The following is a 57671-nucleotide window of genomic DNA, read 5'->3' as shown; positions in this document are numbered from 1 at the left end:
TAAATTTCCCTCACTTTCCTTATAGTTTACATGAGAATACACAAAAAAACGATGGTAATTCATTTGCAATAGTAGGAAGGAATGCACTATTTATGCTATAATAATGTCATTAGTCAATGGGTAGGTGTAAATGATTGTGAATATAAAAAAGAAAATTCCAAACGCAACAATGAAGCGGCTACCTCTTTATTACAGATATTTTAAACAAGCAGAAGAAGCAGCTACTGACAGAGTATCATCAAAAGAGATAAGTGAAGCTCTGGATATTGATTCAGCCACTATCCGAAGAGATTTTTCTTATTTTGGAGAACTTGGCCGCAAGGGGTATGGCTATAACGTAAAAAGTCTATTGAATTTCTTTATGGAGCATATCCAGGGTAATGACAAGAAAAACATTGTGCTGGTGGGAGTAGGGAATTTAGGCAGTGCGTTACTGAACTATAAATTTAATAATTTAAGTGATAAAATGAATGTAGTCGCAGGTCTGGACAACAATGATGATCTGGTCGGCACAAAGATCAATGATGTAACAATCCATCATTCAGATGATCTTGAATCCATCATTGAAAACGGGAACGTTGAAGTTGCCATCTTAACTCTGCCGGTTTCTGCGAGTCAGGAAATGGCTGAAAGACTTGTTGATGCAGGCATAAAGGGCATTTTGAATTTCACGCCGACAAGATTGGATCTGGATAAAAAGATCTACGTACATAACATTGATTTAGGTGTTGAATTACAAGCATTATTCTTTTATATGAAGAACTTATAGAAAGGGGAAATAACCATGTTTACATTCTTATTACCATCAACTTTGATGATGGCTGTCGGTCCTGTCAGCCTGATTGTAATCGCTGTAGTCGCACTGATCATTTTCGGACCTAAGAAATTGCCTCAGTTCGGGAGAGCTGTCGGTTCAACGTTGAAGGAATTTAAAGATGCAACTAAAGGTTTGGCAGATGACGATGATGACGAAGAAGAAGAGAAAAAGAAAGAAACTAAGAAAATTGAATCAGAGTCATAATAATAGTGGTGGCGAAAGCCACCTTTTTTTAAGAGGTGAATAACTTATGCAAGATGAAGAAAAAAAGGATATAATGGAGCATTTGGATGAGCTGAGAAAACGGCTGCTCACCACAATGTACTTTTTTCTTGCTGCATTAATTGTGGGCTTTTTTTTATCCCAACCTTTAATCTATCAGATGCAGAATGCACCTTGGACAGCAAACATTCAGATGCATGCGTTTCAGGTGGCAGATCCGATTAAAATATACATAATGGTGATCATAATCATCGCATTTGTCATTATTTTGCCGGTAATCCTGTATCAGTTATGGGCTTTTATTTCCCCGGGACTTTACAGTAATGAGCAGAAACTGACTTTGAGCTATATTCCGATAGTGATGATTCTGATGCTGATCGGAATGGCATTCAGCTACTTCATCGTTGTGCCATACATCGTGCAGTTTACATTTGACCTGTCAGCAGAAATGGGAATCGAAACGACGATCGGCATCAATCAGTATTTCGGTTTTCTGTTCCGTACGGTGCTGCCATTCGGTGCCATATTCCAAATGCCGATAATGGTCCTCTTTTTGACTCAGCTGGGTATGATTACACCCATGTTTCTTAAGAAGAACCGGAAATATGCCTATTTTATATTATTCATCATAGCGGCGGTCATTGCGCCGCCGGACTTCATGACACACATACTGCTAACGATTCCGATGATATTGCTGTATGAAGTCAGCATCGTCATTTCTAAATACGGTTATAAGAGATATTTGAAAGCGGAACAGAAAGCACTTGAAGAATCTTTGGATGAAGACTAGGGGGTAAAGTGTTGGAGAGACATGAAAATATCCAATTAAAGGCGTTAGAAACGATGAGTCATAACGATTTAATTTCGTATATTGAGCATGTTAACAGCTGCCCGTGGCGTCAGAAATATCATGTACAGAGTGTCATTGGCTCAATCAATGCGCCGGCCGCGGTGTTTTATGACGGCATCAATGAAAAATATCACCTGTTTTATACCTGGCTGCCGGTACTGGGTGAGGAAGAACAGCACTGGTACCATGTAACATCAAAAGATCTGGCGACATTTACCAATGAAGGCGTGAAATTAAAACCCGACACCCTGTTTGATGACAAAGGTCTTTCTGCAGGTTCATCAGTAAGCATCGATGGCCGGGAACACATTTTTTATATCGGCCGTTCTTTATCACAGCAGTCATTTAAATATAAACAACTGATTGCACATATGGATGAACGGTTTAAATTGATCAAGCATACTGTGCCTCTGATTGAAGGTTATGAAGACCGGTTCAGACAGTTCAAAGATTCTGAAGTAATATTTAAAAACGGCAGATATATTATATTGATCGGTGCAGAGTCCCGCAGTGAAAACGGATGCCTTGCAGTGTTTGAAGCGGATAATGAGTCCGATTTTGAATATAAGGGTATTATGGAAACCGGTCTGGAAGAATTCGGCTGGCTGTGGGAGTATCCCGACTACTTTTCTGTGGACGGAAGGGACATTCTGGTGTTCTGTCCTCAGGGCGTCGACAGATACGGCAATTATTTCAGAAATAACTTCCAGGCAGGCTACCTCGTCGGGGACATCGACTTCGATGATTATTCCATGAAGCATGGTGAATTCAAAGAATTTGATGCGGGTTTTGATTTTTATGCACCGAAAGTGTTTACAGATCAGCATGACAGGCAGGTCGTCATCGGAAATCTGAGCATGCCGACGACAACATATCCGACAGAAAAATTTCATTATGACAACTGTCTGAGCATCCCGAGAGTTTTAAATGCCGAAGGACAAAAGCTTATACAGACACCCCATCCAAATCTGGTCAATTTAAGGGAGAATGAAGTGACCGCCCTCGGTTATTTTAAACAGTACAATAAACGCATGAGAGATTTTTATGGCGACGCGTATGAGCTCATTGTGGAATTCAATGATTACGATGCGAGCGAAATCTATTTGAATCTGCGCGTGGGCAAAAGAAATGAAACACGGCTGATCTATAATGCCGAAGAGCGCATGTTCAAACTTGATACTTCTTTCAGCGGTGAGCACCCTGAAGGTGCAGAGGAATGCGAACGGCACGTTTACCTTGATACGCCGCTGTATAAACTTCAAATATTCATGGACGTTTCAAGCCTGGAGATCTTTATTAACGACGGTGAGGCAGTCATGTCTGCAAGGATTTTTCCAGAACAGGATGCCAGGGGAGTCGAATTGTCAACCGAGACCGGGCAGTGTTATGTAAACCTTGTTCGCTATGACTTGAAACCTTTTGAAAATGAAGAAATTATATATCAGAACTAATATGATAAATTTGTAAATTTTAGTAATTTTTTGCTGAATTTATCTTCAAAATCATGAAACCATGTTATAATTGACTAAATATTTCTAGTATTTGAGCGGAATCAATAAGTTTGGGGGAAATTATATGTTCTCGGTACTGAGCCAGATAAGTAAAAGGCAGGAATACATGACACCAGTTGAACAACGTATAGCAACATTCATTCTTGAAAACCCTAGGAAAGTCATCAATATGCCTGTCAAAGACATTGCCATCAACAGCAACACCAGCGATGCCGCCATCGTCAGATTCGCAAAAAGAGTCGGGCTCGCAGGTATTAAAGAATTGAAAGTGGAATTGGCAAAAGAACTTCACACACTTGAGAAGGAAAACATATCAAGAGTGATCGATCTGGAAACGGATAATCATAAGGATATTTTTGATAAAGTGTTCAAAAATACGATACAGGCACTTTATAACACTGAAAAAATTGTCAGCCGTGACGTGATGAAAGAGGCCGCCCATCTGATATTGGAGGCAAATAACACGTTCATCTACGGTGTCGGCGATTCTGCGAATGTAGGACAGGATATGGAGCAGAAACTGCATCGTGTAAATGTGAACGCATTTTTCACTGCAGATAAATACCTATGCCTGACCAGATTGTCCAATGCAGCAGAAAATGATGTTTTATTCGTCATTACACTTTCAGGCAAGACCGCAGAAGTGATAGAGGTGGTCAAGAAAGCGAAGGCGCTTGGCGTCAAAACCGTCATTCTGACACAGAACCATGCTTCAATTGCCAAAAGACATTCCGACCTTGCAATTGAAATTACAGAGGAAGAGACCAACATCCAGTATATGAATATGACCAGCCGTATCGCCCAGCTGGTGATATGCGATGTTTTATTCTTCTATGTATGCAGAGAACTCGGAACCTCGGCTTACGATAATATTATAAAAACATATGATGCCACCCATTAAATGTCCAGCAATAACCTGAAGAACCTGTCAAAAAGACAGGTTTTTTTTACGTATGAATATTACATAATCATATTGCTTGAAACAATATTGAAATAATTGATGACTAGTATTAAGGCTGTGTTACATATTTCAAAAATTGTAGATACAGATTGGAAATTTTTATATACTTATCATATCAGTTTAGATTGTCGTTTAGATATTTCAGTATGGAGGAATAGATATGAATAGAAAATCAATGAAAATCACACTAATATCCATACTCATTTCATCAACTCTTTTTAATATGACAAACAATACCCTTGCTAATACAGAAGATGATATAGAAGAAAGCAACTCCGAAGAATATATAGAAGAACAATCTGAGGAAGATGAGTTTGAGGAGAGCACTTACGAATCCGAAAATGATACTTATGAATCAGAATCCGCAGAAGAAACATATGAGACATACAATGAGCGAGCAACTATAGAAGAAGATGGTGGAGAAGCGTCAGAAACCGAACAGGGCAGTGAAAATGAAGAGGACTCGTCAGTGCCTGAGCAGGAAACATACCAGATCGGTAATCAGGAAGATGAGACCGAAGAAGGCATAGAAGAAGAAGGTACTGAACAGAACAGTGGAAATGAAGAAGACTCATCAGTGCCTGAACAGGAAACCCACGAGACAGGCAATCAGGAAGATGAGACAGAAGAAGTCATCGAAGAAGAAGAGGCTGCCGAACAGGAGCAGTCAGATGACACAGATGCAGAATCCGGTACTGATGAAGAGCTGTTAGTGCCTGAAGAATACTACGACGGAAACAGTTCCGAAGGTACCGGTCAGAATGGTAATGCTGATACTGGCGGTAATGGAGACTCAGAAGTGAATCCGGACGCCGGAGATCAACCGGAAAATGATAATGATGGCAATGAACAAATAGAGCCTGAAGATCAGGAAGACAATGTTGGCAATTATATTCCTCCGGAAACTGCAGACCCAGAAAATCAGGAGCCTGAGATGGACGGTTCAGAAGACGAAGAGCCGACACCTGAAACCGGTGAAGATACAGAAGGCGGAAATCATGAAGATGATTATAATGTAGAAGAACCAGATACCGATGAAAGGGATAATGGTGAATCTGACTCAAATACAGGCGATGGTACTTCAGGAAACAATGATTATTCAGACGAACGTCAAAACTATGACTTTCCTCATGGCAGTGAAAGTACTGAAGAATCAGAGGCAGGAGAGATTTCTGATGAAACTCCAGAAGCAGCGGACGAACATCAGACGGAAAATGTAATAGAGGGCGGACAGGAAGACTCTGAATCCAGAGAAGCATCATCAGAATCCGGAGAAAGACAAAAGTCCGGTGTGGCCGGTAAGAAACTGTATAGATATGACTATGGCGATATTTTAAATGGTATTGACCTGAAACCTGGAACGTCAGAAGAAAATTACTCGACGCTGGATAAGAGAGTCAACCGCATCATGACTTCTAAAATAGTTGAAGAAGATGATATGACCGAAGAGCAAATCATGGAACTGGAAGAAGAAATAAAGAATGAATCCGGTGTGGTGTCTTCAGACAGAGATGCTTTACCTGATACTGGCGAAACAAATCAATATAATTTACTCTACAGTTTTATGTTGATTTCATCTGGAATAATATTATTTTTCCTGACAAAAAGACCAGGAAAAGAATAACGAATAACTTGAATACGAAAGCGAGTGTTGATCCGTCAGGACAGCGCTCGCTTTTTTAATGTAGTGACATGCCATGGCGGCCAAACGACGGCACGAGGTGGTGCTTCCCGTGCCATGGCGGTAAAACGACGGCACGAGGTTTAGGTTCTCGTGCCATGGCAGATAAACGACGGCACGAGGTGGTGCTTCCCGTGCCATGGCAGATAAAACGATGACACGGGCCAAAATAAAAAACAGGATAAAACCCTGTTAAAAGGTTTTATCCTGTCCTTCAAATCAATATTACAGTTTGGTATCGTCGATTGAGTCCAGGTAATCGCTGACTTCTTCGACGACTTCTTTCAGGCTGCCTTCTTCAAAAGGTGACCTTAATTTTGCTGCTTCAACAAGTGAATTGAAAGGCAGTGATCCGCCGAGTTTACATAATGCAAGGTAGTCTTCCCATGCTGCATCAAAGTCTTCTTTGGCACGTTTCCAGAACTGGATTGCACAGATTTGTGCGAGTGTGTAGTCGATGTAGTAGAACGGGGCACCGAACACATGGCCCTGGTAATGCCAGAACGAACCGCTTTCGAGTGGTTCAATACCATCATAGTCTCTGTGTGGTAAATATTTTTGCTCAAGTTTCTTCCATTCATCACGGCGTTCTTTCGGTGTGAGTTCTGGGTTCTCATAAACGATGTGCTGGAATTCATCAATTGCAACACCATATGGCAGGAATGAAATATCACTTGCCAGATGTGAGAACTTGAATTTATCTGTATCTTCTTCAAAGAACAGGTCCATCCATGGATAAGTGAAATACTCCATGCTCATTGAATGGATTTCAGCAGATTCGAGTGTCGGGAACTGATACTCCGGTACCTCGAAACCGCGTGACATATATGATTGGAAAGCATGGCCGGCTTCATGAGTCAGCACAGTGACGTCTCCGAGTGTCCCATTAAAGTTTGAGAATATGAATGGTGAATCATACTCCGGGATGAAAGTGCAGTAGCCACCGCCTTCTTTACCTTTCTTGGCTTCGACATCAAACAGTTCACGTTCTGTCATAAATGTATAGAACTCATCTGTTTCAGGTGAAAGTTCCTTGTACATTTTCGCACCGTTCTTCATGATATCTTTCGTTTTGCCTTTTGGCGCCGCGTTGCCTGTCAGGAAATCAAATGATTCATCGTATGATTTCAGATCGGACAACCCGATACGTCTGCCCTGGCGTTGTTTCAGTCTGGTTACCACCGGTACAACATACTCTGCAACCTGGTTTCTGAATGTTTCGACCATATCACGGTCATAGTCGATTCTGTTCATTCTTACGTAGCCGAGTTCCACAAAATCCTGATAGCCAAGTTCTTTGGCAATTTTATCTCTTGTTTTTACAAGTCTGTCATAAATGTCATCTATCGTTTCAAGGTTGTCTCCCATAAAGCCCTGCACAGCTTCGGTGGCTTCTTTACGGACATTGCGGTCAGGGTCTTCCATATATGGGCTGAACTCTGAGAGGTTTAAAGTTTTGCCGTCAAATTCAATTTCTGCACCTGCCAGCAGTTTGGAATATTGGGTGGACAGTCTGTTTTCTTCCTGGATCAATTCCTTTACTGCTGGGTCATAACTTTTCAGCTGGTTTTCGGCAAGAGCGAAAAGCTGTCTGCCATATAGATCCTCGAGGTCAAATCGAAAATCACTGTTTACGATTGCATCATAATATTTATTGTTGATTTCTGTGATGACTGGATCATACTCATCGAAAAAGTTTCTTTCCGCATCATAAAATTCATCTTTCGTATCAATGGAGGCACGGATGTGTGCGAGTGTCGCCATTGTATCCACGTGATTGAAAATCTTGTTCAATTCGTCTATGACTGTGCTTTGTTCATTCGCATCTTTTGCTTTCTCAAATTTTTCAATCAGTTCAGATACTTCTTTTGAAATCTTTTGCAAATCGGGTCTTTCGTATTTATAGTCCTGAAACTTCGTGACCATTTAGTTTCCCCCTTATTGTTATTCATAAATATTCTATCATAACCACGGGGTGACAATCTAAAATTTGATAGTCGCAAATTTTTGGAAGAGGCTATTTTTATTATAATAAAGGGTATATATACTTAACGTTAAGGAGGAATAAAATGATTGAAATAGATGATGAACTGGAATTCAGACTTGGAGAGATGACACGGAAGACGCACGATATGAACATTCCTGTGATGATTATAATAGAAGGGCCGCCGGCATCGGGGAAGTCACGGCTGTCCAATGCGCTCTATATGGCACTTGATGCCAAATATACGGATTTTGTGGCAACGAGGCCGCCGAGGGACATCGATCTGCGCTATCCGTTCATGCAGCGGTTTTGGAATCATCTGCCGAAAGCAGGGGATGTGAACATCCATTTCAGAAGCTGGTATGCACAATATATCGAATATAAAGAAGCTGGTATCACCGATAACATTGATGTGGATATTAAAGAGATATCTGCTGATATGGAAAACTTTGAAAGGACACTCGACCAGAACGGTTATGAGATTATCAAGTTTTATGTGAATACATCTGAAGAGGTGAGACAGAAACACCTGGATAAATTAAAAGAAAATCCGACATTGAAATGGAAAGCTGAGGAATTTGAAGAACACCTTGAATTATTTGATTATGAAAAAGAAATGCAGGGTTTCATCAATCAGAAGCAACAGATTCCATGGACGGAAATTGATTTTGAAAATAAAAACGAAGCGATCAATACGATGTTCAAAACCATAATCGACACCCTTGAAGCAAGGGTTGAAAAAGAGCGGACGACTGCTGTGGAAAGGATCGTCAGTGATTTCACCAAATATTTCGAGTCGGAACTTTTCACGTTTGATTTTGACAAAGAGAAAATATCCAAAAAGGATTATAAGGATATTCTTCCTGAACTGCAGTTGAAAATGCGTGATATCCAGTTTCAACTGTATCAGCATAAAATTCCGCTGATTCTCGTATACGAAGGCATGGATGCCGCTGGTAAAGGCGGCAATATAAAACGGACACGCCAGCGGCTGGACCCGACAGGTTATACGATCAACGCAGTCAGTGCACCTTCTGATATAGAACTTGCCCATCACTATTTATGGCGGTTTGCAACAGATATTCCACGCAGCGGGCATATCGGTTTTTTTGACCGCAGCTGGTACGGAAGAGTGCTGGTGGAGAGGGTGGAAGGCTTTGCGAGCCAGAAAGAATGGACCCAGGCCTATGATGAAATCAAGGATTTTGAGAAATCTCTGTATAATTCAGGCGCGGTCATTCTGAAGTTTTTCCTTTCACTGGATAAGGATGAACAGCTGGAACGCTTTGAAGAAAGGGAAAAGAACATTGAAAAACAATGGAAGATTACAAAAGAAGACTGGAGAAACAGGGCAAAGTGGGATGAATATCTTGAAGCCTCTGAAGATATGATCAAAGAGACGGATACCGGGTATGCACCCTGGCATATCATACCTGGAAATAATAAAAAGTATGCGCGGATAGAAGTTTTAAAGAAAATAATAGCTGCGTGCGAGAAAGTATTAAATGATGAGCGGAATTAATTTTTCATGTATAATTTTAAGTAAAGTTCATTGAATGGAAAGAGGAAGCCAACATGAAGAAATATTTAATTCCAATCGGAGTTTTCATCGGTCTCATTATTTTTGTCATGATTTTAATTGTTCCGAGATATAACTCATTGATTAATCTGGACGAAGATGTGAATAATGCAGAATCCAATATTGATACCCAGCTGCAGAGACGTGCCGATCTGATTCCGAATCTGGTCAATACGGTTCAGGAATATGCAGATCATGAAGAGGAAATCTTCACGGATATTGCAGAGGCAAGAAGCAACATAACAAATGCCGACAATATGGAAGAAGTGTCTGAAGCTGATTCCGATATGAGATCAGCCTTATCCAGACTGATTGCAGTGGCTGAGAATTATCCTGAACTCCAGGCGAGTGATCAGTTCACAGGACTGCGTGATGAACTTGCAGGTGCTGAAAACAGAATCGCTGTTTCCAGACAGGATTATAATACCACCGTTCAGGAATATAACAGAAACACAAGAACATTTCCTGGCAACTTGATTGCAGGAATTTTTGGCTTTGAAGAGAAACCGTATTTCGAAGCGGATGAATCTGCGGATGAGGTGCCTGAAGTTGATTTTGATTCAGGTGGAAACGACTCCGGTGATGAGTGATGAAACGCTGGTTGCTGATCATTACAGCAGTGTTCTTTTCCTTTTCTTTTGGTCCGGAAGCTTCTGCGAGAACCGATCTGCCTGAAATTGACACGAATCACTATTTCGTGCAGGACCATGCAGATGTTTTGAGTCCGGAAGCGGCAGAGTCATTAAATGACCTGGGAGAGCATCTCGAAGAAGGGACAGGCGCTGAACTACTATTGATGACGATGCCCACCGTCGGCCAGGAGCATCGCCAGGATTATGCGCTCAGAATCCTCAGGGAATACGGTGTCGGTAAAGAAGAGCATGATAACGGCATCGTCATATTCCTGAACCTGGACAACGGCAATGAATTTAATAATCGCGGTGTGGATATACAGGTCGGTTATGGCGTCGAGGGTTACTTGAACGATGCTAAAATCGGCAGAATCATTGATGACACAGCAATGGACAGTTTTCAGAGTGCAGCAGATGCAGATGATGACAGTGCTGCAGATGCCCATTATGAAGAAGGGCTGGTGAATTTATATAATGCGATTTATCAGGAATCGCTGGATGCCTACGGTTATACAGACGGCGAATTCACCCGGGAAGAACCGGCTGATGAAGAGCTCAGCCTCTTCAATATCATTGCCAGAATCATTTTCGTGATGGCAGCGATATATGTTCTCTACAAACTGTTTTCAAATAATTCAGGAGGTCCCGGCGGACCACGCGGCAGAAGCAGACGTACACGGAGAAGACGCGGCGGACCTGTAGTGCTGTTTCCGCCTTCCGGAGGCGGCGGCTTTGGTTCAGGCGGCGGTTCTGGAGGATTCGGCGGTTTCGGCGGAGGATCCGGAGGCGGTGGCGGTGCCGGCCGAGGTTTCTAGCAATATAAAAAAGACTGGAGAAAAAAATCCAGTCTTTTTTATATGCCTGTGTTAATTAGAATAAAATATTTTTTGCAACGGAAAATGCAATGCCGAGTGTTTCTTCATACTGCTGCAGTTCTTCTAACTGATCTCCGAGAAAGATCTGCAGGCTGACAACCAGCCCATTCATTATTATGTGAATGACTACCGGGACAAGCAGCCGCCCCGTCATCACATATAAGAAGCTGAATGCATAACTCATGGCCAGGTATATGATGATGTGGGTGAAGTCAAAGTGTGCAACGGCGAATATTAAACCGCTCACTAAGCCGGCAACCAGGAAGGCCAGCACTTTATACCATACATTTTTCATTGGAAATAAAGTGTAGACTTCAGCAAATATTGCACGTCTGAATACATATTCCTCTATGATCGGACCGAGCAGCACCACGATCAGAATCATCAGGGGCATCGATTCGATCATATTCATGATTTCATTTGTATTCTGGCTCTCCAATGGATTTCCAAATACATATACGTTGATCATTCCTGCAATGACCTGTGAGGCATACGCAAGGATTACACCGCCGACGATCCAGACGAGAGTGACGGGTATATCAGTCTGCGGTCCTCTTTCAATCGCATTTTTATTTTGATGAAGACCGCCGATAATGACGACGAGAATGGTACCGATTAAAAATGCAATGAACTGATAAGGAATGATCGCAGTGACCAGTTCATCAGGACTTATGTCCGGGGTTGTGAAGCCCATTATAATACCGACAGGTATGACGGCGAGCTGGACGCCGATGAATATCAGTAAAATTAAAGCACTGTTAATTTGACGGTTTCTAAAAAGTTTCTTCAAACGATTCCCTCCAATGGCAATAAAATTATTTTACATGAAATCGAAGCTGACTTAAAGCAATATAAAACACTTGCATTTTTGACCTTCTTTGATTATTATATTAATTGTTAGCACTTAAGTATCCAGAGTGCTAAAATGATAATTGCAATGATAAAATAAGAGGAGGACATTAAAGTGTTAAAACCTTTAGGTAATCGTGTAGTGATTGATTTGACTCAAAAAGAGGAAACAACCAAAAGCGGTATCGTTTTAACAGATTCAGCGAAAGAGAAACCTCAGGAAGGTACTGTTGCTGCAGTAGGTTCAGGTAGAGTCCTGGACAATGGTACTCGTATAGAAGTAGAGGTAAAACCAGGAGATAGAGTCGTCTACTCCAAATTTGCCGGTACTGAAATAAAACATGAAGACAAAGACTATTTAGTTTTAGCTGATAATGAAATTCTAGCAATCGTTGAGTAAAAGATAAAATAAAACCACTCAAATTTTTAGGAGGCAGAAGTAATGGCAAAGGAAATTAAATTTTCAGAAGATGCACGCCAGTCCATGCTGGACGGTGTGGATAAGCTTGCTAATGCAGTAAAAGTGACATTGGGGCCAAAAGGCCGTAACGTTGTTTTGGATAAACAGTTCACATCACCATTGATTACAAATGACGGTGTGACGATTGCAAAAGAAATTGAACTTGAAGATGCATATGAAAACATGGGTGCAAAACTGGTTGCTGAAGTTGCGAACCAGACAAACGAAATTGCCGGTGACGGTACGACAACCGCAACAGTTCTTGCTCAGGCAATGATTCAGGAAGGTCTTAAAAACGTAACAAGTGGTGCAAATCCTGTAGGTATCCGTACCGGTATCAATAAAGCGGTTGAGGCTGCAGTTGAAGAGCTTCAGAATATTTCCCGCCCGGTTCAGGACAAAGAATCCATCTCACAGGTCGGTGCGATTTCAGCAGATGATCCTGTTGTCGGTGAGTACATCTCCGAAGCTATGGAAAAAGTAGGGAAAGACGGTGTAATAACCATCGAAGAGTCACGTGGATTCAAAACTGAACTTGAAGTAGTGGAAGGTATGCAGTTTGACCGCGGTTACACTTCACCTTACATGGTGACAGATTCCGAGAAGATGATCGCTGATCTTGAGAATCCTTATATTCTGATCACTGATAAAAAGATTTCAAACTTCCAGGATGTTCTTCCGCTGCTGGAGCAGGTTGTTCAGCAGTCACGTCCGATTCTTATCATCGCAGACGATGTGGAAGGCGACGCAATGGCGAATATCGTGCTTAACAAACTGCGCGGTACTTTCACGGCAATTGCAGTCAAAGCACCTGGATTCGGTGACCGCCGTAAGGCGATGCTTGAAGATATTGCGATATTGACAGGCGGACAGGTCGTCACTGAAGATCTGGGGCTTGAACTGAAAGATACGACTATCGACATGCTGGGTAACGCTTCAAGAGTGAACGTATCCAAAGATGATACGACAATCGTTGAAGGTGCAGGCGAGACGAACAATATCGAAGCACGTATCGGCCAGATCAGATCACAAATTGAAGAAACGACTTCAAGCTTCGACAAAGAGAAGCTTCAGGAGAGACTTGCGAAACTTTCAGGCGGCGTGGCAGTGATTAAAGTAGGTGCTGCGACCGAAACTGAAATGAAAGAGCGTAAACTCCGTATAGAAGACGCATTGAACTCGACACGTGCTGCGGTTGAAGAAGGTATTGTTTCCGGCGGCGGTACAGCATTGGTGGCGGTTCATGAAAGAGTTGCGGGACTTCAGGAATCCGGCGATGTGCAGACAGGTATCAACATTGTCCTTAAAGCACTCGAAGCACCGTTGCGCCAGATCGTTGAAAACGCTGGTCTGGAAGGTTCTGTAATTGTTGAAAAACTTAAATCCCAGGACGTGGGCTACGGCTTTAACGCCGCAACTGACGAATGGGTGAACATGGTTGACGCAGGAATCGTCGACCCGACAAAAGTGACACGTTCAGCACTTCAGAACGCTGGTTCTGTTGCTGCGATGTTCCTGACGACTGAAGCAGTCGTTGCAGACATTCCGGAAGAAAATGGCGGCGGTGCCCCTGATATGGGCGGCGGAATGCCGGGCATGATGTAATCAGCCATTTATAAGCAGTAATAAAAAGCTTTCCAGAATTGATTTTCTGGAAAGCTTTTTTGCTATCTTCTTTTAATCTATATGGTAATAATGAACTATAATTTAATATTTATAAAATTAAATACTTTTAGATACGGTGTTCTAAGTCAGTTTGATTAAATCCGGGTTTAATGATATAGTTTGCGATGCAGTCGTAATAAGTATGTGAATACTTACACATATTAATGGTTTATTTTTAAATTATTATTATGAGGGAGTAGATATACATCAGTACACATGAACTCACAGAAGAAACGGGACAAAGTGATGATTATTCACTGGAGAGGGTCCCGAGAAACAAGAGAAACATGGGTTGGTTAAGCATTACCAACATTACATTCGGAATCGCTACTGCGATTTTTTATTTCCAGCTGGGAAGTGTCATGGCACTGCAGTTTGGCGCCATCAACGCAATTATTTCATCAGTTTATGCAATTATCGTAGCAGGAATCTTAAGTACATATATTTCATACTTGTCTGCTAAAAGTGGTTTGAACGTCAATTTAATGTCGAGAGGCGGCGGCTTCGGTTATATCGGGGCTTCGCTCACTTCGTTGATTTACGCATCGAACTTTATCATGTATTGTGCTTTGGAAGGTATGATACTGGTCTATGCGCTGAATGAATTTTTCCCTGCAATACCAATGTGGGTATATATTTTAGTTTTTGGTACGGTGGTCATACCGCTTAACTGGTTTGGTATCAAACAGTTGGACAAACTTCAAAAGTGGTCGCTGCCAATATTTTTTGTCTTTTTAGCTGCAGCTATTATTATGGCGTTTTTTGTGACGTCTGAATATACCGGTAATGTCTTTACTTATATGCCTGAAGGTGTTCAGGTCGGAGGTACCGCTTTATTATTATGTATTGGTATGCACCACGGTATCATGGGACTGACGGCATTGATACCTTCAGACTATGCAAGGTTTCTTAAACCGAAAGATATGAAAGCGACTGCGGCAATCGGTTTTATTCCACAGATATTCTGTTACGGAATCATGGGCGGACTCGGCATCTGGTTTGGTGTTCTGCTGTCAGAACCCAACCCGGGTGTCTATATCGTTCACCTGCTGGGTATCGGCGGGGCTCTGTTTACACTGATCACTCAGTTGAGAATTAATGTAACGAACATTTACAGCAGTTCGTTGTCATTATCAAACTTCTTTGAAAACATAGCGAACTTCAGACCTGGGCGCCGTTTTTGGGTCGTTGTGAGCGGGGTGGTCGCTATTATTTTGATGCTTGGCGGTATTACGGAGAACCTGGATACAGCATTGACATTCCAGGGAGTCTTCCTGCTGTCATGGGCATCGGTGCTGGTCGCAGATGCAGTGATAGTCAAAAGACTGCTGAAAATTGGCCCTGCATATTATGAAGCGAGACAGGACAACCTGTTCAAGTGGAATCCGGTCGGTGTAACGGCATTAATTGTTGCGAGTGGTCTCGGGACCATCGCAGCTTTAGGTTTCATGGGAACTTTCCTTGCGAGTACAGCAGCCTTTTTCGCTGCCCTGCTGGCGGCAGTACTAACGGTTGTGATCGCCATTCTCACCAAGGGTGCCTACTATATCAGACAGGAAAACAATGATATTCCCAAAGAAGACCATATAGCCTAAACAATCATGTTTCTTTTTATTTGATCTAAGAGCTCGTATAGAGAACATCAGCTGCCATAGAGATGAAAATGACTGTTATATGTGAATCACTGTTCTTATTACGGCACTTAATCAATTTTGTTCATATCCTGAAATGGAAAGTGAATTCTATGATGGTAGTTCAATAAGATGAAGAAAGCTCGGACAACGTATGTTCAATTGAAGAACATACTATTGTGAACCATGAAAAGCCGCTCATCCAAAGAGAAGGGTGGCCGGCTGTTTTTTCATGTTCATGTGTCGTTCTGCCCGATAATTTTATAAAGTCTTTCCACGGCTTCGCCGATATCTTCACTGTTGATGTTGGCAAAGCCGAGTATGAGATCTGCATGTCTTTTCGGTTCACTTTCATTCTCCAGTGAGAAGCGTTTCAGCGTATAGATCTCCAGTTTGTACTCTTTTGACTTTTCTTCAATGTAGTCATAACTTTTATCTGTCTTGAAACGGGCCATGAAATGCAGACCGGCAGGAATATCTTTAATATTCACCTTTCCGGCAAACTCTTTTTTCAGATGATCGATCAATAAAGTGCGCTTCATCTCATAGTTCTGGTTCATTCTTTTAATATGACGTTCGTACGCACCGGAATGAATGAAGTAGTGGAGGGTAAATAAAGACAGCGTATTATTGTAATTGATGACATGTGAAAATTTTTCTCTGTATATTTCCAGTATTTTAGGCGGCAGAACCATATAGCTGATTCTGAGCGTCGGCAGCAATGACTTGGAAAAAGTGCCCATATAGATGGTGCTCTGATGCTGGTCAAGACTTTGCAGAGACGGTATATTATTGGTTTTATATTTGAACTCACTGTCATAATCATCTTCGATTATAAACCTGCTCTCTTTTTTGGAAGCCCAGTTCAGCAGTTCAATCCGTCTTGAAATCGGCATGATTCTGCCCGTTGGAAAGTGATGGGACGGCGTGACGAATAAGAAATCGGCATTGGACTGCTCGACTTGTCTGATATCAATTCCCATATCATCTACAGTCATTAATTTCACTTCCAACTCGAGAGTATTGACGAGTAATGAATGAATTCTGGAATAACCCGGGGACTCCATTGCGACAGTCGTATTTTTAGCCTGCATCTGCATCAGTGAATGAATCAGGGGCTGTGCGCCGGCACTGATTACAATCTGTTCCGGTTCACAGTGTACGCCTCTGTTCAGGGATACTAGTTTCGCAATGCTTTCCCTCACGAGGTAAGGCCCCTGGGGATGGCCGATGACAGCCAGTTCATCTGCGTGATTGGTGATGGCTTCACGTTCAGCTTTCAGCCATTCCTTGAAAGGGAAGTTTTCCACATCGGCCGTCATATGTGACAGGGACAGCCATCCTTCCCTGCCCATCGGCTGTTCTTTTAAGTTTTCAGGGAACTGGTATGGTTTCGTTTTTGGAGATTTGAATTGGGTGATCTCTTCGACGTAGTATCCGCTGCGTTCAATCGTATATATGTATCCTTCAGCCAGAAGTTGTTCATAAGCATTGGTGACTGTATTGATGCTGATATCCAGCTGTTCAGCCAATGTTCTTTTCGCCGGCAGCTTTTCATGTGTTTTAAATTTTCTGTCTAGGATATCCTCTTTCAGCTGCTTATAAATCTTTTGATATAAATAGCCGGCATCCCCTTTTTTATCGATATTTAACAAATAAATGTCCATCATCCCCTTTGTGATACTAATGATTTTACGAATATATTCCTTTTAAACATATCAAAATAATGGAAGAATAATCAATGAATTGTAATATTTTATCCAGCCGGTTGTCAGTAATGTCGGTAACCAAAAGTGTTATTTGGTATAATTGCACAAATAGTTACTGAATGACGGCACAGGAAATCATCTGAAATATTGAAGGAGAGTTTATCATTGATGGTGAATTTTAAATATTTAAAAGGGTTTGGGATGCTTACTCGTATTCTGGCAGTCGTTTTTTCGAGCTTTGTCACAATATTGTCCACTTCGATTCCGCTGGTTTTATATTATCCGGAATTGAACAATGGAACTGTAATGCTGTTGATCGGTGTGCTTCTGCTGGGTTCCTTTTTGCCCCATGGTCTATTGACGCATATCGTCAATGATCTTGCTGATTTTAAATCAGGTACAGATGAACATAGTCCGGGTGTGCTTTCAGGAGGCAGCCGGGTCATCCAGACCAGGCAGTTTACATACAGACAGCTGAAATTATTCGGTATCGTCCTAAGTGCTGTCATGATGTCTGCAGCCATATTGTTTTTCATATCCGGTCATATCGAACTTGGCATACTGACGGTCATCGGCATATGGGGTGCACTGTCCTATTCAATAAAATCCTTCATCTTTGCTTACAGGCCCTTTGCAGGAGAGTGGCTCAGCCTTTTTCCGTCCATGCTGTTTCTGGGGCTGGCTGCACCGTGGATTATGCTGGATGCGAGTCCTTTATGGGCGTGGTTCAACGCTGCCGTCAATGCCGTATGGTGTATGGCATGGGTGATGGTGCACCATATGCCGGATATTGATGCCGATCAGCGTGCACGTCCTGTATGCGGCAAACAAATGGGGCAGGCGGGCGGCGCATATGCCTGCAGTCACTTACCTGACAGTGGTTGCTGTACTTGCAGTAATAATGACATCAACCCGTGAACTTGCCGGTCTGGTGACGCTGATTCTGTCAATCGTCACCATTCTCATGCTTTTTGATATGAAGAACAGCGATGTTGGAGCGGTGACGTCCGTTGAAAAAAAGATGCTGATCATGGCGGCTGTCACAGCCATATTTTTAGGAGTAACAATATAGGTCGCAGACAATCGTTTCAATAGTGTACAATGAAACCAAAAGGATATGAGGATGTGCTTCATGCGAAAATCATATTTGAAAAAACGTTTTCTGGCACTGTTGATCGACTATATCGTTATCTGGATCTACCTTATACTTCTGTTTTTACTCTTTGCCGCGATTTATATTTTATTTTTCGACAGCATTCCGGCCTTCGATGAAACGACTTCGCATCTGATGTCTTTATTTACAACAGTCCTCCCTGCAACCCTCGTCTTCTCATATATGGAATACAGATATCCTTATCAGACCTTCGGCAAAAGGCGGATGGGGCTGGAAGTGACATATGAAAGCCCTTCATATTGGTACAGTCTGCTGCGCAATGCGATGAAGTTTCTGCCGTGGCACATCGGTCATACCGGTGTGATCAGGGCAATGTACAATGATTATTCGGTCTTGTGGTTCATGGTTGGGAATATCGGTTTTTTGTTGGCCGTCATCTATATTCTGATGGTTTTATTCGGTAAACACTTTAAACATATTCCGGATATGATTGCCGGGAAAAGTGTCAGAGAAAGGGGCATAAAAATTAATGAAACGTAAAAAGAAAGTATGGTTATCAATCGGTGTACTGGTTTTAGTCTTTTTAATCATCATTCCTCTGACGGTGGGGCTGTTCAATTATTTTAAGCCCACGCCTGAAAATATTACATATGAAAGTGACGTTTATTCCACGGATTCTGTGGAGTTCCTTTATGATTTGACGTATGCGGACAATGAGGGCGGTGAAACGCATGAGCAGGAGATTTTTGATGAAGTGTACCGCATGATTGAAGAAGCGGAAGAGTTTTTGCTGATTGATATGTTTTTGTTCAATGATGATTATGATCACGGCGATCCGGAGCTGGATTTTCCTCCTTTGTCGGAGGAGGTATCCGATGCACTTGTTCAGAAAAAATCGGAGAATCCTGATTTGGAGATCATTTTCATTACAGACCCGATCAATACTTTTTATAAAACGTATGAACCGCCTCATATAAAAGAGATGAAGGCAGCCGGCATATCGGTCCATCAGACAGATCTGGCGCCGCTCCGTGACTCCAATCCGCTATACTCGAGCTATTACAGAGCGTATTTGCAGTGGTTTGGTTCGTCGTCCGCTGAATGGCTGCCGAATGCTTTGAGACCGGAAGGTCCTGACGTGAACTTGCGTTCCTATTTCAGCATGCTGAATTTCAAGGCGAATCACAGAAAGACGATCATGCATGAAGATTCGGCACTCGTTATGTCCGCAAATCCGCATGATGCGAGCTTCTACCATTCCAATATCGCATTTAAGGTTCAGGGCGGGGTGTTGGAAGAACTGATGCACTCAGAAAGGGCCGTCCTTGATATGGCGGGCATGGATACTTCTGTTTTTGATGAATTTGAAGTGAATACCGGTGATACTGAAGCGGGCGAATATGAAGTGCGTCTTGTGACGGAAGGGAAAGTGAAAAAGCAGGTTCTTGATATGGTTGAAGGTACGGCGGCCGGTGATACGATTCAGATGGGGATGTTCTATATTTCCGACAGGGAGGTCATCAATGCGCTTAAAGACGCTTTGAACAGGGATGTTCATGTACAGATGATTCTCGATGTGAACCAGGATGCTTTCGGCAATGAAAAAATAGGGATTCCGAACAGGCCGGTGGCGTCAGAATTGATGGACAATGAAAAGACGCCTGAAATCCGCTGGTATGAATCCCATGGTGAACAGTATCATGCGAAGTTTTTGATGGTGCAGTCAGATGATGAAGTGACGATTACAGGCGGCTCTTCAAACTTTACGAGAAGAAATATAGAAGATTACAATCTTGAAACAAACCTTACGGTGACCGGTTCTGCTGATTCCGAACTTATGACTGAAGTGACCGGGTATTACGACCGGATATGGAATAATGAGGACGGGACATATACTGCCGACTATGACACTTACAAAGAAGATGTATGGTGGAAAAATATATTATACAGAATTCAGGAAGACACCGGACTGTCCACATTTTAGGAAAATATGTTTATGACATGTATACGCAGGGAATTGAACTTATGAAAGATGAATCTGATCTTCATAGGAGGCGTAAAAATGAGAAGTATTATTTATATTATTGGTCTCATAGTAGTCATCGCAGCGGTATTATCGTTAATCGGTTTAATATAATTGATAAAAATGACATTTGTGAATATGAAATGAGGACCACGCATAAGTTCAGCATTATGAGCTTTTATTATGCGTGGTCTTTAATATGTTCAATTTTCGATTTTAAACTCGAATCTTTCTTCGCCGGTCTGCTCACCGTCTGAATAGGTGCGTTCCACAAAAGTGACGTTATCGGCGTAATCGATCAAAATGACGGTGGAGCACCGCGTGCCGTATTTGTCCATGTTGATGAACAGCGGAGATAAATTTTTCTCAATCTCTTTTGACAGGCCGGTGTCGGGGAGGTCTTCATTTTCAGCGGTATCATTATCTCTGAGCAGGCGGAACAGCGCATCGATATCGCCGTCATCATTTTCCATGATGTTTTTCAAGCCTTCTCTGCCTTTGACGACCTTCGGCCATGGCGTATCCAGATGATGATTGGACAGGCCGTGCAGCCCGATGTCGACTTTGATGACTTCATTATCATAGTTGTTCAAATAAAACATCTCATCCTGATCGCCGACGAGCAGGTTGAATCCTGCATAGTCGCTGCCGGTATTTGAAATGTCATTTAAATAATCAGCCGGATTCTGATCGCCCGTCAAATAGCCGCTTACAAGATGACCGCGGGATTTCTGGTGTGTGGACAGAAGCTCTTTTGTATTGCGGATGTTTGTCAGGGCGGATATTCTGCCGCTCTTCGTTATGCCGAGCCATGTTCCCATACCACGGAGATCCCTGCCGCCCAGAATGTCAGGGTTCTCTTCCCAGAAGTGTGCCGCTTTCGTCGGACGGCTGTACTCTTCATCACGGTTCGCAGCCATAACGAGTTTATATTTGCTGTGGTCATTCAGCTGAAAGTTGATTAGACACATGGAATCATTCCTATCGGTTTCAAGTTACATAATATTATACTTAAAATCGGCAGTGTGCTCCAATATGTTGATTTTAAGGCGGTGAATGCCGGCACAGCCCGCGATATGGGTACCGGCTCAGAACATAAAAAAAAACGGATGGAAAGTATCCATCCGTCTGTTTAAACTGATTATTTCAATGTTTTATGGACAGAAGCATCGAAGATGTCTTCTACCGCTTCATCCAATGTCGTATTGAACTCGTCATCCGACAATTCTTCTTTCAGGTCGGAAGCAAGGGCTCTTGAGAAGCTCGCGATCAGTCCTTCATTCTCTTTCAGCTTGTCATTTGCCTGACGGCGCGTGTATCCGCCGGAAAGTGCAACGACTCTTACGACCTGAGGGTGGTCGATAAGCTCTTTATAGAGGTTTGCTTTTGTCGGAATTGTAAGTTTCAGCATGACATATTCATCATCGTTCAATTGATTTAAGTGATCCATGATTTCATTTTTAAGAATTTCTTCAATCTGTTCTTTTTCCTCGGCGTGGATGCTCACTTCAGGTTCGATGATTGGTACAAGACCGGAAGCGACCGTGCGCTTACCAATTTCAAACTGCTGTTCCACAACGGATTTGATGCCTGATTCATTGGCTTCCAAAATGTTGGAACGCATTTTCGTACCGAAGATATTGCGTTCTACTGCACGTGACAGCAGATCATCCAGGTCCGGCATAGGTTTCATAAGCTGAACACCGTGCTCTTCGTCAGCAAGGCCTTTGTCCACTTTTAAGAATGGCACAATGCCTTTATCCGCTAAATAATCACCAGTATATTTTCCGTCGATTGTGCGGTCCATGGTCTGTTCGAATAAAATTGCTGCAAGAACTCTTTCTTTGTTGAAAGAAGGTGAAGTAATGATACGTGAGCGCATTTTATGCACCAGATCAAACATTTCCTCTTCGTTTGAGTACTGATCTTCATCAATTCCATAAGCTTTCAAAGCTTTTGGAGTACTGCCGCCGCTCTGGTCGAGTGCAGCGATAAACCCATCATCATTCTTCATTCTGTTAAATTGTTCCTGATTCACTCAAATCACTCCTAAATAATTTACTCTTCAATTATCATTATGCTAAATAAAGGCATTTCATGCAATGATTTAATCAGTATCAGTCCTTATAAAGGATAAGCACTGCAAATACACTGGCCGCAGAGAATTTAATATCAATGATTTCGGCATATGCATTTTCATACATGAACTCATCGATTTTCTTGTCCAGCCCCTTTTCGGTCATTGCACTCAATGTTTTTGTTTTCATAATTATCCACCCCTGATTACTATTTTACCCGAAATATTATAGATTAAATGAACTTTTTCTTTTATTTTCAAAGATTATTCCAATGATCAGCATCACTATGATGAAAAGAAGCAGGATCGTCACGTGGGTGAAGCTGTCGGACCATGTGATGCCGGGTTCTGCGTAGATCTGGGTGAAGTGGTACAACGGCAGGAATCTCGCGATATTCTGCACCGTCTCCCCAAGTACCTCTTCAGGAATGAATATCCCGGAAAGAAATGCCATACCGATGGAGATGAAATTTGCGATGCCATTGATTAGAAATTTATTCGTCGTGAGTGAAGAGATGACAAACTGCAATGACAGGGTGAAAAGACTGATCAGCAGGAGTGCGACGAAAATTTTATCCAGCGGCACACCGTCGAGACTGTCCCACCTGATGAATATCCCGCCGAAAAACAGGATGAGTACGGAAAAGATGCCCATGATGCTTTGTGCACTGATGATCTGCGCTGTATATGAAACGGTCTTCAGAGGCGACACTCTGACCCTGTCTCTCAGTTCCGGCTGATTGAATTCTGTCATGATGTTCCCTATGAACATAAGAAGCAGCAGCATGATGATATAGCCTGCAAAGTTTGTGTAAAACTTCATTCCTTCAAAGTCGGATGCTTCCGCAGTATTTTCAGGATCGGCAATATTTACCGTGATGCCGTGTTCAAGTGTCGATAATGTATTTTCCGTATCGACTGTGCCTGTGTAATTGTAATCTGCATCCAGAAACCGGAAGTATTTTGACACTTCATTATTCAAATGGATGCTTCCGGTGCCTCTCGGGTCGGTGAACAACTCAACCGCTGAAGCACCGTTTACGAATTTTGACTCGATATTTTCATCGATCACCACAGCGCCGTCAATTTCCATCAGATAAATTTCTTCAACCACCTGATCTCTGTCGTAATCATTGACGACATCCACATCGTTATTCGTACTCAAATGGTCGATCAGACCATCGGCAATTTCAGAATCTGCCTCATTGACGATTTTTATATCCATTGAACTGGTTTCAAAAGCCTCCCCGGACTGGTTCTGCGCGAACAGCACCGCGATGCCGAAGAACAGAAAAGTGACGATGATGACCATTATCTTATATCTCCAGAAGTGGAGGAGCATCCCTTTAAAGACTGTCATATTGTTTCCTCCTCAAGGCGAATAAAGTGAATATGAACATGACGACCGCAATTCCGATTAAAATGCCGAGTGTCATCATGTAATCATCAAAGTTGTCCATCAGATTGATTCTGAACAGTGTATCTGTCACCCGCGCCACCGGATTGAGGCTGTTTAGCAGCGGCAGATGTTCATTCACCAGCATCCTCACGCCGGGACCGATCATCCCCGCACTGAATGTCAGTGCAAGTAAAACGATGAGGCCGACGAATGTTTTGAAGTTTGCATTGATTTTCGGAAAGAGACCGATGGCAAAGCCGATACCTATACCGGAGATATTACCGAAAATCAGAAGGATTACGGTCGGCAGCAGTGTACTGAATAATGTGCCCTGATAAAATATCATCAAATAGGTAATGATGATGAAATTGGTCAGAAGTCCGAGGCTGAGGGCACCGACGGCACTTGCCATCAGCAGTTTCACTTTGCTGTATGGACTCGATTGGAACCTCGCACCCATCGTGCTCAAATTCGGCTGCACCGTTGTGATGAACTCGATACTCGAAAACATAGTATAGAACACCATCATGGCGATAAGAGAGTAGAACATGACCACCTGCGGTTCACGGTCGGCATGCGTTTCCACAATGAAATCATTATCAAAGGAAAAATTTTCCGGTGGAATGCCGCTTTCAAACATCTGGGTGATTTCATTCAAAACAGATTCTAGTATCGTCTGATCCAGACCGCTGTCAGTCACAAGCAGTTCATTATTTTCAGTAATGAATCCAGACAGTTCGTTATCCTCCATCAAAGTCAGCGCTTTTGATTCTGTTGTTTCCGTCACTTCGAGAAATTCAACATCCTCCAATATGACCGTCAGCTGATGGTCTTCTGTAATGCCGACCGGAATATCTTCCATGCCGTCACCGGTAATATTGGATGTTGTCAGTATGAAAAGTGTGGACAAAAGAAGCGGATAGAGCAGCGTCCAGAACCAGTAGCCGAAATCTTTGAAATTGATCAGCATCATCTGGTACGTCATTTTGAAAATACCCATCAGTCTCTCAACTCCTTGCCTGTCAGCTCCAGGAAGATGTTGCTCAGTGATGGTTTTTCGCTTGAAATCTGCGTGTAGGTCAACTGGTTCTCCTCAATGAATTTTATGAGATTAGGCAAATTGTTCTGGTGTTTTTCAAACTGGATGGTGTAAATCTCACCACTCTTTTCGACATTGACGACATTGGGCAGTGATTTGAGTTTTTTACGCAGATCTTCATCATCTAAAAAACTGACCGTAATGCTTTCCTGTGTGGAGATGGATCTCTGCAGTTCATTCAATGTGCCCTGTGCGATATTGCGGCCGTTGTCCATGATGACAAGGCGGTCACAAAGATCTTCAGCCTCTTCCAGGTAATGGGTCGTATAGACAACGGTCGTTCCGTTATCCTTCATCTTCTTGACGCCTTCAAGTATAAAGTTGCGGCTCTGTGCATCCACTGCGACGGTCGGCTCGTCAAGAAACAGAAGGTCCGGTTTATGTGCGATGCCGCAGGCGATATTCAGACGTCTTTTCATACCGCCGCTCAGCTGTCGCGGGCTGAATTTCCGGTATTTTTCAAGACCGACGAACTCGATCGCTTCATCCACCAGCTTTTTACGGGTTTTGCTGTCTTTAACATAAAGCCCGCAGAAAAAACTGATGTTTTCGACGACATTCAGATTATTGAATATCGCGATTTCCTGTGGCACCACGCCTATGCGCTGTTTTATATCATTATTGTTCGGATCGACTTTTTCTCCAAAAATTTCAATTTCGCCCTTATCGAATTTCAATATGGAGAGCATGCAGTTTATGGCCGTCGTTTTACCGCAGCCATTCGGACCGAGCAGACCGATGATTTCATTTTCACCGGCTGAAAATGAAAAATGGTCCAGTGCGATGACTTCTTTATATCGTTTGATCACATCTTTCATCAGTATCATTTTTTAAGACCCTCCTATTACATTTGTTAATTTAAGTTTATAATATAATTTGAGATGAGGTCAGTGCCTCCTGTAATGAAGTGATATGACATTTGTCATGAAACGGGGTGGATAAGATGCGTGATATATTGGAAAAAATGACGGTGTTCATGATGCTGACGGTGATCTATGTACTGTTCAGCGATGAGGCGAGCGTATTCATAGTGCTGACGGCATTTATCATTCTGTTTCTTCCTGAAGTACTGAAGGTGAAATATCTGCTGGAAATCGTCACGGTTCTGTTTACGGTACTTGTATTCATGAATACGGAGTGGATTTATTATTTTCCGCTGCTGACGCTGCGTGTACATAACAAATACGGTATATGGTCATACCTGCTGTTACTGATGTTTGTAATATATGAAGAGTGGCTGCTGCTTTTGTTTTCATTGGCCGGTTTTTATTTGTCGGCACTGAACTTGAAACTCATGTCGCTGGAGTCGGATAATCGGAAGATCAGGGACCGGCTGACCCATGATAATATGCAGTTGAAGGAAAAGCACAACGAACTGATGAAAAGTCATGAAAAAGAAGTGTTCAGCGCCAGTCTGAATGAACGTAACAGAATCGCGCGCGATATGCATGATGCGCTGGGGCATTCACTGTCTGGCAGCATTTTATTGATAGAATCGCTGCAGTATGTGGATGATGAAGAGAAAATAAAATCCTCTTTGAAGACGCTTCAGGAACGGTTGAAGTCCGGGATGGACGATATCAGGAACAGCATCCACCATCTGTATGATACATCAATCGATTTCAGAAGCAGGGTGGAAAGTTATGTCGATGATATGCGTCCGGATTATGATGTCGATTTTCAGTATAATGTCGAGATGACGATGTCCCATGAATTGAAACTGGATCTCTTATCCATCGTCATGGAATCTTTGACGAACATCCGCAAACATTCAGATGCGGCGGCGGTAAGCATCATCATCAGGGAGCATCCGGAATATATCATCGTTGCAATCAATGATGACGGCAGCGGCAGCAAGAAGAGGGAACACGGCATGGGGCTCCAGTCGATGAAGGAGACCGTGAGAAAGTATAACGGCGTTTTCAATACGATGGATGATGATGGCTTTAAAGTCCATGTTTTCCTGTATAAGGAGGAAATATAAAATGAACGTAATCATAGTGGATGATGACGCACTGGTGGTTTCAGCACTGACAACGATTGTGGAAAGTGCAGGTCATACGGTTGTGGCATCGGGCTCAAGCGGCAGGGAGGCTGTCCGGCTGTTTGAAACCCATCAGCCGGATCTTCTGATGACGGATATCCGTATGGAAGATATGACGGGACTCGATGCGAGCAAGATGATTCTGGACAGATATGAAGATGCGAATATACTGCTGATCACAACGTTCAAAGACGATGAATATATAGCCGAAGCATTGCGGGTGGGGTGCAAAGGGTATCTGCTCAAAGATAACTTTACCGGCATCATCCCCGCCGTACAGGCGATAGAAGCGGGCAATATGGTGTTCGACAGCAATATCGTCAAAAGCATGTCAGGAACGTCCAGGCGTAAAAAACTGGATGAACTGTCAGAGCGTGAACGGGATATTCTCGAATTGGTCGCAGACGGTCTGAACAATAAAGAAATCTCCGAACGGTTATATTTGAGTGAAGGCACCGTCCGAAACTATATATCCCAGATGCTCGGCAAACTGGAGCTGAGAGACCGGACACAGCTTGCGGTATATTATTATAAAAACTAGGGGGTCATATGGAAGTGAAAATCAGAAAAGTACGCGTGGAAGATTCAGAAAGAGTCGCTGAAATCTGCCGGAACGGTTGGCTGGATACTGTCGATGACCGGTTGTCTGATACTTATAAACTTAAAAATGTGAAGTTCTGGTATTCGCTGGATAAAGTGGCACAGGATATCAAAAAGGGGCAGTACAGCTTTGTGGCTGAAGTGGATGACACCGTCGCCGGCGTCATCGGCGGCGGAATGATCAGCGGCAGTGAAAATGAAGTGTTTGTCTTTTACATGGACCGGGACTATCGCTACATGGGGATCGGTAAACAGCTGCTCCACGTATTTACCGGACATTTCAAGAAAAAAGGCGCGTCTGTCCAGTGGGCGTCTGTGCAGGAGGGAAATTCGCTCGGCCTGCCGTTTTACGAGTCCAACGGTTTTTATTTTCAAAGTGTGAAAGAGATGGATACGGGTACAGGAGAAGTTCAGAGATCATTAAGGATGAAGAGGGAGCTTGAATAATATGAAGAGATTACTGGATTGCAGTGCATCGGATTTTTTTAATATGACGGGCCGGGAGCTGAAGCAGTCGATCAGGGCGAGTGAGGGCCGGGTGATCATGACTGAAACGATGACCACGCCGGAACCGCTGTATCCGGATATTACGAATGCGGAACTCGCAGCGTCGTTCGGGTCGGATATCGTTCTTTTGAATCTGTTTGATGTGTCTGATCCTGCGGTCAGGGGACTGGACGTTGAGAACGGCGATGAAGTCGTCTATGAATTGAAGCGGCTGCTCGGACGGCCGGTCGGGATCAATCTGGAGCCGGTGGATGCCGGTGCAGATGCGCATGAAACTTTGGATGAAGTGCCGGACGGGAGACTCGCTTCGGCTGAGAGTCTGGAGCGTGCCCGTGAGCTGGGGTTTGATTTCGTGTGTATGACAGGCAACCCGAAAACAGGTGTGACAAATGAAATGACGATTGAGGCAATCAGGAACGCGCGGAAAATTTTCGGAGACGACGGTCTGATTATTTCAGGCAAGATGCACGGTGCAGGTGTTTCTGGTGAATCGGGCGGAGACATCATTTCTGAACATGTGATTGAGCAGTTTACCGCTGCAGGTGCAGATATCATACTGATGCCGGCGCCGGGAACTGTACCCGGGATGACTGTGGATAAAGCGCAGAAATATGTGGACTGTGCGCATGAAAATGGGGCACTTGCATTGCTTACGATCGGAACCTCGCAGGAAGGTGCGGATGAACATACAATCAGACAGATTGCGCTCAATTCCAAGATGGCAGGTGCGGATATGTATCATTTGGGGGACACAGGGTATTACGGTATTGCAGTGCCGGAAAATATCATGACGTACTCCATAGCCGTACGCGGCCGCCGTCACACATACGTCCGGATGGGCCGGTCGGTTAACCGGTAGATTGTGCATTCGTACCATCGGTCAAGGGAGAGTGGTTTGGCGGATGAAACGATTAAGTCGGCGTGAAATCCGGGTATGCTCGGATTTTGCATCGGAAAACGATTAAGTCGATGTGAAGTCCGGATATGCTCGGATTTGTCACTGGAAAACGATTAAGTCGATGTGAAGTCCGGATATGCTCGGATTGTGCATCGGAAAACGATTAAGTCGATGTGAAGTCCGGATATGCTCGGATTTGTCACTGGAAAACGATTAAGTCGGTGTGAAATCCGGATATGCTCGGATCCGCACCCGCACCGATTACTTTGAGATGATTCCAGCAGCCAAGATGTCCCTGATTAAATAAAATCCATCAAAACTAACTACTTGGTATTGCCGAGTAGTATTTTATTATGTTACTATATGGTTATACAAAGTAGGTGGATGAATCATGTCAAGAACTCAATTGCTTAAAGGAATTCTGGATGCATGTATTATGACGGTCATCAGGGAACAGCCTGTCTATGGTTATGAACTGGCACTGAAGCTCCAGGATGCGGGTCTGCCTGAAATTACTCAGGGTACGATATATCCGGTGCTGCTGCGTCTTCAAAAGAAGGGTTACATCACTAGTGAGCAGAGGGAGTCGCCGGCGGGGCCGAAGCGGAAATATTATTTTTTAACCTCTGAAGGAGAAATCGAACTTGAAAATATTGCTGACGAATGGGAAAACATAGTAATCCCGGTCAATAAACTTCTTGGAAAAGGGGATGTGAATAATGGAGATGACTAAAACGCTGATTCAGGAGAACAATGACAAGCGTGAACAGCTTACAGAAGATAATAAAAAAGTGTATGAAGATTTTTTAGTATATTTGAGAACAGATCTAAGGATCGATGAACATCAGGGAGAGGAAATTTTGATGGAGATTTTGAATCACCTGCTCGAAGCTCAGGCGGATGGTGTACCAGCCGACGAGATTTTCGGTAATGATCCGAAAAGCTTCGCAGATGAACTGATTGCTGAACTGCCTTCTGAAAAGAAAAGAGGACGCACTGGTTTTATTGCCGGACAGTTTTTAAGAATTGCCGCATTTTTACTGATTGTTCAAGGCGTCATGACTTTCATACTTCCTTATTTCACGGCAGTTGACACATCAGTCGGCGTCGGAAACATGATACTTCTGGGCATCCTGATTACTGTCATTGTTCTCGCAGCAATCAGAGTGGTATTCAGACTGCTCCGTCAATCATTGTTTAAAGATAATCCGAAAAAGGCGGAACGGATGGCCATGCTGAAGGCGGCTGTCTACGGAATGATCGGTTTTGGCACCATCATGGCAGCAGCTTTATTTGTTCCTGATTTCGGTCCTGTCATCAATATGGAGTGGTGGACGTATGTTGCAGCAGGTTTAGTTTTATACGGCCTCAGCAAATGGATAAATAAAAAAGCTCATCCAGAGAAGGAAGTCTCTGAACAAGCATAGCCTGTTTAACCGAATACTTTATCCCACTGGTCACGGCCGGCGAGCATTTTTTTGGCGATTTCTTTGGCGCCTTCAAGGCTGTGGCTTGCCGCCCAGCCGCACTGGACTTCGTTGCATGCCGGTACTTCATCGGCTTCTAAAACATCGTTCAATGTCTTTTCCATGACATTTTGGATGTTGTCGTAATTATCATCATTCAATACTGATAAATAAAAGCCTGTCTGACATCCCATCGGACTCAGGTCGACTACTTTATCATGATGGTTGCGGACGTTTTCCGCCATGAGGTGTTCGATGGAATGAAGTCCCGGCATCTCCATATGCTCTTTATTCGGCTGGCAGAATCGGATGTCATATTTATAAATGACATCACCATGTTCGCCCTCACTTGTTCCGGCAAGTCTGATATATGGTGCAGCGACTTTCGTGTGATCGAGGTTAAAACTTTCGACATTCATCTTTGTCATAGTACTCTCTCCTTAAAAGTTTTGTTAAAATAATGATATATGATTAAACTGGATAATACAAAGGACAGGAAACAGCGTTGAAAGTGTTTTTTTAATATATTATATCTTATAATGACTATAAATGGATTTGTGTATGCAAATGAAATTGGAGGATATGAATAATGCCAACGACTAAAATATTCGGCCATCGCGGAGCTATGGGACATTACCCGGAAAATACGATGCTCGGCTTCAATAAAGCCCAGGAAATGGGTGCAGATGGCATTGAAATTGATGTTCATTTGACGAAAGATAAACAAGTCGTGGTGATGCACGATGAAAACGTGGACCGTACAACGACGGGTAAGGGTCTGATCAAAGATTGGAAAATTTTTGAGCTGAAGAAAGTTTCAACGGGCATGAAGTTTAAAAAACTGCCAAAATATAATGATACATGGCACAAAGAAAGAGTGCCCGAATTGTTCGAAGTGCTTGCTCTCGTTGCCAATAATGATATGGTCATCAACATCGAACTGAAAACAGATGTCCATGATTACCCTGGAATTGAAAGGGAAGTGCACCATGTTGTCGCTTCTCATGGCATGAAGGAAAGAGTGGTGTTCTCATCATTCAACCTGGAGACGTTGAAACGTTTGAAAAAGCACGATTCGAATGTGAGAGTTGCTTACCTCACCAACGAACTGCCTGAAAATTATGAAGAGATGATAGATAAATATGATTTGGAAGCCATTCACCTGAATGTCAAATCCGCTCTTGAAAATATTGAACTCATGAAAGAGAAAGGCATATTCTTCAGAATATGGACAGTGAATGACAGAGAACAGATGCAGCAGCTGATCAATGCAGGCGTCCGGGGCATCATCACCGATTACCCGGATACTGCACTCGATATAAAAGAACAATGAATGATAAAAGCCTTCATTATGGAATGAAGGCTTTTATTCATGCAGTTATTAAAGGCTCCAGTAGAGATATCCTTTGGATTCAAATTCATTTTTATCCAGTATGCTCTTTACATCTATGAGCACTTTACGGTCATCTTTGAATAATTTATCCAGGGTGTCGAAATTGATTTTCTCAAGATACTCAGCGTGTGGTACAGCAAGGACAACGCAGTCGAGATCGGTCAGATCTTCGTCGGATACAAGCTGGATGCCAAGGTCTCTGTCCACAGCTTCAGGCACCGCAACCGGATCGTGGACCAGCACATTGGCGCCGTAATCCTCAAGTTCATCAATGATGTCGGTCACTTTGGTATTGCGGACGTCTGCCACATTCTCCTTGAAAGTCAACCCTAAAACTGCAACTCTCGCTCCGTCTATCAACTGCTTGGCTTTAATCATCTTTTTGATGATATTGCTCGAGATATGTTTACCCATATCATCATTGATCTTTCTGCCCGCGAGGATGATCTGTGAATGGTAGCCGAGCTGTTCAGCCTTGTAAGTGAAGTAGTACGGATCAACGCCGATGCAGTGTCCGCCGACAAGGCCGGGCGTGAACTTCAGGAAGTTCCATTTGGTGCCGGCAGCTTCGAGCACCGCGTTCGTATCGATGTCCATCTTGTTGAACACCATCGACAGTTCATTCATGAAGGCGATATTTATATCTCTCTGAGAATTTTCAATCACCTTTGAAGCTTCCGCGACTTTAATGGATTCCGCTTCATGGACGCCGGCTTCGATGATGGAGCTGTAGATGTCAGAAATCTCTTTCAATGCCTCATCGTCCGAACCGGATACGACTTTGACAATCTGCGTCAGTGTATTTTTCTTATCTCCGGGATTGATACGTTCGGGCGAATAGCCGACTTTGAAATCTTTGCCATACTCGAGACCGGATTTCTCCTCCAGAATCGGAATGCAGATCTCTTCCGTCGTGCCGGGATAGACCGTAGACTCATAAACGACAATCGAACCTTCAGTGAGATTTATGCCGACAGTTTCACTCGCGCTGATCACAGGTGTCAGGTTCGGTGTCTTATCCGTATTGATCGGTGTCGGGACCGAAACGACAAAGAATTTTGATTTTTGAAGCTCAGACTCGTCACTCGTAAATGCCATTGTCGTATTTTCAAGTGCCGCATCTCCGACTTCTTCTGTCACATCATTGCCGTTTATATACTGGTCCAGTTTCTCCTGGTTCACATCGAAGCCGATGACATTGTATTTCTTTGCAAATTCTACTGCAAGTGGCAGGCCGACATAGCCGAGGCCGATGACCGCCAGGTTTTCTTCACGGGCTTCCAATTTTTCATATATATTCATAACATCTGTACCTTTCTGTTTTCAACTGTTCTCGCTTGTATTTCCATCTCCATTATTATACATTTTATCACGATGACATGCATCCAATCCATTCATAAAGTAGAATGTTCACAGGGCATATGATAAAATTAGTGAATGTGATTTATATAATAAAAAGATGAATGTTATAAAATACAGATGGAATTTTTGCCGGTATATTCAATGGTGAGGCAAAAACTGGGAGTGTAAAGATTTATGAAAATCGCAGTAATCGGCACAGGATATGTGGGACTTGTCACAGGCGCCTGTTTATCTGAAATCGGCAATCATGTGACATGTATAGATATTGATGAAGAAAAAATCGAAACTTTGAAACAGCGTGTCAGCCCGATATATGAAGAGGGATTGACAGAGCTTCTCAATAGAAACATAAACCAGTCCCGTCTGAAGTTTACAACGGACTATAGAGAGGGGCTGCAAGACAAAGACATCGTTTATATTGCTGTCGGCACACCCCAAAATGATGACGGTTCAGCTGACCTTACGTCGGTGAATGCGGTATGTAAATCTTTGGCATCCCACCTCACAAGAGATGTCATCATCGTAACGAAAAGTACGGTACCTGTCGGGACGAATGAATATATCAAAAAAGAGATCGAGGACAGGCTGGTTAATGATGTGACAATAAAAATCGCATCCAACCCGGAATTTTTAAGACAGGGCTCTGCCGTCTACGATACATTCAACGGAGACCGCATCGTCATCGGGGCCGAGGAAGAGACGGTGCTTGATGCGCTGGAAGAGGTCAATGCCGGATTCAATCTGCCGATTGTCCGGACGAACTTAAGGAGTGCAGAAATGATAAAGTATGCATCCAATGCGTTCCTTGCGACAAAGATCAGCTTCATCAATGAAATGGCAAACTTATCCGAAAAGATCGGTGCGAACATTGATGATGTTGCAGAAGGGATGGGCATGGACGGAAGAATCGGCGGTGCATTTTTAAATGCGGGCATCGGGTACGGCGGCTCATGCTTCCCTAAAGATACGAGAGCGATCATCTCAGTGGCGAAAGATGCTTCGTATGATATGCAGATCCTTGAAAATGTCGTGGATTCAAATGAACGCCAGAGAGGCATCATCGTTGATAAAGTCAAAGAGCGCTTCGATTCTCTCGAAGGAATGAAAGTGGCGGTGCTTGGACTTGCCTTCAAGCCGAATACGGACGATCTGCGCGAAGCCCCTTCAATTTCCGTGACGGCAAGACTTATCGAAGAGGGCGCTGAAGTCCATACCTATGATCCGGCTGCGATGGATAATGCTAAAAATATTTTGTCGGATCAAGTGAACTATGCAGTTGATATCAGAGAGGCTGTCGCACATGCGGATATCGCGATCATCTTGACGGAATGGCAGGAAATCAAGGAATTCCCGCTCGATGAATATAAAAATCTCATGAATGAAGCGGTGATATTTGACGGCAGAAACTGCTTCACTTTAAAAGAGGCTGAAAACAGCGGTGTGGAATATCACTCCATTGGCCGTCCTTCAGTCAGAAAATAAACACCAGTGAAAAGTCGACTTTACAGTCGGCTTTTTTGCATTACGGAGTGGTCACAGTATGTGTGATAACTTGTTTACTAATGTGTTTATGATATAATATTCGAGGTGAAATACCGGTTGTTGGAAAGGCTGAATATCGTGAAAAAGAAAAAAATATTGTTTTTCATTTACCAGATGGGCGGCGGCGGTGCAGCAAGAACACTGCTCAATATCATTAATAATATTGACCGGACAAAGTTCACGCCAGTCCTTGTGACACTCAATCACGACGGGAGCTACGAGAAGTCTATCAATGATGATGTGAAATTTATAAAGCTTGATATAAAAAGGCTCCGCAGTGCAATACTGCCTCTTTCAAAAGTCATCAGAAAAGAGCGTGCAGACCTCGTATTCAGCACGATTCCAAACTATAATATCATCGCACTCCTTGCGACTATGCTGTCATTTTCTCCGGCAAAAAATGTCGTCAGGGAAGCAGCCTACCTCGGGGGCAGTGTGAAGGAAAATATTAAACTGCGTTTTGCAGGCCGGCTTTACAGGCGTGCGTCCAAAGTGATCGCACTGTCGAGGGGTGTCAAAAAGAATATTATTAACAGATATAAAGTGAATTCTGATAAAATTGATATTATATACAATCCGGTTGATATTGAGGCAATCCGGGACATGATGGCAAAAGACGAGCTCTCCGACGAGCACAAAGTAATTTTCCAGAACAGCGGCAGGACGATTATCACGGCAGGACGGCTTCACCCTGACAAAGACCAGAAAACACTGTTGAAAGCATTTGAAATAGTTAAGGAAAATCATGATGACAGTCATCTTTTCATCCTTGGCGAAGGTCAGTTGGAAGCTGAACTGAAGCAGCTTGCAGACGATTTGAATATCGCGGACTCCGTCCATTTTGCCGGATTCAGATATAATCCATACGCCTACTTCAAACATGCAGATCTGTTCGTCCTGTCATCTGTAAGAGAAGGATTCGGGCATGTGCTGACAGAGGCGATGGCAACGGGTACACCGGTCGTATCGACGAAAGCGCATCCCGGAGCGGATGAAGTACTGGCGTCCGGAGAATTCGGCCATATGTGCGAACCGTCCGATGAAAAGGCGCTTGCAGCAGGCATCAATCATATATTTACACTCAGCGACGGTGAAAGAGCAGGCATCATTGAAAAAGGTCTGAAGCGTGCAGAAGAATTTCATGTAAATAAAATCATCAGGCAGTATGAACAGATGTTTACAGAAGTGCTGGATAAATAATTGGAAAACAGGAGATAAATTATGGAAACAAAAAAGCGTGTAGTACACATGACTACCGTCCATCACCCATACGATCCGAGAATCTACCATAAACAATGCAAGTCACTTGAGAAGGCAGGATTTGATGTCACACTGATTGCCAGGCGTGACCCTAAAGGGAACGATGGTGATAAAACAATCAATCATGTATTACTTAAAACATATAAAAGCCGTTTGAGACGCATGATTTTCGGGACGTATGATGCTTATAAGAAAGCTAGTGCGCTGAATGCGGATATCATAACTTTTCATGACCCGGAACTTCTGCCGGCTGCATGGCTGCTTAAAAAGCAGAACCATGTCGTCGTATATGATATTCATGAGGACTACATTACAAGTATCATGCAGAAAGAATATCTGAACGGACAAGTGAAAAAAATAGCGGTGTCCGGATATAAGCTGTTGGAGAAATTCTTTACGAAAGGCATGGGTCTGTCACTTGCCGAGAAGTATTATGAAGAAATGTATCCGGACGGTGTATGGATATTGAACTATCCAACCGTCAATGAAAAATTTATCGAGCATGACAGAACCGGTAAAGTTGAAAATAAAGTCCTGTATACAGGAAATGTTTCACACGTCCGTGGAGCGAGATACCATGCCAAGCTCCCTGTTATCGATTCGGAACTCAGTGTCCATTTTGTCGGTAAATGCCCGGGTGACTTGGCTCGCGAAATGTATGAAGTTGCAGGTGAACAAAAAAATAAACTTCATATAGAAGGTATCGACAGCTTCGTTGAAAAAGAAGTGATTGAAAAAAGATATCTTGAAAGAAACTGGCTTGCAGGTGTTGCATTGTTCCCGCCGACGGAACATTATAAGAAAAAAGAGCTGACAAAGTTCTTTGAATATATGAATGCAGGCATTCCCGTCATCTGTTCTGATTTTCCGGTGTGGAAAGCATTTGTAGAGCGATACGAATGCGGCATCGCTGTCGATCCGGAAGATGATGAAGCGATAAAAGAAGCGCTTGATTATCTTAAGAACAACCCTGAAGAAGCATCAAAGATGGGCAGAAACGGCAAAAAAGCTGTAAAAGAAGAATTAAACTGGCAGACTCAGGAATATAAATTGATTCGCTGGTATAACGGACTTTTAAATCAAGAATTATCTTCCGGTACGGGAGAGGAGGTCTGATACTATGACTCATGATAAAAAGCCGATGATTTCGGTCATCACTCCCGCATACAACTCGGAAGCGTTCATCACAGAAACGATCCAGACAGTTATAGATCAGACATATCCCTACTGGGAAATGATCATCGTTGATGACAGATCCAAAGATGACACGGTCCGCCTCATCAAGGAAATGCAGGACAAGGATGAGCGGATCAGACTGATAGAACTTGAAGAAAATTCAGGTTCAGCAGTTGCACGAAACACCGCAATCGAGCATTCAAGAGGGCGCTATATCGCATTCCTGGACAGCGATGACGGCTGGTACCCCGAAAAATTGGAACGTCAGCTCAAATTCATGCAGAATGAAGATATCGCTTTTTCCTTTACGGAATATGTCCGGACACTCGAAGACGGTACTGAAACGGACTATATTTCAAAAGCACCGGAGACGGTGGATTGGGATGCATTGATGAAACGCTGTGTCATCGGCTGTCTGACTGTGATGATAGATACTGAAAAGACCGGCGAAGTGAAAATGGTGGATATCCGTACCCGCCAGGATTATGCATTATGGCTCAGTCTGACAAGGCAGGGTTACACGGCATACGGACTTAAGGAAGTGCTTGCAAAGTACAGAGTGGTCGGAGACTCCATCTCAAGCAACAAATGGAAGGCTGCCAAAAGGAACTGGTATGTCTTCAGGCATATCGAGAAGCAGAGCCTGCCGAAAGCGCTGTGGTATTTTGGCCATTATGCAGTCATTGCCATAAAAGATCTGATTAAATATAAAGTGGTTGTAAACAAAAGGGCCGGGAAAAAGAATTCCGGCCGGGAGTAAACTAGGCGGTGTCATTAGTAATTATGAAAACTTATTTAAAGGAAATGTTGAGTCGTAAGGACTTGTTGTATTATTTGGTGCGGTCCGGATTGAAGGCGGAACACCGCAACAGCTATCTTGGTTATTTATGGTGGCTGCTTGATCCACTTCTTAACGTATTGGTTTTTTATTTTCTTATTGTAGTCATATTGGACCGCGGGGATACGGAGAACTTCCCGCTATTTCTCGTCATCGGGCTGATTGTATGGCGTTGTATCAGTACGACGCTTAACTCATCGTCAGGGTCGATCATGAGATACAGTTCGATCGTGAGCCAGGTCTACCTGCCGAAGTCGCTGTTCCCGATATCATTCACACTGACCCAGTTGTTCAACTTCTCGTTCGGGTTCATAGTGATTGCCGGGTTCCTGGCATGGTTCCGTGTGATGCCGGGGTGGGAAATTGTATTTCTGCCGCTGCTCATCATCATACAGACGACATTCCTGCTCGCAATCGGAATGATTCTCGCGTATGTGACTGTCTTTGTAAGGGATATTGAAAACGTGCTCCAATATGTGACGCGTGCATTCTTCTATGCTTCTCCCATCATTTGGGAAGGCGGGAGACTGCCGCCGGAATATGGCTGGGCTGTGACGTACAACCCGATTGCCGTCATCGTTACTGCCTACAGGGATATTTTGATGTATGCGAGCCTGCCGAATTTCTTGGGTCTCGGCATCATCTTTGTAATATCGGCAGCGGTCATCGTATTCATGATATGGTACTACAGCAAAAATGAATATAAAATCATCAAAGCGATGTAAAACAGCATTGGACAAACGAAATTTATATAAAGAGGGTTTTTGAATTGGCTGTACAGGAAGATTCAAAAATGAATGAAGAAACTGACAATAAAAAAACGGTCATTAAATCTGAAGGCGTGGGCATCTCCTTTTTCTCAGGGAATCATGCCGCAGATTTCAAATCCAGAATACTCGATTTTTTCCAGACATGGAAACTGCCGGAAAGAAACCTGATACACCCGCTTAAAGATATAACCTTTGAAGGCCGGGAAGGTGAGATACTCGGCATCATCGGTTCGAATGGTGCAGGGAAATCGACACTGTCGAGAATCATCGCGGGTATACTGAAAGAAGATTACGGTGTGATGGAAGTGAAAGGCAAAGTCACCGCACTCTTCTCATTCGGTATGGGATTCAATCAGGAACTGCCAGGCAGGGAAAATGTGTATTTGAACGGTCTGATGCTGGGTATAGATAAGAAGGAAATCGACAAGTATATCCAGGATATAAAGGACTTTTCAGATCTCGGCGAATTTTTCGAGCAGCCGATGAAGTATTATTCAAGCGGTATGAAATCGAGGCTCGGTTTCAGCGTGGCGGCAAATCTCCACCCTGAAATACTGGTCATCGATGAGGCGTTGAATACCGGTGACGCGAAGTTTTCACAAAAAGCTTCGGCCAAGATGAAGTCACTCGTCAAAGATGCAAAGATGGTCATCCTTGTCACACACAGTCTGAGATATGCACAGAGAAACTGCAACAGGATCATGTGGATCGACAATGGTGAAATCCGTGAAATCGGCGATCCGAAGACGGTCATTGCCAATTATCGTGCAACAGTGCCGAAAAGGAATGTCCAGAGAAAGCGCAGGAAGCTCGAGCTCAGAAAGACTGAGACTGAGATGACGGATAATGTCGTCATCCGGGCGAAAGACGTGAGTGTGAAATATAAACTGACCACCGGTGATTTCTGGGCGCTTAAAGACGTCAACTTTGAAGTGAGAGAAGGCGAAGTGGTCGGTATCATCGGCCATAACGGAGCCGGAAAAAGTACGCTTTGCAAGACGCTCACCAAAATTTTGCGGCCGGATGCGGGACATATGGAACTGTACGGTGAAACTTCGGCACTGCTCGGCTACGGTACGGGATTCAACCCACATCTGACAGGTGAAGATAACATTTATCTGAATGCATTACTGCTTGGGATCCCCAAAAGGCGTGTGGATGAAAAATATGATCAGATAATCGAATTCACCGGTCTCGGTGATAAAGTCAAGAAACCTGTAAAAGATTTTTCGAGCGGCCAGAAGGCGCGTCTCGGCTTCAGTATCGCAGCCAATCTGCAGCCGGACATATTTATCGTAGATGAAGCATTATCTACAGGCGACCTTGCATTCCAGCAGAAGGCGAGTGAACGTATACAGGAAATGATGAGCCGGGCGAAAGTGGTGATCATCGTGTCACACAGCCTGTCATTCATCGAAAAGATATGTACACGTGGCATATGGATGGACCAGGGCGGGGTGATGTTCGACGGCACTGTTGAAGAGGCGGTCTATAAATATAAAGAGTCGCAGGGTCTTTTGATGAAGCCTATACAGAAACGGCCGGTCAGACGTGGACAAGGCGCTGTCAAAGGCAATATCAACGGGTCAGGCAACAGACAGCAGAAGGTTGTGAACAAGAAGTCCGGCACCGGCAAAGTCAACACGAAACAGCCGCCAAAGAATCAGGATGTCAATCAGAAAACGACGTATAAATAGTATGAAGGTGGTGTTTTAATTGCTGAAAAAACTGATATCAAAACCTGTAGACTGGATGGTCTATTCAGTCATGGGTGAAAAACAGCGGAAACAGATCGGGGATATGCTCTCGAAAAAACAGAAAGAAAATATCACCCGGCTTCTTAATGGCAAGAAGTTTCGTGAAAGACGGAAACTGAAATCTTTGAAACATCACCTTTATAATCTGGGGTTTACCGATCAGGCATTAAAAGACATACAGAAATTCCAGATGGAAACTGAAAATAATGAAATTAAAAGACTCATCTCCTGGGAGATGAGTCTTTGGCACGCCAATAAAAATACTTTTGAAGGTGCCAAAGAAGCGATCAAGCATCTGCCCGAAGCAGCAGAAGGTGAACAGAACAGGGATCAGCAGAGAAGGATAGTCATCGTCACTGCAGAATGCTTCGGCCGTCTGGCACATAAGGAACACGCGGCCGAACTGTTAAAGAAACAGCTAGATAACGCTGAACATCCGGATTTGTATCTCGCGCTCGCAAACCTTGAAGACGATATCGAAGAACGTATGAAATACATCAACAAGGCATTTGGGATGTATGATTTAAAGCCGATCGGCTTTAAAACGGATTACAGTGCTGCGACTTACGATGATCTGGTTACATTATCACCGGATGAAAATGACAAAGTGTATGAGGGACCGAAAGTGTCGGTGATACTTCCGGCATTCAAGGCGGAGTCCGGCATCAGAATCGCCATTGAATCGATTCTGTCCCAATCATGGCAGAATCTGGAGCTCGTTGTTGTGGATGACTGCAGTCCGGACGGCACAGTTGAAACAATCATGGAATATGCGGAGAAAGATTCCAGGGTGAAACTGCTGTCCACCCCGAAAAACAGCGGACCGTACACAGCAAGAAACATCGCCATGAAAGAAGCTTCGGGTGAATTCATCACGATCAATGATGCGGACGACTGGTCACATGAGCAGAAGATTGAAACGCAGGTCAGACACTTGATGGAAAACGACAAGATCATCGCAAACACTTCCGAACATGCAAGGCTGACGGAGGAATTGACATTGTACAGGAGAGGGACGCCCGGCAAATATATCTTTCCGAATATGTCATCCATCATGTTCAGAAAAGATGAAGTGCTGGATAAGATCGGCTACTGGGACAGTGTGCGTTTTGCTGCAGACGGTGAATTCAAGCGCCGACTGATTAAAACATTCGGACAAAAAGCCTATGTTGACCTGAAATCAGGGCCGCTGTCATTGCCGAGACAGTCCGTTTCATCACTGACAGGCAGTTCGGCATTCGGCTATGACGGCTTCTTCATGGGTGTCAGAAAAGAGTATGTTGAAGCACTGGAACATCATCATAATGCTGCAACAAACCTGTATTACCACTTTCCGCAAGTGGCGCGGCCATTCCCGGTTCCCGAACCGATGTGGCCGGCACGTGAAGAAAAAACAGAAGGCTGGAGATACTTTGATGTGGTCCTGGCGGGGGATTTCAGGAAAAAGGGCACAGAGCACTTATACAAAATCAACCAGCTGAAAAAGGAATATGATCGTATCGGACTGGTGCAGCTGTATGAATATGACCTGGATTTCCAAAATGATATCGAACAGGATATCAGAAATGCGGTGGACGGCAGGAATGTACAGATGCTGGTCTATGGAGAAAAAATCAAAACGGACAGACTGATTTTGAAAGAACCTCAACTTCTGCTCACATGGCAGAAATACCGTCCGGAAATAATTGCCGAGAATGCAGATGTGGAGAACTTGGAACTCATCGATAGCAGATTCAGAGATAAGGTTCAAAACCGGCTGGAAGCGTATTTCGGTATAAGAGCGGAGGATATTTCGGATGCTTAAAAACGAACAGCTCGCGGCGGAGCTGCAGCAGCTTGAAGCTATACTCGCAAGAACTGAAGCGGAAAAAAAAGAATCCTTTGATGAACTGAAAAATGCGCAGACCGAGTTCAATAATGCGGAACGTTTCATCGATAATGCGAAACGTCTGCCGAAAAACCTGAAAGGCTTTGTCCGTGCCTCCGGTGCGTATGCGCTTGGCAGACGGAACCGCAAACAGTTGTACAGCGCTTCCTACAGAAGGAAGGACGCACAGAATAAACTGAAGGCGTATACTTATCATTTATATGATCTGGGGTTTACAACAAGAGCCTTGAAAGATCTGGAGCATCTTTATGACAGAACAAACAGTAATAACCTGAAAAGGGCCATCGCCTGGGAACTGACTTTGTGGCATGCCAATAAATATACGAATACAGGTGCCCGCCGGGCATTTGAATATTTACCGCAGGCGGTACGCGGCGTCAAAGATGAAGACTTTTTGAGAAAGGCGGCCGTCATTGCCGCAGAATGTGCAGACAGGCTGAAACTGAAAACTGCAGCTGAAAAGATACTGAAGACCGTCATGCATCAGGACCATCCGGATATTTATCTCGCCATGGCGAATCTGGAGGACGATCTTGATGAGCGGGCAGAGTGGATCAATAAAACCAACAAGTTTTACGGTCTCGCTCCCATTGAATTCGGCGGCAGCACATATGAAGAACTGACTGCATGCAGAAGCCGTGACACCGGCGGGCCGAAAATCACCGTCATCATGCCGGCCTACAATGCAGCGGACGGCATATCTGCAGGAATCGGCTCCATCCTCAATCAGACGTGGAACAATATCGAACTCTTAGTCGTTGACGATTGCAGTCCCGATAACACCCGTGAAATCGTTGAAAGATATGCAGAAAAAGACGGCAGGGTAAAACTCCTGTCGACACCTGAAAACAGCGGGCCCTATGTCGCAAGGAATATCGCACTGAAAGAGGCGTCCGGTGAATTTGTCACAATCAATGATGCCGACGACTGGTCCCGTCCTGAAAAGATTGAAATCCAGGCGAAACACCTGATGGACAATGAGGATATCATCGCGAACACATCCGCGCATGCGAGATTGACGGAAGAGCTGAAACTTCACAGAAGAGGTACCCCCGGAACTTATATTTTTTCAAATATGTCATCCCTGATGTTCAGAAGACGGCAAGTTTTAGAAAATATCGGTTACTGGGATACTGTTCGTTTTGCGGCAGACAGTGAATATAAAAAAAGGATGGCCGCCGTTTTCGGCAGCGATGCAGTGAAAGATCTCGATAGCGGTCCCCTGTCATTTCCAAGACAGTCCTCAGGTTCACTCACCGCGAGTTCAGCCTTCGGCTACAAAGGATTTCTGATGGGTGTGAGGAAAGAGTATGCAGAAGTGCACAGAAGATACCACAAACATTCAGACAGACTCGAACTGTACTACCCTTTCAACCGGAATGACCGCAAATATCCCGTACCTGAACCCATGTGGACGAAAAGGGAAATGAAGACAGACGGTTACAGACATTTTGATATCGTAATCATCGCTGACTTCAGATTGGATGGCAGCCGTCATCAGGATACCATCAAGGAAATCCAGCTCAATAAACGGCGCGGACTCCGTACGGGACTCGTTCAGATGGCTCATTACGACTTCAGCATCAAGAAAGAAATTGATGAAAGTATCAGACAGCTGATAGACGGTGAACATGTCCAGATGATTGTTTACGGAGAATATATCAATGCGGATGTAATGCTCATCAAACACCCCGGTGTATTTGAAGAACACCAGGAGTATGTGCCGGCAGTCAAGGCGGAAATAGTGAGGGGCCTCCTTGAAAGTGCCCCAAAGCGGCTGAGGCAGTATACTCGAAATGCTTCAGAATATGCGGGGAAAGAGGTAAAATGGTATCCAGCAAATGATTCAGTGCGCGAAGCCGTCAATAAACAGCACATCAGGCTAGCAGCTGAAAACTGGTCGGACTATGCACGGATGCTGGATGACTGGATTATATAACCTTTTAGAAAACAGGACGGTGACAATCATGGCTGATGATAATAAAACAAAAAGAACGGACAGCAGTCTGATCAAAGCTTTAATCCAGACAGAGGCGGAAATAGACAGGGCAGAACTTGAAAAATCGCAGGCAGATAAACGTACCCGTCAGATAAAAAGCAGCAAGACTTATAAATCGGCAGGACCGCTTAAAAATCTGGGCTCAAAAAATAGACATCAAGAAGAAATCCGCATGCTTGAAGCAGAACTGGCAGCGGTGAAAAATGAGCTCAGGGAAACGAAGGAAGCACTGCAGCAGGCAAGACTGGATGGTGTTTCAATGAACAGCATCAAAGTTCAAAAGTCTGTGAGAGAGATGAAAAATGATGCCAGTCTCATGAACTACATCGAAAAAGCGGTCGTCAGGAAGCAGCAGCACGACAAGAACTATAACGATGCACTCACATATGCCGGCAGACTATTCATGAATGAGCGTGACGCATACAGACGCACGGTCTATGAAACCCTGCTCCAAGGTCTGAAGATCGAAGATATTCCGGAATTCATGATGAGGGAAGCGTTTACGGATAACGTGCAGCTGTCACATGCCGCATCCTTCCGGGCGAGCCTGAACATGAGAATCAGACAGTCGCAGCTTTTTGGCACACTGCCGGAATATATTCTGGATGATAAAAAGGCTGCTTATGAATTTATGGATAAACTGAATATCAGAAGACCGTGGACATCAGAAAAGTCTTTTAAAGCGGATGAACTTGAAATCGACCCGTCGACGGTGGTCAAGCCCGCTGACGGTGCAGGTGCACGCGGCGTATACCTCATCCATGATTTTAGTGATATAATTGACCTCAAACGTGCAAGGAAACTGGACAGCAAGGAAGCACTCAGGAGCAGCATGAAAGAAGACCTCGATACAGGCCGGGTCTCTGAAGATGACTGGATGACCGAAGAACTGATTCTGGAAGACAAGGAAAATAAAACACCCGGCAGCGACATCAAATTCTACTGCTTTTACGGAAAGGTCGGCCTTGTGCTTGAAATCAACAGATACCCTGAACTGAAATACTGCTGGTGGACGGCAGACGGTGAACGTGTCCGTACAGGTAAATATGATAATGAACCCTTCTTAGGTGAAGGAGTGACACCGTCAGAGATTGAAATGGCATCGAAGATAAGCAAAGAGATTCCCGCACCGTTCATAAGAATAGACTTCCTGAAGTCTGAGGACGGGCTCGTGTTCGGCGAATTTACACCGAAACCGGGTAATTATGATGAATTCGATAAAGAGACCGATCAGTGGATGGGTGACTTTTTCCTTGAAGCAGAAGCGAGGCTGACTTACGATTTAATCAATCATGAAGCGTTCACTACATATATGGAGTCAAGACAAGGATAGACAAGTGTTGAGAGTTTAGGAGGCTATAGGAATGGAAGAGATTAAAACGGAATGGTTGCCACATTTATCAAATGAAATCGTTTCTGAAGTTGAAGGTAACTTTCTGGATGCATATGCCGTAGCTCTGGAGGGTTGGCGCAGAGGATTAAAATTGAGATGGCATGTAAAGGACTCTGAGAAATTCAAAAATATGGAGACATGGTTTGTTGACCGTCCCGGCCAGCTCTTTTCTTTGAGCTCAAAAGAAAAAACACATTATTTCTTCAGATCCAGAGGAGATAAAGTGACAAATGAAGCGGTTCAGATTGGTAAAAATAAAGAAAAAACGAACAGCGCACTCAAAGAAGCGGGGGTATTGATTCCTGAAGGCAGACGTTTCGCTGAAGGCGCACAGGACGAGGTGCTGGTCAGCTATGCGGAAGATCTGGGTTACCCTGTAGTCCTGAAGCCGACTGATGGCAGCTTTGGAAGAGGCGTTGTCTCCAACATTGCTAGTGCTGGTGAACTCGAAAATGCACTTGTTTATGTGCGGAGAGAACTCGGATATAAAGATGTCATCATAGAGCAGTATATTGGAGGCGAAGACTACAGGCTATACGTAGTCGGGGACCAGGCGATAGCTGCCATGCACCGTACTCCTCCAAATGTAACAGGAGACGGGCACCTCACTATCCAACAGCTGATTAAACAAAAAAATGAAATCAGAAATGATAATCCAAGACTGATAAGCTGTCCAATCATTGTCAATCAGGAAACGAAAGATTATCTTGCACGAAAAAATTATAATTTGAAGACTGTCCCACAAGCTGGTGAACATGTCTTTCTCAGTGATAAGGCGAATATTTCGATCGGCGGTGATCCTGTCGATGTCTTTGATGAAATATCACACGAAGTGAAAGACACGGCGGTAAATGCTTTGAGGGCAGTATCCGGACTGGAACATGGCGCAGTGGATATAATCATTGATGAAAACGCTGATGATGTAAAAGCATATGTCATCGAATTGAACCCGACATCACAGCTCGGTGGATTATTGTTTCCAATCAATGGGAAATCGAGAGATGTACCTTCTGCAATCATTGACTATTATTTTCCGGAGACAAAAAGCCATCATGTAGACAGAACACGCACATATTTTGATTTTTATGATGTGCTTGATCCCCTGCAGTCAAGAGATGCTATGACAACGACTGTCACACCATCTCCTTACGGAAAAATATTTGCCAAAAAGTATATTGTTACTGGAGATGTACAGAATATCGGCTATCACCGTGGACTGAGAAAGCAGGCTTTTGAGAGGGATCTCCATGGTTCAGTAATGAACCTTGAGAATGGTGGAATAGAAGTAGTAGTCGGCGGTATAGACGCTGATATGGTTGATGATGTTGAAAATGGATTTTGGGAAGATGAAGAAAGAGCCCAGGTCTTCGAAGTGCAAAAAGAGGATTATGACGGCCCGATCAAAGTAGGATTTGAAATAAAAACAGATTTGAAAACACAGTTAAGAGAATTGAAGGAATATAAAAGAGAATTGGATATTACTGAGTATGAAAGAAAGAAAGCAGAAGTTGAGAACAGAAAATTTCATCGCAGTACTTCCTGGAAAGTCACGCTGCCAGTGCGTTTAGCCGGCGGAGTAATCAAGAAGTTCAAAAAATAAGTATTTATAAAATTCCACAGGGAGGAATTAATAATGGACGGAAATGAAGGCATCAGTCTGCCTCAACTCACCGGAGATATTGTTAAAAATGCCAGAAAAACACGTCTGGATGCATTTGCTGTTGCATTGGAAGGCTGGCGCAGAGGACTTAAACTGACATGGTATACAAAAGACTCCAAACATTTTGATGATATGATTATTTTTGGTGTCAACCCGCCCGGGAGGCTCTTTTCTCTGTCAAATGAAGAAAAAACACACTATTTCTTCAGGACACGTGGGGATAAAGTTTCCAATGAAGCGGTGGAAGTCGGTTCTGAAAAAGATGAGACAAAAGAAGTATTAAAAGAAAAGGGAGTACCGGTTCCTCTTGGGAAAGGATTTCCAGCAGAGGCAACAGATGAAGAGATTATAGAGTATTCCAAAACGATTGATTATCCAATTGTCTTTAAGCCGACGAATGCCAGCCAGGGTGACGGAGTTGTTACAAATATACAAGATGACCAGGGCTTTCTGAAGGCACTGGAATATGTCCGACATGACCTCGGTTATGGGGAAGTAATAGTGGAGCAGCACGTTGAAGGTGAAGAGTACCGGGTTTACGTGGTGGATGACAAAGTCGTCGCCATCTATAACAGAAAACCGGCCAATATCATCGGTGACGGCAAGCACGACATTGAAGAACTGATTGGTCTGAAGAACAGAGAGAGAAGAAAGAATGCACGGCTGAACAGCTGTCTGATCGAAATGGATATAGAAATTCTGGAATTCATCCAGGAGGCGGGCTACGCTCTGACCAGCATTCCGGAAAAGGGCGAACGCATTTATCTCAGACAAAAAACGAATGTGTCGACAGGCGGTGACCCGCTGGATGCAACAGATGACCTGTCTGATGAAATCAAACAGATTGCAATCGATGCATTAAAAGCGATACCCGGGTTCACCCACGGTGGAGTGGACATCATCGTGAATGAAAACAGAGCGCAGAATGTACCGGCAGTAGTTATAGAATTGAACCCTACAGCCCAGATCGGCGGCGCGCTTTTTCCACTGAGAGGGACAGCACGTGATGTACCTGGTGCGATCATAGATTATTATTTTCCGGAAACGGCAGATATAGATACAAAAGAGTCCAAAGTCTACTTCGATTTCATCAATGTGCTTGAACCTCTTGAAAACAGGTCAGCTTTGGAAGTTGAAGTATCACCCGCACCGATGGGCAAACTTCATATCAAGCGTTTTGTCGTCACCGGACAAGTCCAGCGCCACAGTTTCCACCGCTGGCTGAAGCAGAATGCACTGGACAGAAATCTGCATGGTTATGTGAAAAATACCGTGTTTAACGAGATAGAAATCGTAATCGCTGGTACAGATACAGCACTAATCGACGACTTCAAAGAACAAATTTCTAATTATCCTCAGGCTTCAAAAGTAAAAAAGATTACTGGGGAGAAATGGGATGAACCGGTGACAGTCGGATTTGAAATCACGGAAAAATATAATACCAGAAGCGTAAAATCAGTCCAGCATGCACTGCGCAGGATGAATAAAGACCTGACTCACCTTAAAAAACAGAGAGACAGGGTAGTCAAGGATAACAAACATATTTTGAACAGCTCATCATGGAAATATACAGCACCATTAAGAACTCTGAGTGAAAAGATAAAAGACAGAAAGACAAAATAGGCCATATACGGAGGTAATCAAATGACAGAAACTTATCCTTTTTGGCTGGACAAGGAAATGCTGAAAGGTGTACGCAGATTCAATATAGATGCCTATCTTGTGGCACTTGAAGGCTGGCGCCGGGGGTTGTCCCTTACTTTCCATGAGCACAATACCCCCCGCACAGATTTGAAACTGATCGGTTTCGATCCAATCGGCAAATTGTTTTCACTGTCATCAGAATATAAAAGTCATTTCTTCTACCGGACAAGAGGAGATAAAATATCCAATGAAGCGGTGGATATCGGCACTGACAAGGAGCTGGCGAAAAAATACCTGAAAAAAGCAGGCGTTCCCATCCCTGAAGGTTTCAGTTTCACAAGCGAAACTCCTGTTGAAGAAGTGACGGAATCATTATTTGAGAATCAGGGTCCCTTCGTATTGAAACCTACATTCGGCAGTCTGGGGAAGGGTGTGACAACCAATATCCAGACTGAAGAATTTTTCAAAGAAAGTCTCGAGTATATTAAAGCAACATTTGACTATACCGACTTCATTGCAGAGCAGCATATTGAAGGTGAAGACATACGCGTTTATGTTGTTGGAGATGAAATCGCAGCCGCAACGAAACGTACTTCAGCCAATGTAACAGGTGATGGTACAAGTTCGATCGAAGAGCTGATATCCTTTAAAAATGAATCTAGGAAAAGCAACCCGCATACAGTGACCCGGCTTATTAAAATTGACGACAGAATGAAAAATTATTTGAAGAAGCAGAATCTGCAGCTGTCAGATGTGCCGGATAAAGATGAAATTGTATATCTGAAAGGTGAAAGCAATATTTCTGCTGGCGGAGATTCAGTTGATGTCACTGACACCATCAGGTCTGAAGTCAGAGAAGTCGCGATAGAAGCTGTAAAAGCTATACCGGGACTCAATCATGCCGGGGTAGACATGATTGTAAACGAAAAAGACGCTGTGGTTATTGAGATAAATTCTACAGGGAGTACCGCCCTCCACACATTTCCCTTGTATGGTGAATCACAGAACGTGGCCGAGAAAATCATAGATTATTATTTTCCGGAGACTAAAGACATTGATAAGAGCAATGTGCTGTATTTCGATTATCCATCCATTTTATCTCAACTGAGAAGTAATTCAATCAAGCGGATAGAAGTCACAGATGCGCCTGTTGGTGAAATATATGCCAAGCGCTATATCATATCCGGTAAAGTCCAAAAAGTAGGATACAGGATATGGTCGGAAAACAATGCCATTCGGGAAGGACTCCATGGTTATGCCCGTAATTTAAAAAACGGTGATGTTGTAGTAGTCGTGGCAGGACTGGACAAATATAGGGTGGATAATTTTAAACACCTATGTTATGAAGGTCCGAGACGGGCAAAAGTTAAAAATGTCAGGGAATATGTATGGACAAACAGAATTAAAATAGGGTTTGAAATTAAATGACTCATGTGGGCTTTTCATTTTTTATAAAGGATAAATATTAAAAGAGTTTAGTTTGTATTAATCAGAAAAAGATAAGATAATTTAAAATATCTCATTCAGGGTATGAGTGATTTCAAGTTATTTTATCGAAGGAGAAAATCTATGGAAAATTTTGATGAAAACTGGCTGCCTCATCTGAATAACAGACCACCTGGCATCAGTGCCTACCGTACAGATATATATGCTATGGCAAGTGAAGGCTGGAGAAGAGGTCTGACACTCAAGTTTATAAAAGCACCGGGATATAACATATCGCCCGCCTTAAAGTACTCACTTAGCGATGGAGAGAAAGAACATATATTTTCTGTCGCAAGAGGAGATGCTGTCACACCTGATGCGATAAGAATCTGTGAAGAGAAACCGTTAACCTATTATTATTTGAAAAAGAACAACGTACCTATTCCGGAAGGTGAAAGCTTCAACGATACAGTCGATAATCATGAAATCGTCGAGTATGGAAAAAAGCTTCGTTTTCCTCTTGTTGTCAAACCGACGGATGGTAAAAGCGGCGAAGGTGTCATTACAAACATCAAAACTGTAGAAGAACTTGAAAATGCAGTTAAACATGTCAGAGAAGAATTGAATTATAATAATCTGATAATTGAAAGATTCATAGTCGGCGTAGATTATCGTGTTTACGTCATAGATGGTTATGTGGCAGGTGCCTATAAGAGAATTACAGCAAATGTAATCGGTGATGGTAAGAGTTCGATATCAGAATTGATAAAAATTAAAAATATAAAAAGAAAGAATAACCCTTTCATAAAGAACAGAAGTATAAAAATTAATCAGGATTTGAAAGACTTTCTCAAGTCTAACAATTACTCCCTTACAAGTATTCCAGATGAAGGTGAAAGAGTGTATGTCAGGGCGCACGGAACATACTTTAAAGAAAGAGATCCGGTGGATGTTACTGATGATATGTCAGATCACTTAAAACAGATTGCTGTCGATGCCGTCGATGCAATACCGGGACTTCCTCATTGTAATGTTGATATGTTGATCAATGAAGAAGAAGGCACCGGGTATATAAATGAAATAAACTCAAGGCCACAAATCAGTAATCATCTCTTTCCAATGGAAGGTAAGGCAAGAGACATTCCTAAAGCAATAATTGATTATTATTTTCCCGAAACTGTTGATAATGAGAAAAGAAACAAATATTACTTTGATCTCCCTTTCATTTATGAAACCCTTTGGTCCGGAAATGCAAAAGAAGTGACAGTTCCGGATGTCAACCGCGGAAAAATAATATCCAAGCGCTTTCTTCTGAAAGGTGTAGACAGAACACGGTTATTTGACAGGAATGTCAGAAAACATGCGATTTTATTAAAATTGAATGGTTATATCAAAACTCTGGAGAGCGGTAATACTTCGATTGTTGTATCAGGCACTCCAAAAAGAGTGAGGCAGTTTAGAGACATCCTGAATAATCAACTAAAAAAACGATTTAAAATTCAGTCGATAACCGAGAAATTCTCTTCTAAAAATTTGAGAGTAGGATTCCATATAATTCAGAGTAAGACTGATAAAACTGGAGAAGTGGAAAATTTAAAGACTGAACTGAAAAAATATAAAACACAAATGAATAAAATCAATAAAGAGAAGAAGAAATTAGAAGATGAGCTTGAAAGTATTAAGAACAGCCGTTCACAAAAAATCACAAAACCTTTAAGAAAATTCAGGTCCAAATTTAAAAAGTAGAATAAACTCATCTGTTGTTGAATAGGAGGATGAAAATGATAAAAGAAGGTACTTTAAACGATTATACAGAGCATAATTCAATGCTTCCAAAAAGGGCTGCCGGACCTTCCCTGATTACCTACAATGTCGCTTTGGAGGCATGGAGAAGAGGCGTCGGTCTTCAATTCTATACTGTTACAGTTAAAAACAGGATGAGAATATTTTACTTGTTGGAGAATGAAGGTAAAGCTTATAAATTCCAATATTCGCTGGGTGGAAAAGTTGAATCGGAAGCCCGTAAGATTGTTAACGATAAGTCTCTAACGAAGCAGCATTTAAGTGCTGCCGGTGTCTCTGTCCCGGAGGGGAAATCAGTGGATATTGATAAGGGTATAGAAGAAACGCTTAAATATGCTGATGAACTGGGTTATCCGGTGGTTGCCAAACCAACAGACGGCAGGCTTGGAAAAGGTGTCATGACTGACCTGCGTGATGAAAATGAGCTGAGAGATGCACTCAATCATTTGAAAGACGAACTGGGCTCCACCGATATAATAATAGAGCAGTATATCAAGGGTGATGACACAAGGGTCTATGTGATTGACGATAAAGTTGTTGCAGCATATAAACGTGTACCACTTAATGTTTTTGGTGATGGTTACAGTACAATCAGTGAGCTGGTAGACGAAAAGAAACGTATAAGAAAAAACAATCCATATGCAAAAAAGCATGAAATTGACATTAATGAAGAAGTGCTGGCATATTTGACAGGACAAGGTTACACGATTGATTCCGTACCGGAAAAAGGTCAGAGAGTATTTCTGGCCGAAAAAACACTGTCCTCGGATGCCGGTGAAAAAATTGATATAACAGAAGAATTATCAGATAAGATGAAAGAGACCGCCATCAATGCAGTCAAGGCTGTCCCAGGCATGTTTATGAGTGGTCTTGACCTTATGATAGATCACGGCCGCAATCAGGGATATATTCTGGAATTGAACGCGAATCCCAACATTGCAGGACATCTTTACCCGATGGAAGGGAAGCCGAGGGGTGTACACAAGGCAATCATCGATCATTATTTCCCGGAAACAATAGATAAAAAACCTAAAAATAATGATCATTTTGTATATGACTTCGACGGAATCATCGATATATTAAAAAGTGGTGCCGTTAAATCTGTAACAGTGCCTCCACTGCCTAAAGGCCGGCTGAAAGCTGTCGAAATTGACATTACAGGCGGCTCTGAAAGACTGCTGGACTGGATTCACCAAAGAGCAGTCAACATGAGAATTGGTGGAGAAATTACAAGAATAGGTAATGATGAATTTAAGATTAAAATAGCGGGCAGAAATGCAAAAGTTAATAACTTTATGAGTGACCTGAAACAAAGAGTCACTTCCAGCACCCGCTTGAAAATTGTGGATGATGTCAAACTGAAAGGATTATATCCTTTTTATTTTAAAAAAGTTGGAAACAAGCCGGTTATAGAACCATCTGAAGTTCCCGATAGACCAACTGCAAAGAAAGAAAAAACGGCTAAAACCGATTTGCAAAAATTGAAGGCGGAAGAGAAGAAGAACCAGGTACTGTCAAAAGAACTTCAGGACATGAAGAACAGTAAATCCTGGCAGTTGACTGCACCACTAAGAAAATTAATGTCAAAAGTAAATAAAAACAAATAAAACTGAACTTGTAATAAGTCGTCTGTGATTATCTGTCTGTAACCGTTAAAATGGACATCCGGATAATTTTGCAGACGATTTTCATTTTTAAAAGTATTATTTCCTGATAAAATCTAATATATAACAGATGTAAAAAGCATATACTGAATTGATTTTACAGGATGGCAGAGTGTATACTGATAACAAAAAAGAGAATATGCAATCAATCAGTCAAATTTCTAATGTTCTAAGGAGAATCATTATGAGTAATATAAATGTTGAACTGCTTCCTAAACTCCCAAAAGAAGTTGTAGAAGGTATTGAAGGTTTTAAACTTGATGCTTATCTCATAGCCTTGGAGGGATGGAGAAGAGGACTTAAGCTGACATGGTATAAAGAATCGGTCGATCATTTAAAACTTGCCATGAAATCAGGAAATATGACACTTGGAAAACATTTTTCACTCAGCTCAAATACAACAACACATCATTTTTTCTGTTCACGCGGAGACAAGGTTGCCAATGAAGCTTACCGAATCTGTCAGGATAAAAAAGAAACGCAGAGAATCATCAGTGATAAAGGGGTGCCTGTCACAGGTGGAGAATTGTTTAAAATAGTTGATAAGAGCATTTATGATTACGCAGAAAAAATTGGTTTTCCTGTGGTGATTAAACCTGCAAACGGCACAATGGGCAGAGGTGTCTACACGAATATCAAAGATTCTGAAGCACTCAGTAATGCGATTGAAGACTTTAAAAAACGTTACAGTTATAAAGAAATACTTGTAGAGAAGCATTTCTTTGGAGATGAGTATAGAATATATGTAGTCGGGGATAAAGTGATAGGAGCAACGAACAGAGTCCCTGCAAATATTCAGGGTGACGGCAGTCATACAATTTCGGAATTGATAGAGTTAAAGAATAAGGAGAGGCTGGAAAATCCCTATTTAAAGTCCAAGCCTATAAAGGTTGATTATGAAATTGAGCTGACACTTAAAGAGCTTGGTTTGACGACGGACAGCATTCCAGGTAAAGGCGAAACAATCAGTATGAGAAAAGTCAGCAACCTTTCTGCCGGAGGAGACCCATTGGATTATACTGATGAACTAACCGATGAAGTGAAACAAATTGCAGTCGACGGTGTCAATGCTCTGCCATCAATCCCGCAGGCAGGAATCGATGTCATTGTTAACCCGGATGATAATAAGAAAGGCAACATATTAGAAGTAAATGGTACTGCAGAAATTGCATTTCATATGTTTCCGTGGAATGGAAAAGCAAGAGATGTCTCAGGTGCCATCGTTGATTACTATTTCCCGGAAACTATAGATGCAGAAAAATCAACATGGTACTTTGATTATCCAAGTGTACTTGAGCCGCTTAGAACAAGTGCTGCTGAAGAGGTGGCGATAGCACGGGCTCCTCTGAGCAGTCGTCTATATGCAAAGAGATTTGTAGTTAAAGGGAAAGTGATGAAAGTTGGATACATGTCATATATCAGAAGACAGGCATTAAAACGCAATCTGCATGGTTATGTGAGAAAGATAGGCAGAAATTCCATTGAAGTGATTGTATCCGGAGAAGATGAAGCGGTCTTGGAAAATTTCAATAAGGTATGTAATAGAGGATCTAAAAAATCCAAAGTTGAATCAGTGGAAGAAACTGATATCTCTGTAGATAGCAGAACGTTCAAGTTAGGATTCCAAATAGTATTAAGTAATAAAAATGAATAAGATTATTAAGTGTTTATAAAGGAGATAGTTGAAAAATGCTTGTTGGTGTAATGTCTACTTATATAAGACCGCCTAAACTTATAAGGATTACTGCTTTAATCAGTAAAGCTTATGGGATAGATATTATTTTTGTTCGGCCACCTGATGTAAATATAGAAAAAGAAACACTGACAGGGAAAATGCTGATAAATAATAAGTGGGTAACACAAGAAAGAGAGATCCCTGATTTTATAGATATTACTCCATATTGCTTTAAAAAGAAGTATAAACCCGTAACTGATTATTTGAAAGAAAAAACATTTTTATCAGATAATAGAGATAATATTTTGACTAAAGAAGCACTGCATGAATATTTGAGAGAAGATCCAAAGTACGCTCATTTAGTGTTACCGACACATAATGTGTCAACTTATGATGATATATTAAATTATCTGGATCAGTATTCAAAGGTGGTTTTAAAGCCATCTGATGGCATCCAGGGTAAGAGAATTTACATTGTAGAAAAAACAGAAGATAAATATAAAGTCGGTCATAATACACTGGAAAAAAACATGAGTGAAGACGAGTTTTTTAATTTATTTATAGAGAAAATTGAGAATCAAAGATACCTGGTGCAAAAATATATCGTTTCCAGAACACTTCAGGGAGATCCATTTGATTGTAGAATACACGTTGAAAAAAATGGAAGTGGTAAATGGCAGAGTGCCAAGAACTACATTAGAATAGGTATTGGTCAGAAAGTGATATCAAATGTTAATCAGGGCGGTGGAATAGCCGATCCGATTCCATTTTTAAAAGCTAATTATGGTGGCAAATGGAAAGAGATAGATGAAAAGCTCAAGAAATTAGCTGTTACACTGCCTTATAAAATCGAGGAACTAAGAGGGACTCATATAATGTCACTCGGGATAGATATAGGTATTGGACGAGATGGAGAGTTGTACTTATTCGAGGTTAATGACGGTCCTGCATTTAAATCCTTGATAGGCGAGATTGCATATTTAAGAAGCAATTATTACAAATATATTCAACGCAATATAATTGGAATCAATAATAGTCATGATGTTTCTATGAAAAACGATGCGGATAAAGCCCCCGGTGTCTTTAAAAAATCATTAAAACAAATAAAAAATATCATGATTACTTTTAAATCAAAATACAAAAGAAAGTAATGTAATACAGAAAAACTTTCACTTTGTGATTATATGAAATACAAAATTGATATTATAAATGATTGCAGGAACTAAAGTATCCCCAGTTGCATGTAAAATTTTGCAGCAGGGGATATTTTGGTTAGTCAGAATTTTGCCTGTCCTGAAGAATTAATTTTTCACCGGCTAAACGTGCGAATGCTGAGGCAATGCTGTTACTGCTTTCCACCAGCATCGTATTGAGTGCATCTCTTAAAAGTATGGTATCCCCAGCTTTGAATTTCGTACCGGAACCTCCTTTTATATCACTTTGTCCAAGTGTAAATGGCAGTATTAAAATGTAGGAAATCGGCAATTTAAAATTGTTGGTTTACCTACATTTTTTTGTATGCTTTTCTTATGACATCTAAGGAGGATATTCATGAGGAAAGACGTACGTGAAGGAGTCAAAAAATTTATGATCGATGGTATCAAGCCCAACTTTGCCGCATTAGCCCGTCAGTATGGGTGTGACTATCGCACGGTGAAAGCAGCTTATGCGGCAGAAAGCCAAAACACAGAGGAGCAGAAAAGAATGAGCAGACCGAGTAAATTGGATGAATTTAAACCGATCATCCATGACAAACTGGAGATTCAATG

At 42.7% G+C, this 57671-nt stretch carries 52 protein-coding genes and 1 pseudogene (1 of these 53 running past the window's edge); 40 read left to right on the top strand and 13 right to left on the bottom strand.

Features of this window, described 5'->3' with window-relative positions; genetic code table 11:
* Nucleotide 1, bottom strand: a 1-nt sliver of a protein-coding gene (locus BLR15_RS07685) for an ABC-F family ATP-binding cassette domain-containing protein (protein WP_092986253.1). Its footprint begins 1916 nt before the window's first position; only 1 of the gene's 1917 nt is visible here; only part of the start codon is in view: it crosses the left edge, with 1 base visible at nucleotide 1; its stop codon lies off the left edge, out of view.
* A 132-nt stretch (nucleotides 2-133) separates the two neighbouring features.
* Between BLR15_RS07685 and BLR15_RS07680 the strand changes: the two genes are divergently transcribed.
* The 6 genes from BLR15_RS07680 to BLR15_RS07655 all read left to right on the top strand — a co-directional run bounded on the left by BLR15_RS07680 (nucleotide 134) and on the right by BLR15_RS07655 (nucleotide 5985).
* Complete coding sequence (locus BLR15_RS07680) at nucleotides 134-769, top strand: redox-sensing transcriptional repressor Rex (RefSeq protein WP_092986285.1); 636 nt, start codon at nucleotides 134-136, stop codon at nucleotides 767-769.
* Nucleotides 770-814: 45 nt separating this feature from the next.
* Nucleotides 815-1021, top strand: a complete 207-nt coding sequence (locus BLR15_RS07675; protein ID WP_092986283.1) for a twin-arginine translocase TatA/TatE family subunit — start codon at nucleotides 815-817, stop codon at nucleotides 1019-1021.
* A gap of 46 nt (nucleotides 1022-1067) precedes the next feature.
* The gene (tatC, locus tag BLR15_RS07670; protein WP_092986251.1) at nucleotides 1068-1829 is read left to right on the top strand and encodes a twin-arginine translocase subunit TatC; all 762 of its coding nucleotides are present in this window, start codon (nucleotides 1068-1070) and stop codon (nucleotides 1827-1829) included.
* Nucleotides 1830-1840: 11 nt separating this feature from the next.
* A complete protein-coding gene (locus tag BLR15_RS07665; RefSeq protein ID WP_092986249.1) occupies nucleotides 1841-3340 on the top strand; it encodes a glycoside hydrolase family 32 protein in 1500 nt (499 codons plus the stop codon).
* A 124-nt stretch (nucleotides 3341-3464) separates the two neighbouring features.
* Nucleotides 3465-4301: a MurR/RpiR family transcriptional regulator gene (locus BLR15_RS07660; RefSeq protein WP_092986247.1), complete on the top strand. Its 837-nt coding sequence runs from the start codon at nucleotides 3465-3467 to the stop codon at nucleotides 4299-4301.
* A gap of 220 nt (nucleotides 4302-4521) precedes the next feature.
* Complete coding sequence (locus BLR15_RS07655) at nucleotides 4522-5985, top strand: LPXTG cell wall anchor domain-containing protein (protein WP_092986245.1); 1464 nt, start codon at nucleotides 4522-4524, stop codon at nucleotides 5983-5985.
* Nucleotides 5986-6267: 282 nt separating this feature from the next.
* On the opposite strand, the gene BLR15_RS07650 is transcribed toward BLR15_RS07655, so the two are convergent.
* The gene (locus tag BLR15_RS07650) at nucleotides 6268-7968 is read right to left on the bottom strand and encodes a M3 family oligoendopeptidase (protein ID WP_092986243.1); all 1701 of its coding nucleotides are present in this window, start codon (nucleotides 7966-7968) and stop codon (nucleotides 6268-6270) included.
* Nucleotides 7969-8111: 143 nt separating this feature from the next.
* On the opposite strand from BLR15_RS07650, the gene BLR15_RS07645 reads away from it, so the two are divergent.
* The 3 genes from BLR15_RS07645 to BLR15_RS14035 are packed head-to-tail and all read left to right on the top strand — an operon-like array spanning nucleotide 8112 to nucleotide 11052.
* Nucleotides 8112-9548 carry a phosphate--AMP phosphotransferase gene (locus BLR15_RS07645; protein WP_092986241.1) on the top strand — a complete coding sequence of 479 codons (1437 nt, stop codon included), beginning with the start codon at nucleotides 8112-8114 and terminating at the stop codon, nucleotides 9546-9548.
* 53 nt (nucleotides 9549-9601) lie between these two features.
* Nucleotides 9602-10195, top strand: coding sequence for a LemA family protein (locus BLR15_RS07640; protein ID WP_092986239.1), 594 nt, complete (start codon nucleotides 9602-9604; stop codon nucleotides 10193-10195).
* A complete protein-coding gene (locus tag BLR15_RS14035; RefSeq protein WP_092986237.1) occupies nucleotides 10195-11052 on the top strand; it encodes a TPM domain-containing protein in 858 nt (285 codons plus the stop codon). Before BLR15_RS07640 ends, BLR15_RS14035 begins: the two co-directional genes overlap by 1 nt.
* A 55-nt stretch (nucleotides 11053-11107) precedes the next feature.
* Here the strand turns inward: BLR15_RS14035 and BLR15_RS07630 are convergent, their stop codons facing one another.
* Entirely contained in the window at nucleotides 11108-11902 is a 795-nt protein-coding gene (locus BLR15_RS07630; protein ID WP_245696680.1) for a CPBP family intramembrane glutamic endopeptidase, read from the bottom strand.
* Nucleotides 11903-12076: 174 nt separating this feature from the next.
* On the opposite strand from BLR15_RS07630, the gene groES reads away from it, so the two are divergent.
* From groES to BLR15_RS07615, 3 genes are all read left to right on the top strand, one after another.
* Nucleotides 12077-12361, top strand: coding sequence for a co-chaperone GroES (groES, locus tag BLR15_RS07625; protein ID WP_092986235.1), 285 nt, complete (start codon nucleotides 12077-12079; stop codon nucleotides 12359-12361).
* Between the two features lie 42 nt (nucleotides 12362-12403).
* Entirely contained in the window at nucleotides 12404-14026 is a 1623-nt protein-coding gene (gene groL / locus BLR15_RS07620; RefSeq protein ID WP_092986233.1) for a chaperonin GroEL, read from the top strand.
* Between the two features lie 260 nt (nucleotides 14027-14286).
* Nucleotides 14287-15681: a purine-cytosine permease family protein gene (locus BLR15_RS07615; protein ID WP_245696684.1), complete on the top strand. Its 1395-nt coding sequence runs from the start codon at nucleotides 14287-14289 to the stop codon at nucleotides 15679-15681.
* Between the two features lie 272 nt (nucleotides 15682-15953).
* Here the strand turns inward: BLR15_RS07615 and gabR are convergent, their stop codons facing one another.
* Entirely contained in the window at nucleotides 15954-17372 is a 1419-nt protein-coding gene (gabR, locus tag BLR15_RS07610; protein ID WP_245696678.1) for a MocR-like transcriptional regulator GabR, read from the bottom strand.
* Nucleotides 17373-17594: 222 nt separating this feature from the next.
* Between gabR and BLR15_RS07605 the strand changes: the two genes are divergently transcribed.
* From BLR15_RS07605 to BLR15_RS07595, 4 genes are all read left to right on the top strand, one after another.
* Complete coding sequence (locus BLR15_RS07605; protein WP_245696677.1) at nucleotides 17595-18344, top strand: prenyltransferase; 750 nt, start codon at nucleotides 17595-17597, stop codon at nucleotides 18342-18344.
* Nucleotides 18328-18498, top strand: coding sequence for a hypothetical protein (locus BLR15_RS14255; RefSeq protein WP_245696676.1), 171 nt, complete (start codon nucleotides 18328-18330; stop codon nucleotides 18496-18498). Before BLR15_RS07605 ends, BLR15_RS14255 begins: the two co-directional genes overlap by 17 nt.
* Before the next feature lie 75 nt (nucleotides 18499-18573).
* Nucleotides 18574-19080, top strand: coding sequence for an RDD family protein (locus BLR15_RS07600; RefSeq protein WP_176754093.1), 507 nt, complete (start codon nucleotides 18574-18576; stop codon nucleotides 19078-19080).
* Nucleotides 19070-20524 carry a phospholipase D family protein gene (locus tag BLR15_RS07595; protein WP_092986227.1) on the top strand — a complete coding sequence of 485 codons (1455 nt, stop codon included), beginning with the start codon at nucleotides 19070-19072 and terminating at the stop codon, nucleotides 20522-20524. The genes BLR15_RS07600 and BLR15_RS07595 overlap by 11 nt, the downstream gene beginning before the upstream one ends.
* Nucleotides 20525-20766: 242 nt before the next feature.
* Here BLR15_RS07595 and BLR15_RS07590 read toward each other — a convergent pair whose 3' ends face one another.
* From BLR15_RS07590 to BLR15_RS07570, 6 genes are all read right to left on the bottom strand, one after another.
* Nucleotides 20767-21534, bottom strand: coding sequence for an NRDE family protein (locus BLR15_RS07590; RefSeq protein ID WP_092986225.1), 768 nt, complete (start codon nucleotides 21532-21534; stop codon nucleotides 20767-20769).
* A gap of 170 nt (nucleotides 21535-21704) precedes the next feature.
* A complete protein-coding gene (locus tag BLR15_RS07585; RefSeq protein ID WP_092986223.1) occupies nucleotides 21705-22601 on the bottom strand; it encodes a fructose bisphosphate aldolase in 897 nt (298 codons plus the stop codon).
* Between the two features lie 79 nt (nucleotides 22602-22680).
* Complete coding sequence (locus BLR15_RS14030; RefSeq protein WP_176754092.1) at nucleotides 22681-22830, bottom strand: hypothetical protein; 150 nt, start codon at nucleotides 22828-22830, stop codon at nucleotides 22681-22683.
* A 36-nt stretch (nucleotides 22831-22866) separates the two neighbouring features.
* Nucleotides 22867-24000 (bottom strand): ABC transporter permease, encoded by a 1134-nt coding sequence (locus tag BLR15_RS07580; protein ID WP_092986221.1) that lies wholly within the window; start codon nucleotides 23998-24000, stop codon nucleotides 22867-22869.
* Complete coding sequence (locus BLR15_RS07575) at nucleotides 23987-25039, bottom strand: ABC transporter permease (RefSeq protein ID WP_092986219.1); 1053 nt, start codon at nucleotides 25037-25039, stop codon at nucleotides 23987-23989. The genes BLR15_RS07580 and BLR15_RS07575 overlap by 14 nt, the downstream gene beginning before the upstream one ends.
* Complete coding sequence (locus BLR15_RS07570) at nucleotides 25039-25965, bottom strand: ABC transporter ATP-binding protein (protein WP_092986217.1); 927 nt, start codon at nucleotides 25963-25965, stop codon at nucleotides 25039-25041. Before BLR15_RS07570 ends, BLR15_RS07575 begins: the two co-directional genes overlap by 1 nt.
* A gap of 116 nt (nucleotides 25966-26081) precedes the next feature.
* On the opposite strand from BLR15_RS07570, the gene BLR15_RS07565 reads away from it, so the two are divergent.
* From BLR15_RS07565 to BLR15_RS07540, 6 genes are all read left to right on the top strand, one after another.
* Nucleotides 26082-27122, top strand: coding sequence for a sensor histidine kinase (locus BLR15_RS07565; RefSeq protein ID WP_092986215.1), 1041 nt, complete (start codon nucleotides 26082-26084; stop codon nucleotides 27120-27122).
* 1 nt (nucleotide 27123) lies between these two features.
* Entirely contained in the window at nucleotides 27124-27723 is a 600-nt protein-coding gene (locus BLR15_RS07560) for a response regulator (RefSeq protein ID WP_092986213.1), read from the top strand.
* A gap of 8 nt (nucleotides 27724-27731) precedes the next feature.
* On the top strand, nucleotides 27732-28229 hold the full coding sequence (locus BLR15_RS07555) for a GNAT family N-acetyltransferase (RefSeq protein ID WP_092986211.1): 498 nt from the start codon (nucleotides 27732-27734) through the stop codon (nucleotides 28227-28229).
* A 1-nt stretch (nucleotide 28230) separates the two neighbouring features.
* On the top strand, nucleotides 28231-29148 hold the full coding sequence (locus tag BLR15_RS07550) for a DUF7916 family protein (RefSeq protein ID WP_092986277.1): 918 nt from the start codon (nucleotides 28231-28233) through the stop codon (nucleotides 29146-29148).
* 427 nt (nucleotides 29149-29575) lie between these two features.
* Nucleotides 29576-29920 carry a PadR family transcriptional regulator gene (locus tag BLR15_RS07545; RefSeq protein WP_092986209.1) on the top strand — a complete coding sequence of 115 codons (345 nt, stop codon included), beginning with the start codon at nucleotides 29576-29578 and terminating at the stop codon, nucleotides 29918-29920.
* Nucleotides 29907-30614, top strand: a complete 708-nt coding sequence (locus BLR15_RS07540; protein ID WP_092986207.1) for a DUF1129 family protein — start codon at nucleotides 29907-29909, stop codon at nucleotides 30612-30614. Before BLR15_RS07545 ends, BLR15_RS07540 begins: the two co-directional genes overlap by 14 nt.
* 5 nt (nucleotides 30615-30619) lie before the next feature.
* On the opposite strand, the gene BLR15_RS07535 is transcribed toward BLR15_RS07540, so the two are convergent.
* The gene (locus BLR15_RS07535; protein ID WP_092986205.1) at nucleotides 30620-31081 is read right to left on the bottom strand and encodes an S-ribosylhomocysteine lyase; all 462 of its coding nucleotides are present in this window, start codon (nucleotides 31079-31081) and stop codon (nucleotides 30620-30622) included.
* Between the two features lie 161 nt (nucleotides 31082-31242).
* Between BLR15_RS07535 and BLR15_RS07530 the strand changes: the two genes are divergently transcribed.
* Nucleotides 31243-31986, top strand: coding sequence for a glycerophosphodiester phosphodiesterase (locus BLR15_RS07530; RefSeq protein ID WP_092986203.1), 744 nt, complete (start codon nucleotides 31243-31245; stop codon nucleotides 31984-31986).
* Nucleotides 31987-32034: 48 nt separating this feature from the next.
* Here the strand turns inward: BLR15_RS07530 and BLR15_RS07525 are convergent, their stop codons facing one another.
* Nucleotides 32035-33348 (bottom strand): nucleotide sugar dehydrogenase, encoded by a 1314-nt coding sequence (locus tag BLR15_RS07525; protein ID WP_092986201.1) that lies wholly within the window; start codon nucleotides 33346-33348, stop codon nucleotides 32035-32037.
* 234 nt (nucleotides 33349-33582) lie between these two features.
* Here BLR15_RS07525 and BLR15_RS07520 point away from each other — a divergent pair, with 234 nt between their 5' ends.
* The 16 genes from BLR15_RS07520 (at nucleotide 33583) to BLR15_RS07445 (ending at nucleotide 57053) form a co-directional block, all read left to right on the top strand.
* Nucleotides 33583-34890 (top strand): UDP-glucose dehydrogenase family protein, encoded by a 1308-nt coding sequence (locus BLR15_RS07520; protein WP_092986199.1) that lies wholly within the window; start codon nucleotides 33583-33585, stop codon nucleotides 34888-34890.
* A 138-nt stretch (nucleotides 34891-35028) separates the two neighbouring features.
* The gene (locus BLR15_RS07515; RefSeq protein WP_092986275.1) at nucleotides 35029-36150 is read left to right on the top strand and encodes a glycosyltransferase; all 1122 of its coding nucleotides are present in this window, start codon (nucleotides 35029-35031) and stop codon (nucleotides 36148-36150) included.
* Nucleotides 36151-36171: 21 nt separating this feature from the next.
* Nucleotides 36172-37326: a glycosyltransferase gene (locus BLR15_RS07510; protein ID WP_092986197.1), complete on the top strand. Its 1155-nt coding sequence runs from the start codon at nucleotides 36172-36174 to the stop codon at nucleotides 37324-37326.
* Nucleotides 37327-37330: 4 nt separating this feature from the next.
* Nucleotides 37331-38146, top strand: a complete 816-nt coding sequence (locus BLR15_RS07505) for a glycosyltransferase family 2 protein (RefSeq protein WP_092986195.1) — start codon at nucleotides 37331-37333, stop codon at nucleotides 38144-38146.
* Nucleotides 38147-38169: 23 nt separating this feature from the next.
* Nucleotides 38170-38949, top strand: coding sequence for an ABC transporter permease (locus tag BLR15_RS07500; RefSeq protein WP_092986193.1), 780 nt, complete (start codon nucleotides 38170-38172; stop codon nucleotides 38947-38949).
* A gap of 68 nt (nucleotides 38950-39017) precedes the next feature.
* A complete protein-coding gene (locus tag BLR15_RS07495; protein WP_092986273.1) occupies nucleotides 39018-40691 on the top strand; it encodes an ABC transporter ATP-binding protein in 1674 nt (557 codons plus the stop codon).
* 19 nt (nucleotides 40692-40710) lie between these two features.
* The gene (locus BLR15_RS07490; RefSeq protein ID WP_092986191.1) at nucleotides 40711-42555 is read left to right on the top strand and encodes a glycosyltransferase family 2 protein; all 1845 of its coding nucleotides are present in this window, start codon (nucleotides 40711-40713) and stop codon (nucleotides 42553-42555) included.
* Entirely contained in the window at nucleotides 42548-44578 is a 2031-nt protein-coding gene (locus BLR15_RS07485; RefSeq protein WP_092986189.1) for a glycosyltransferase family 2 protein, read from the top strand. The genes BLR15_RS07490 and BLR15_RS07485 overlap by 8 nt, the downstream gene beginning before the upstream one ends.
* Nucleotides 44562-45971, top strand: coding sequence for an ATP-grasp fold amidoligase family protein (locus tag BLR15_RS07480; RefSeq protein WP_245696674.1), 1410 nt, complete (start codon nucleotides 44562-44564; stop codon nucleotides 45969-45971). The genes BLR15_RS07485 and BLR15_RS07480 overlap by 17 nt, the downstream gene beginning before the upstream one ends.
* A gap of 31 nt (nucleotides 45972-46002) precedes the next feature.
* Nucleotides 46003-47631, top strand: a complete 1629-nt coding sequence (locus tag BLR15_RS07475) for an acylphosphatase (protein WP_092986187.1) — start codon at nucleotides 46003-46005, stop codon at nucleotides 47629-47631.
* Nucleotides 47632-47664: 33 nt separating this feature from the next.
* The gene (locus BLR15_RS07470; protein ID WP_092986185.1) at nucleotides 47665-49314 is read left to right on the top strand and encodes an acylphosphatase; all 1650 of its coding nucleotides are present in this window, start codon (nucleotides 47665-47667) and stop codon (nucleotides 49312-49314) included.
* A 21-nt stretch (nucleotides 49315-49335) separates the two neighbouring features.
* Complete coding sequence (locus BLR15_RS07465) at nucleotides 49336-50763, top strand: acylphosphatase (protein WP_092986183.1); 1428 nt, start codon at nucleotides 49336-49338, stop codon at nucleotides 50761-50763.
* Between the two features lie 141 nt (nucleotides 50764-50904).
* Nucleotides 50905-52506: an acylphosphatase gene (locus BLR15_RS07460; protein ID WP_176754091.1), complete on the top strand. Its 1602-nt coding sequence runs from the start codon at nucleotides 50905-50907 to the stop codon at nucleotides 52504-52506.
* Between the two features lie 35 nt (nucleotides 52507-52541).
* Complete coding sequence (locus BLR15_RS07455; protein WP_176754090.1) at nucleotides 52542-54170, top strand: ATP-binding protein; 1629 nt, start codon at nucleotides 52542-52544, stop codon at nucleotides 54168-54170.
* A gap of 241 nt (nucleotides 54171-54411) precedes the next feature.
* Nucleotides 54412-55881, top strand: a complete 1470-nt coding sequence (locus BLR15_RS07450; RefSeq protein ID WP_092986177.1) for an acylphosphatase — start codon at nucleotides 54412-54414, stop codon at nucleotides 55879-55881.
* A 35-nt stretch (nucleotides 55882-55916) separates the two neighbouring features.
* The gene (locus tag BLR15_RS07445; protein WP_092986175.1) at nucleotides 55917-57053 is read left to right on the top strand and encodes a YheC/YheD family protein; all 1137 of its coding nucleotides are present in this window, start codon (nucleotides 55917-55919) and stop codon (nucleotides 57051-57053) included.
* Between the two features lie 121 nt (nucleotides 57054-57174).
* On the opposite strand, the gene BLR15_RS07440 is transcribed toward BLR15_RS07445, so the two are convergent.
* The gene (locus BLR15_RS07440) at nucleotides 57175-57387 is read right to left on the bottom strand and encodes a hypothetical protein (protein ID WP_092986173.1); all 213 of its coding nucleotides are present in this window, start codon (nucleotides 57385-57387) and stop codon (nucleotides 57175-57177) included.
* Between the two features lie 66 nt (nucleotides 57388-57453).
* Between BLR15_RS07440 and BLR15_RS07435 the strand changes: the two are divergent.
* Nucleotides 57454-57671 (top strand): annotated as a pseudogene (locus BLR15_RS07435) (IS21 family transposase); the annotation flags it as partial.

It is taken from the genome of Lacicoccus qingdaonensis, from assembly GCF_900101075.1.
In the GTDB taxonomy this organism is placed as follows: Bacteria; Bacillota; Bacilli; order Staphylococcales; family Salinicoccaceae; genus Lacicoccus; species Lacicoccus qingdaonensis.
The sequence above is the reverse complement of the archived record's forward strand: the minus strand, read 5'-3'. Positions and strand labels throughout refer to the sequence as shown.

Bases quoted from the DNA above. Each gene is read 5' to 3' on its own strand.
- BLR15_RS07675 (WP_092986283.1), top strand. From the start codon at position 815: ATGATGGCTGTCGGTCCTGTCAGCCTGATTGTAATCGCTGTAGTCGCA.
- tatC (WP_092986251.1), top strand. From the start codon at position 1,068: ATGCAAGATGAAGAAAAAAAGGATATAATGGAGCATTTGGATGAGCTG.
- BLR15_RS07660 (WP_092986247.1), top strand. From the start codon at position 3,465: ATGTTCTCGGTACTGAGCCAGATAAGTAAAAGGCAGGAATACATGACA.
- BLR15_RS07655 (WP_092986245.1), top strand. From the start codon at position 4,522: ATGAATAGAAAATCAATGAAAATCACACTAATATCCATACTCATTTCA.
- BLR15_RS07650 (WP_092986243.1), bottom strand. From the start codon at position 7,968: ATGGTCACGAAGTTTCAGGACTATAAATACGAAAGACCCGATTTGCAA.
- BLR15_RS07645 (WP_092986241.1), top strand. From the start codon at position 8,112: ATGATTGAAATAGATGATGAACTGGAATTCAGACTTGGAGAGATGACA.
- BLR15_RS07640 (WP_092986239.1), top strand. From the start codon at position 9,602: ATGAAGAAATATTTAATTCCAATCGGAGTTTTCATCGGTCTCATTATT.
- BLR15_RS14035 (WP_092986237.1), top strand. From the start codon at position 10,195: ATGAAACGCTGGTTGCTGATCATTACAGCAGTGTTCTTTTCCTTTTCT.
- groL (WP_092986233.1), top strand. From the start codon at position 12,404: ATGGCAAAGGAAATTAAATTTTCAGAAGATGCACGCCAGTCCATGCTG.
- BLR15_RS07605 (WP_245696677.1), top strand. From the start codon at position 17,595: ATGGTGAATTTTAAATATTTAAAAGGGTTTGGGATGCTTACTCGTATT.
- BLR15_RS14255 (WP_245696676.1), top strand. From the start codon at position 18,328: ATGACATCAACCCGTGAACTTGCCGGTCTGGTGACGCTGATTCTGTCA.
- BLR15_RS07595 (WP_092986227.1), top strand. From the start codon at position 19,070: ATGAAACGTAAAAAGAAAGTATGGTTATCAATCGGTGTACTGGTTTTA.
- BLR15_RS07590 (WP_092986225.1), bottom strand. From the start codon at position 21,534: ATGTGTCTAATCAACTTTCAGCTGAATGACCACAGCAAATATAAACTC.
- BLR15_RS14030 (WP_176754092.1), bottom strand. From the start codon at position 22,830: ATGAAAACAAAAACATTGAGTGCAATGACCGAAAAGGGGCTGGACAAG.
- BLR15_RS07580 (WP_092986221.1), bottom strand. From the start codon at position 24,000: ATGACAGTCTTTAAAGGGATGCTCCTCCACTTCTGGAGATATAAGATA.
- BLR15_RS07575 (WP_092986219.1), bottom strand. From the start codon at position 25,039: ATGGGTATTTTCAAAATGACGTACCAGATGATGCTGATCAATTTCAAA.
- BLR15_RS07570 (WP_092986217.1), bottom strand. From the start codon at position 25,965: ATGATACTGATGAAAGATGTGATCAAACGATATAAAGAAGTCATCGCA.
- BLR15_RS07565 (WP_092986215.1), top strand. From the start codon at position 26,082: ATGCGTGATATATTGGAAAAAATGACGGTGTTCATGATGCTGACGGTG.
- BLR15_RS07560 (WP_092986213.1), top strand. From the start codon at position 27,124: ATGAACGTAATCATAGTGGATGATGACGCACTGGTGGTTTCAGCACTG.
- BLR15_RS07555 (WP_092986211.1), top strand. From the start codon at position 27,732: ATGGAAGTGAAAATCAGAAAAGTACGCGTGGAAGATTCAGAAAGAGTC.
- BLR15_RS07550 (WP_092986277.1), top strand. From the start codon at position 28,231: ATGAAGAGATTACTGGATTGCAGTGCATCGGATTTTTTTAATATGACG.
- BLR15_RS07540 (WP_092986207.1), top strand. From the start codon at position 29,907: ATGGAGATGACTAAAACGCTGATTCAGGAGAACAATGACAAGCGTGAA.
- BLR15_RS07535 (WP_092986205.1), bottom strand. From the start codon at position 31,081: ATGACAAAGATGAATGTCGAAAGTTTTAACCTCGATCACACGAAAGTC.
- BLR15_RS07530 (WP_092986203.1), top strand. From the start codon at position 31,243: ATGCCAACGACTAAAATATTCGGCCATCGCGGAGCTATGGGACATTAC.
- BLR15_RS07525 (WP_092986201.1), bottom strand. From the start codon at position 33,348: ATGAATATATATGAAAAATTGGAAGCCCGTGAAGAAAACCTGGCGGTC.
- BLR15_RS07520 (WP_092986199.1), top strand. From the start codon at position 33,583: ATGAAAATCGCAGTAATCGGCACAGGATATGTGGGACTTGTCACAGGC.
- BLR15_RS07510 (WP_092986197.1), top strand. From the start codon at position 36,172: ATGGAAACAAAAAAGCGTGTAGTACACATGACTACCGTCCATCACCCA.
- BLR15_RS07505 (WP_092986195.1), top strand. From the start codon at position 37,331: ATGACTCATGATAAAAAGCCGATGATTTCGGTCATCACTCCCGCATAC.
- BLR15_RS07500 (WP_092986193.1), top strand. From the start codon at position 38,170: ATGAAAACTTATTTAAAGGAAATGTTGAGTCGTAAGGACTTGTTGTAT.
- BLR15_RS07495 (WP_092986273.1), top strand. From the start codon at position 39,018: ATGAATGAAGAAACTGACAATAAAAAAACGGTCATTAAATCTGAAGGC.
- BLR15_RS07485 (WP_092986189.1), top strand. From the start codon at position 42,548: ATGCTTAAAAACGAACAGCTCGCGGCGGAGCTGCAGCAGCTTGAAGCT.
- BLR15_RS07480 (WP_245696674.1), top strand. From the start codon at position 44,562: ATGACTGGATTATATAACCTTTTAGAAAACAGGACGGTGACAATCATG.
- BLR15_RS07475 (WP_092986187.1), top strand. From the start codon at position 46,003: ATGGAAGAGATTAAAACGGAATGGTTGCCACATTTATCAAATGAAATC.
- BLR15_RS07470 (WP_092986185.1), top strand. From the start codon at position 47,665: ATGGACGGAAATGAAGGCATCAGTCTGCCTCAACTCACCGGAGATATT.
- BLR15_RS07465 (WP_092986183.1), top strand. From the start codon at position 49,336: ATGACAGAAACTTATCCTTTTTGGCTGGACAAGGAAATGCTGAAAGGT.
- BLR15_RS07460 (WP_176754091.1), top strand. From the start codon at position 50,905: ATGGAAAATTTTGATGAAAACTGGCTGCCTCATCTGAATAACAGACCA.
- BLR15_RS07455 (WP_176754090.1), top strand. From the start codon at position 52,542: ATGATAAAAGAAGGTACTTTAAACGATTATACAGAGCATAATTCAATG.
- BLR15_RS07450 (WP_092986177.1), top strand. From the start codon at position 54,412: ATGAGTAATATAAATGTTGAACTGCTTCCTAAACTCCCAAAAGAAGTT.
- BLR15_RS07445 (WP_092986175.1), top strand. From the start codon at position 55,917: ATGCTTGTTGGTGTAATGTCTACTTATATAAGACCGCCTAAACTTATA.